Genomic DNA, 57671 nt, shown 5'->3' with positions numbered 1-57671 from the left:
GGAAAACGAGGATGCCCTGCAAGAGGCCCTCGACAAGCATATGGACTGCGAGCTCATCCCCCTCGACGGCACGCCAAGCGAAAGTGAGGCACGCCGCGCCCAGGAAGCTGGTGAGGAGCCACGTATCGAGTCCAACGCCCTCACCGAGGCCATCGCCGCCGGCCATGTCTCGTCCGTCGCCAACGGTATGCCCGGCACGCTCACCATTCCGCCTAGCCGCGACTTTGAGGGCTTCTACATTGCCCTGATCCGAAAACGCAGCTAGCGCACGGATCCAAAACTCAACAAGCTATCTCCGTGCGCGTTTGCCCTGCTGGTCGCGATGCTGTTTAAGCATCGCGCGCTCCTTGCGTTCGGCCCTTTTACCCTTAATGGCCGTGACCACAAAGTAGATGACCGCGGCGGCAACGATTGCGCCCACACACAGGCCAATCGAGCCCAACATTGCCGAGAATTCCATACCGCGTCACCTTTCTTTTGCATACGGGACTTTCAAGATAGCACCTCGATTCCCGCCACCACAGCTCCTTCACGTTCGCCGGCCCTTCGGTCTAACGGATGACGCGGCGGGGAAAAATCAACTCGTCAAACGATTTAGCAAGCACAGCGCTGCCGGCACCCTGCCGGCCGTCATCACATAGAATCGAGCCTCCATGGATACCCTCAACGATCTAAACGAGCGCGTCGACGCCTTCGTCCGCACCAGCTCCTTCGACACGCCCACCGCGACAAACGACCAAGCCCCCATCGATGTTCCCGCCGAGGTTCACGAGGACATCGTCGCCTCGGTCGATTTTTCCGAGGTCGAGCTTGCGGACGAATTTACCGAGCCCCAGGTAGCCGTAACTCCCAATGGCCTTTTGCCCATGGAGCCGCTGCCCATCGACGGGCGTCTGCGCAAGGCGGCCCTCCGCATGCCCGATGAGATCGAGGAGGCCAGCGGCTTTACGCTCTTTGGCCGCCGCATCAAGTCGCTCATTTACACCACCGATGTCGCGGTTATCCGCAACTCCAATGCCGATGCCGTCTTTGCGGTCTACCCTTTCACGCCGCAGCCCGCCATTACGCAGGCGCTGCTGACCGTCGCCGAGTGCCCGGTCTTTGTAGGCGTGGGCGGTGGCACCACTACCGGCAAGCGCTCCGTGCAGATGGCAGCCGTCTCCGAGATGCAGGGCGCGGCGGGCTGCGTGGTCAACTCCCCCGCCACCGCCGAGATGGTCGAGCACATCACCAACATCGCCGACATCCCCGTCATCGCCACGGTCGTTCGTTGCGACGACGATGCTCACGCCAAAGTGCGCGCCGGCGCCAAGATCCTCAACATCGCAGCCGGTAAGAACACGCCGCAGGTCCTGCGCGAGCTGCGCGAGCACTATCCCAACCTGCCGCTCATCGCGCCGGGCGGCAAGACGCCCGAAAGCATTCGCGAGACCATCGCCGCCGGCGCCAACGCCATCATCTGGACGCCGCCTTCGGCACAACAGCTACAGACCGACATGATGCAGCGTTATCGCAAGATGAAGGAAGACGCCACGCCCGTTATTTCGCGCGAAAATGTACCTATTATTGATCAGGTCGCCGCCGCCGAGGTCAGTCAGGTCGAGAATATGAATCCCGACGTGCCAATTCCCGACGAGGTCATCGAGCGCGTCGCCTCGATCCACGAGCGCGTTGAGGAACGTCGCGCCAACCGCGGCCTCAAGCCGTCGCTACACGGCTTTTTCTTCCGCGGAAAGAAACGCTAGCAAAACAACTTGGCCCGCCCCACAAACGTGAGGCGGGCCGTTTTCGTTTGAGCAATCATGCGGCGACGTGATGGGGCAAATTAATCCACGCGCTTGTCGCCCATAAAGAAGAGCGCCACCGTACCAGGTCCGGTGTGCGAACCAATCAGAGCACCGATATTGTTGATCTCAATCTTGCCTTTGAGCTGCGGAACCTGTTCCTCAATCAGCGCCGCAACTGCCTCGGCATCCTCTCGGCACGCCGAATGCGACATGATGCACTTACCCGAATAATCCGCACCGTCCTGCACGTGTGCCAACATGGTCTTAGCCATCTCGGAAATCGCGCGCTTCTTAGTGCGTATCTTTTCACGTGGCGACAGCCTACCTTCGCAATCGACCGTCATAAGTGGGCAAATCTTAAGCGCCGTGCCGATGATCGCGCTCGCAGCCGAAATGCGACCGCCGCGCAGGTAGCTCGACAGATCGGTCGAGAAGAACCAGTGGTGCAGGTTGAGCTTGTGCTCCTCGATCCAGGCAGCCGTCTCATCGAGTGAAGCCCCGCTATCGCGCACGTCGGCGGCATATTCCAGCAACAGGCCAAAGCCCGAAGACGCCGCCAGCGAATCGATGACGCGCACCTTGCCGTCCTGAGGATAGCGATCCGCGAGCATCTGTGCCGCAACGCAGGCCGATCCATACGTGCCCGAAATACCCGACGACAACGTCAGGTGCAGCACGTCTTTACCCTCGGCAACAATCGGCTCCCAAAACTCCTCATACTCACCCACGCTCACCTGAGACGTCTTGGGCATGGCACCCGCGGCAATCTGGGCAAAAAACTCGTCCGGCGTAATTGACTGATACAGATCGTCCGTATAGACAACATCGTCGATCTCGTAATGAAAACACACGACAGGGATATTGCGCGACGCAAAGAACTCCCGAGTTCGGTCGGCGGCAGATTCACAGGTCAGGACAAAATCACTCATATGAGGCTCCTTACTCATTGCTGCGCAAATTATCGCACAGTGAGCCTACATACGGTACATATGTTCACTATTTACCAAATAGAGCCAGAGGTAGTGAACATCTTTACCGTCATCATCTCTATCGACCCCAGCGGCATGCGTCTGTAAAAACGACCCTACGTCTCCACCCAACCGCCATATCTACCTCAACTAAATCGATTTATCAAACCGTTCGGCAAACAATTCGGCCGCCTATCCCCAATCGAAACAAAAGCGGCGCATACTGATAAACATTTGACGCTGTTTATCAGTTTTACCAACCACATCGGAAGGTGTTTCATGGTCGCATTCGATCGCAATCCGCAAGACTTTAAGTATCTGCGCCTGCTGTCGAGACAGTTCCCCACCGAGCAATCCGCGTTCACCGAGATCATCAACCTCTCGGCCATCCTCAACCTACCCAAGGGCACCGAACATTTTATGAGCGACGTGCACGGCGAGTACGAAGCCTTTATGCACATCCTCAACAACTGCTCGGGCGTCGTGCGCGAGCATGTCGACGAGATCTTTGGCGAAACGCTCTCCTTTGACGAAAAGGGTGAGCTGTGCACGCTCATCTACTACCCGCGCGAGAAGATCAAGCTGGTCCGCAGCCAGCACGAGGATTCCCCCACCTGGTACAAGACAATGCTCGACCAGCTCATTATGGTCGCTCGCTCGCTTTCGAGCCGCTATACGCGCTCCAAGGTGCGTAAGGCCATCCCACGCGATTACGCCTATATCATCGACGAGTTGTTGCACACGCACCCGGACGAGAACAACTATCGCGTGCGCTATCACGAGCGCATCGTGGAGTCCATCCTGGAGACCGCCAGCGCCGACGACTTTATCGAGTCGCTTGCCTCGCTCATCAAGCGCCTGGCTGTCGACCACCTGCACCTGGTGGGCGATATCTTCGACCGTGGCGGCGGCGCTGCCAAGATTATGGACCGCCTGCTCACCTACCATTCACTCGACATCCAGTGGGGCAACCACGACCTGCTGTGGATGGGCGCCGCAGCCGGCGAGCCCGCCTGCATCGCCACGGTGCTGCGCAACAACCTGCGCTACGACAACTACGAAATCCTCGAGAACGACTACGGCATCTCGCTGCGTGAGCTCGTCGCCTTCGCCGACGCCACCTATACCGCCGACGAGTCCATCAGCCCGCTCATCAAAGCCATCAATGTGCTGCTCTTTAAGCTCGAGGGTCAGATTATCCAGCGCCACCCCGAGTTCGATATGGTCGACCGCCTGCTGCTCGACAAGATCGATCACGACACCGGCACGGTCACGCTCGCCGACGGCAGCGTGTGGCAGCTCACGACCAATGACTTCCCCACCGTCGACCCGGCGGACCCCTATTCGCTCACGCCCCAAGAGCAGCACATCATCGACAAGCTCGTGTCCGAGTTTGTCACCGCCGATCACCTGCATCGCCATATCGATTTCCTCTATTCCCACGGCTCGATGTACAAGGTCGCCAACGGCAACCTGCTGTTCCATGGCTGCGTGCCGCTCAACGAAGACGGCACCTTTAGCAGCATGAACTGCCTGGGTGCCTGGCACGCCGGCCGCGATTACTTCGATTTTTGCGATTACATTGCACGCCGCGCCTGGCGCGTGGGCGACCGCGATGCTCTCGACTGGATGTGGTACCTGTGGATTGGCTTTAACTCGCCCGCCAGCGGACGCGTGGTGCGCACGTTCGAGCGCGCCTACATCGCCGACAAGAGCACGTGGGTCGAGCCGATGGACCCGTACTATACGCTCACCACGTCCTCGTCCGTTTGCGACGACATCATGCGCGAGTTTGGCGTCGCCCCCATGGCCTGCTCGCCGACGGGTCACATCATCAACGGCCACACGCCCGTTAAAACCACCAAGGGCGAGCAACCCATCCGCGCCGAGGGCAAGTTGCTGGTCATCGATGGCGGCTTTTGCCGCGCTTACCATCCCAAGACGGGTATCGCCGGCTATACGCTCATCTCGAGCTCGCGCGGCTGCCGCCTCAAGTCGCACCGGGCCTTTACGACGGTTGCCGAGGCACTCACGCGCAACGTGGACATCGAAAGCGAGACCAACCGTTTTGACCAAGCAGACCGTCGCCGCATGGTGAGCGACACCGATACCGGCGCCAAGATCCGCAGCCAGATCCAGGACCTACGCCAACTGCTCGATGCATATAGAAACGGTGCTATCGAGAAGCGCGCCTAGCCCCGCTTGCGGGGATTGGCTAAACTTGCTGAGTTTGTCATCCCCACGGCGTCCCGGCGCCACCCTAAGGCAGGTACCATGCAAAAGCTCCTTGCGCAGATCATGAAGTTTGGCGTCGTCGGTGTCATTGCCACGGTTATCGACTTTGGCATTATGAATCTGCTCCACTACGGTCTGGGCCTCAACATCCTGATCGCCAACACCAGCGGCTTTATTGTCTCGCTCATCTTTAACTATGTCGCGAGCATGAAGTACGTGTTTGCGCACAAGGAAGGCATGAGCCGCCGCCGCGAGTTCATCATCTTTGTCGTGCTTTCCGTGATCGGTTTGGGGCTCAACGACGGCATCGTGCTGGCCCTCAACGCCGGACTGGGACTCGAGGCCAATATCGCTAAGATCTGCGCCACCGCGCTTGTCATGGTCTACAACTTTGTAACGCGCAAGATCTTCCTGGAGGGCGAGGAGACAAAATAGCTCCACACCCTGCAGCATTACGGCGCCCACGGACAACGCGCGCTCAGCGCAGTATCGTCCGTGGGTGCCGCTCGTTTACGGGCAAATTTTCAACGTTTGCGGATTAGCTCTTGAAAATTTGGCGAGTTCGTATAGTTCTTGGCAAAGACCTTACGTTTCCCTTGCAAAAGCTCTAAAGTATCCCTGCTCGATTCATCAACGCATTGGATGTGATTACGTGCGCAAGGCGCTGGCACAACCTCATACCAAGCAGTTCCTCAAGTTCGCTGTCGTGGGTCTTATCTCCTTTGGCATCGACTGGGGTATGCTCATTGCGCTCGTCGAGCTGTTCCACCTCGACTTTTTGATGAGCACCACGGTTTCGTTCATCACGTCCGTCGTGGTCAACTACTGGCTCAGCATGAAGTACGTGTTCGACCATCGCGAGGGCATGAGCCGCAAGCGCGAGTTCACGATCTTCACCATCCTGTCGGTGATCGGTCTGGGCCTCAACGACCTGTATATGTTTGTGGGTGTCACGTTTTTGAGCATCGGCTACCAGGCTATGAAGGCCATCGCAACGTTCCTCGTCACCTGGTACAACTACTTTAGCCGTCGCTTCTTCCTTGAGGGCGCACGGTCGTAGTCGATTCACTATTTGCTTGAATGTATAACCGGTTGGAATTCCCATTCCAACCGGTTTTTTATTTGTCGAGGTCCCCGGCGACCCAGTCCAATTCGCATGAAAAACGGGCGGCCCGGATGTTAGTCCGAACCGCCCGTCCGGCGCGCTATGTCGAGGCCTCTAGCCTGCAACGTAATACCAGACCACGTTGTCGCCGTTGGAGAGAACGTAGTTGCTGCAGGCCGTCATGGGCGTTGTGCCGTTGACGGAGTACATCCAGCCGCTCGTTCCGCCGTACTGTTTCTCGGCCAAACCACCAATCGCGGAGACATACGTGCCGTACGACGAGCCATGTGCGTTGACAGAAAGGCCCAGCGCGCACAGGGCATCGTAGGCCGTAGCGCCCTCGTTAAAGGTGAAGGTGCCACCAGAAGACACAGGATTGCCCACGGCGCTCGATGTGACCGAAACCGTCACCGTTACGTAGTTGGACTCCTGCGAGCCGCCCTGTCCGCCCGAGGGAGCGCTTCCGCCATTAGAGCTGGAGGCTCCATCAGACGACTGGCCGCCGCCCGAAGAAGCACCGCCAGACACGTTGGAAGTATCGCCGGCTCCCGTATTCTGGGCAGCGGATTTATCTCCAGACTTCTTGCCGTCCTGACCATCGGACTTCTTGCTATCCGAGCTTTTATCCGATTCCTTGTTTGAAGACTCGGAATCGTCCTTGGACTCATCTTTTGCGTCATTCGATGACTTGGAGTCCTTGGAACTGGCTTCGCCCGAAGTCGTAGTCGAGCCAGACGCCTTGGTGTCCTTGGCGACAACGCTCTCCCCCGTCACGGTCTGAACGATCCAGTCGATGGACCAGGCGCCGCTCTCGGAAGGATGGACGAAGCCCAGCGAGACGACGATCAGAATGGCGCACGCGGCAGTCAGAACGCCGAGGAGCGCCTTGCGGCGAGGGGCGGACGCCGCCGAAGCGGCGCCCTTTTGCTTTGCATCGTCGAACTGAATGAACGGGGAATCTGGTTGCTTGGGGTCAGCGTCCTTGGATTTATTGGACACAGCCCTCACCTACCGACGTTTGGTGAACACGAACACGCCGACGATGGCGAGACCGATGACGCCGACGGCAACGCCAACAATGGCAAGCGGGTTGGTGCCAGCCTCCCGCTCGGAAGCACCAGAGGACTTCTTAGCAGTGGTCGTGGAAGCAGCACCCGTATCGGACTTCTTGTCGGACTTGTTGTCCTTGGTCTCGGTCTTGGTCGACACCGTCGTCTTGGTCACCGGCTTCTGGCCCGGGGCAATAGCGCCGCCCTTCGAGCCGGAGCCAGAACCCGCGCCAGCGCCAGTGCCGGAACCAGTACCGGTACCAGAACCGCTGCCGCCATTGGAACCAGCGCCGCCATTACCGCCAGGGTTGGTGGCATTCTTGGTCCACTTGGCATACAGCGTCAGGTCGGCCGTCACCGGCGTGCTAAAGTCATACGCCTGCATGCAAGCCTCATCGGCATACCAACCGCCGAAAGTGTAGCCGTCGCGCGTCGGATCGGCCGGCTTGACCAGCTTGCCATCGGCCGTAGCAACAAACTTAGTATCGCAAGCAGACCCGCCGTTGGAATTAAAGGCAACCGTCCAAGACTCGACAGCTCCAAGCTTAAACAACGTGCCCGAATCATTGATGTAGTACAGGTTGCCAGATGCATCGGCAATGACCGGAGAGTCGCAGTGCTGGTAATGGCCAGCCGCATCATAAATCTGCGTCGCCTCTGCATCGCCGAGCGTATAGCGATACACGCCACCACCAGCAGAGTAGTTGACGTAATCCTTGCTATCCGCGCTGTTAACAGTGAAGTACACATAGGTCTTGCCGCCCTGAACGCTCACCAGCGGAGTAGCAGCAATACCGTTGAGGCCAGCCGGCAGCGCCTTGCCGTCGGCAGCAGCGACCATCGTGGTCTTACCCGTCTTCAGGTTATAGAGAACCAGAGCAGAGCCAGTAGCCGTCTGTCCGCCGACAATCAGATTGTCACCAGACACCGCAGGGGCGCTCAGATTATTCGTAAGGCCCAGATCAACCGTATTCTGTTCACTCAACACGCCCTTCGCCGAGAGCGAAATCACATGGAGCTTTCCGTCGTGCGTCATCTGATAGAAGGTCGAACCATTGGACGGATCGGCAATGCAATCGGCATTTGCGACAGCGCTGAGCTTCATGGTCGAAACGACATCGCCCGTCGTCTTATCAATGCACTTAAGCGTACCCGCGCTCGTAGGAACGATGGCATACTTATCCGTCAAAGCCGCACCAGTCCAGTAATAGCCCTCGGCAGGGTCGATGTTCTGCCAAGAAACTTCGCCCGTGGCAATCTTAATGCACGCAAAGGAGCCATTGCCGTAGGTCGCGTTGTAATTCTCGTCATACGACATATCGACCGAGCCTACATAGACGTACTCGCCGTCCGAAACGACGGTGCAGGAGCTCTGCGTCAGGTCCGTCAAACCAGGCGTCAGCCACTTGCAGATCAGCTTGTCTGCAGTAATCGCCTGGACCGCACCGCCGTTGAGCGGAACGATGATAAGGCCATTGGTATAGATCGGACGAGAGGTATAGCTCACCTTGGAGGCAAGCGGCGCAGAGGCAACCTTTTTGCCCGTGGACGAATCGATCTTAATGAGCTCGTTCTCGGTCGCGATATACACAAAGCCGTTAGCGATGACAGGCTCGCTGCAGTTGGCATACTGCTGACCAGACTCGGCCTTCCAATCGAAGGCCCACTTAAGACCGGCGGCCTGCGAAGGCGTCTTGGCATCCGTTACGGACGTACCGTTGCCGCTGTTGCCGTAGCCAGCCCACTCGGCATCCCAATCAGGAGTCGTCGCATTCGGATCCACGACAATCTTGTCGGGATCGGGCATGGGCGAATCGTCGGTGGTATAGGCAAGCGTAACCTTATCGCCGCTCTTGAGCGTAATCTGGTTGGCGCAGAGTAAGGAGGACTCTCCATTGATATACAGGTGCCAGTTTTTTTTGGTCGCAGCATCCCAGGCATACGGCTTGTGATCGAACGGCGAGTTGATGGAATTGAGGAACCAGTACTCACCCCTCTGGGAGCCGTTGTACGTAACGCCCTTCGCCTTCAGAACCGTCTCAATAAGGTTCTGGGCAGTAGAGCCTTCGGGCAAAGAAACATTGCCTGCCGAGCCCCAGCGAGTATTGTTGCCGTTGACATCGGGGCCGATAACATCGACAGACCCAAGAACCTGACCAGGAAGGGCATCGGCGTCAGCACCATACATAAAGGTGACGGCGTCACCCTCTGTGAGTTCATAGTTGCCGGCACCGACCGTGGCGGACTTGCCATTTACATAGAATTGCCAATAACTGCCGGTCGCAGGATCAGACTTATAGGTCTTACCGTCAAGCGGCGATTTAATGCCGCTGAGGTACCAGCCCCAAGACTCTTCTCTGGTAACGAGCTCAAGACCAGTCTGCTCAAGGAGATCCTTAGCGGTGGAGCCCGCCTTGAGACTCGTCAGGCCCGTCGAAGCCCAGACCTGCTGCTTGCCGTCCTTGTCCTTACCGAGGACCTGAACGGAAGCATGGACAGAATCGGAGGGCAACTGGTCGCCCCAGCCACCGTAGAACCACGTAACGGTATCGCCGGCATGGATGGTGACATTGTCCGCCGTATAGTCACTCGACTTGCCGTTGATAAACAGCTGCCAATAGGTCGAATAATCGAGCGGCTTACCCAGCTCAACGCCGTTGTACTTAAGGCTCAGAATAAAGGAGCCCGCAACAACGGCATCGATGTCATTCGCCTCGAGCGCGACCTTTGTAAGGTCAAGTGCGTTCGAGCCGGACGTCACCACATACTGCGCGTTATCGACCCAAGTCTGAGTCTTGCCCTGGGCATCGCGACCAAAGACGGTCACATTTGCGGCAACCTGGTCCTTAACGACAGGAGACGCGCTACCAGCCGTATAGGCAAACTCAATCTTCTGCCCCTGGGCGAGCTTGACGCTGCTCGCGCCGACCGAGGAAGACGCACCATCAACGAATAGCTGCCAGAAGGCATAAGTCGTCGGATCGTAGGCAAGCGTGCGACCATCGCTCGGGGATGTGATGCTTTCGAGGTAGAAACCGTATGCCGTGTTCGGTTCGTACTTCGCCTTGAAGCCCGTCTTCTCCTGCAGCTTAATGAAGGCATCCGCGGCCGTCGAGCCCTCGTCGAGCTTGAGCTGCGTAGGTGCCACCCAGGTCTGAACCTTGCCGTCGGCATCGGTGCCGATAATCGAGAACGAGACCTCGACTTGCTTCTTGGCGACATCGCCGGTTTCTGTCGGGTTCTCTGCCTGAACGGTAGCCGCGGCGGCAGATCCTGCTTGGCCAGCGGATGCCGCCGAAGACTGCTCGCTCGTGGCAGGGCTCTCCCCCGTCGCCGAGCCTTCGTCGCCAGTTGCTGCCTCTGTTGTGGCGGCACTAGCCGCAGGCGCGCCCTCGGAATCCGAAACCTCGGCGCCGCTTTGCTCAGCGGTACCGCCCGCAAGCGCTGCGTCCTCGCCCGGCGTCGCAGCCTGAGCCACAGCCTCGGCAATACCCTCGGCGCCGTCGGCCCAAAGTTGCGCCGGCGTAGTGCCAAAAGCCAAGGCAAAAACCAGGAACGCCACCAGACCGCGCTTGGCTACACCGCGTGCAATCGCGCCACGGCGATGCAACGAGGCGCGCTCGCGCTCGTCCTCAAACATATCCATTTGTCCCCCATTGTCTGCACTTGGAGCGTTGCCTCGAGGCTGTCCCACGTCATCGCACATGTTGCGCTCGAGTTCCCCCATCGGGGTCCCCCTTCCCTCCAGAGCCCTATGCACACCGGCGGCATGAGCCGCGGTCGCGTGCAAGATGGGAGGCGATCCGACTTAACCTTAACGGCTCAGGCGCGCCGTCCGATCTGCGACGCGAACATCCCGAGCCAAGAGGAATTACGGTTACTGGTACAGCCGGGGACTTGCACCCCGATTCTCCCAAACGCGCAGGAAAACCGCGCGTTCATGCGTCTCCGCACCACCATCTAGGCCATCTATTATTATCGTCAATATGGTATCACGCAAAAGGGCCTCGCACGCAGGCGAAGCCCAAGGTAAAAGCTATTGTTTGCGATAGGAAAATGCGGTGACAGTCGCAGCCTCTAGTGCTTGCCGCCGTGACTGTTGAGCCAGATATTGCGGCCCAGCATAAGCGCCAGCACCAGCGCGCTCACGTAACCCAAAAAGCCAATGACCGGGATACCAAACACAACCGGCTCGATGCGCGCGTAGTACACCACCGACGAACCGATAAACAGGCCGGCAATCACAATTGCCATCGACATGCGGTCGATAATTCCACCCAGCTGTCGCAGCGCCTTATCGCTGCTCATGATCTGCGTGTTCACCTTAAGCTGGCCGCGCGTGAGCATGCGCGAAGCCAAGCCCAGATACTCGGCCGCCTCGAGCGAGCCCTTCGCCGCGCGATAGCTGCTCGCGGCAAGATCGCTCCCCATATCGCGCACGCGCGCATAGGTGCTTTTCTCGTTTTTAATATGCGTCTGGATGATCTGGATCATGTTGACGTTGGGCATGTACTCGGTCAGCAAACCCTCGAGCGTCACCATGCCGCGCGCGAACATCGTCACCACGCTCGGCAGCTCAACGTCATTCTTACGCGCGAGGTTTAACAGCGAGGTCAAAAACTCGCCGATATCCAGATCCTTCAGGTCAAGGCCCGCAAAGTCAGCCACGATAAAGTCAAGATCGGACAAAAACGCTGAATGATCGAGCTCGGCTGAATCGCCGCGCGTCACGGCAAAGCGCATAAGCGAATCCTTGAGCTTGGGCACGTCGCCCTCGGCCACGGCGAAAATCATGTCCTTAACGATGCCACGATCGTGGCTCGACATGCGTCCGACCATGCCCAAGTCGATAAAGTAAACGATGCCGTCCTTGAGAATGATGTTTCCCGCATGCGGGTCGGCATGGAAAAAGCCGTCGTCGAGCACCTGCGTCGAGTAGTCCTCGACGATTGCGGCACCGATCTTTTCCAAGTCATAGCCCTCGGCCACCAAGCGTTCAGGATCGGCGATCGAAATGCCGTCGACGTAGTCCATGACCACCACATGCTCGGTGCAAAGGTCCAGGTAAGACTTGGGACACGACACGCCGCGCACGCTCTTATGGAACTCATAGAAGTCGTTAAGGTTTTTGGCCTCGGCCAAAAAGTTGGTCTCTTCGCGAAACGAGGTCCACAGCTCCTCGACCACGCCGTGCAGGTCCACAAACTGATCGGTGTTGACGAACTTGGAGACAATGCGCACCACCGAGCGGATGATATCGATGTCCTGTGCCATAACCTGCTGCGCACCTGGGCGCTGAACCTTGACGGCCACGTCCTCGCCCGTCACCAGACGAGCGCGGTGCACCTGCGCGAGCGATGCGCTACCAAGCGGATTTGGGTCGATCGCATCGAACATCTCCCCCAAGCGCAGGCCGTACTCTTCTTCCAGACAACTGAGTACGACCTCGTACGGCACCGGCTCCACGTCAGAGCGCAGACGACGCAGCTCGTCGCAAAAGCGTTGCGGCAGAATCTCGGACCGGTTGGCCAGAATCTGCCCCATCTTAACGAACATGGGGCCGAGTTCCTCGAGCAGGCGGCGCAAACGAACCGGCGTGAGGTTATCCCACACGCGGTACTTTTTGACCAGGCGAACAATCTGCCCGATGCGCTCGCGGCGACCCGCCGGCGTGAGCTGGTATTCCTCATCCGGCGCCATCGCCTCGGGCTCCTCGGGGACCATATCGACAGCGCGCGGCTTCTTGCGAGCGCCCGAGACGGCGGCATCGACCTCATCGACAACCGCCGCCTCGTCACCCAAGGGATCTAGATTGTTGTAATCGGTGGTGGAATCTGCCATCTGCGCTGCTACTCGGCCTCTTCGGTATCCTTCGCATCGTCGGGCTCAACGGACTCGACGGGCACCGAGGTCACGTTGTCCTCGACCGAATCGACGATGTCGCGCACATGGGCCAGGAAGGCCGTGCGCTCGGGGGCGGTCATAACGCGGACGCGAGCCAGAATGAGCTCGTCGAGCACGCGCTGGGCCGCGGTCTCGCCCTGCATGCCCAGACGCTCGGTCAGGTCGGAGATGGTGCCGCCGGCCTGCTCGAACATGTCGGACACGCTGCGGGCGATATCGGGGGTGGCGGTGTCCTTGCGGACCTGTTCGCCCTTGGTATTAAGGTCGTCGAGGACCTTTTTGCCGCCTTCGACGGCAACGGCGGCAGCGCCAAAGCCAACGTTGATGGCGCCGTTAACAAGCTGATCGAGTTTCATAACCATGGTTGTCTCCAATCATAAACAACTGCATTGGCGTTCTTGTACCCAAGATCGAGTGAAAGCGACAAAGCGTTTTAGCGCTATTCAATCGACGGGAAATCCCTACCTCACGTTGTCGTTCATCGCGAAAGAGTTCTTCATGGCGCAGCTCGTGGTGTAGAGCACCTTGCCCAGCAGAGCATCGGTCTCCACCCGCACACGCTCGGCAAACTCCTCGTTGGCGCGGGCGAGCTTGGCAGGCACTTCGGCCTCGGGCAGAACGGCTACGGCGGCGTCGACGTCATGGATCTGCTTGTGGCCCATGCCACCGACCTTCTCCTGATAGTCCTCCACGGCGCGGCCGCACTCATGGAAGCGAACGTCAGCCAGCGCGCCGATCAGGCGGTTGGCCCAGTAGAAGTTTTCGGACGTCACGCGAGCCTGTGTATCGGCATAGTACTCGGGCATGGTCTCGACGTTGGCGTACAGCGGAACCAGCGCGTTAAACGAGTTGGAACCAAAGGCCATCCACTGCACGGCGCGATAGGCCGGCTGCGCATAGGGGCGCAGCTGCAACACGGCGAGCTGGCTGTTGCGGTTGATGCCGATGGGGCGATAAGCGCCACGCGTGGCAGGCGTGCCCTTGCTGCCGTAGCAGTCGTACTCCGTGCCCTGGTAGTGGCTCGAAAGCACATACTTAATGTCCTCGATGGTCACCTTGCGCTCGGGCACGCGGCTCCAGGGAATATCGTCGCTCTCGGGCGTGTAGTCGGCGTCGGGGCCGTCCCACACATCGCTGGGGTTGAGGCAGCGCTGCATGTACCACGCGCGCGGCGTGTTGTAGACATGATCGCTGTCGCTGTGCGAGCCAAAGGCCTCGCGCGGGTTAAAGACCACAGCCGGACCGTCGCCCTCAACGCCCAGCGTCAGGTCCAGATGCCACTCGGCCATCCAGGAGCGCAGGTCGGCAGAGCACATGTGGTTGACCTGGGCGCCCTCGGCGTCATCTAGGTCAAAGCTGTCGATACCCAGCTGATTGGGCATGGTCACATAGGCGTCATCAGGCACACGCTTGGCAATCCAGTGGTGGCCACCGATAGTCTCGAGCCACCAGATCTCGTCCACGTCGCTAAAGGCGATGCCGTTGTTCTCGTAGGTGCCGTAGCGCTCGAGCAGGTCGCCCAGGATACGAACGCCGTCGCGGGCGGACTTAGCGTACGGCAGGACCAGGGTCACCATGTCCTCCTCGCCCAGGCCACCAGGCTGCGCCGGCACATAGCCGTCCTCACCCTCGTTGCCCTTGGCGGGCACGTAGTCCACGAGCGGGTCGGCGCCGCGAACGCGCTCGTTGGTGGTGAGCGTCTCGGTTGCGGACATGCCAACATTGAGCTCGTTGAAGCCGGCCTCGGCCCAAATGCCGTGACCGGGGATAACGTCGGGGACGCTCGTGTAGCGCATGGGATTGTCGGGCAGCTCAACGGTCAGGTGGCTCAGGACACTCGTGTAGACACGCGGCTGCTCGTCGGGATGCACCACGCGCATGCGCTTGGGCTCAAACACCCCGTTGGACGAGTCCTCGTTGCGGGCAACCAGCGTCGACCCGTCGTAGCTCGCGTTCTTACCAACCAAAATCGTTGTGCACGGCATGCGCATCCTCCTTGAGCGAAGAAATCAAACAGTAACAGTGTATCGCTTCGGCGCAAAAAGGGCGAAACCGCGACCCCTCGGGACCCCCTCGGGACCCTGTGGTCAAAAAACGCCAAATATGAGTACTGTCACCAATTTAGTAGCAGCAAATTTCCTTGTAATAGGTGCCGAAGATCCCCATTTGTCCAAAAATAAGACAACGTTATTCCCCATAGGTTCAATAAAATGGGCTTCCTAGCGAGAATGAATATCGCTAGGAAGCCCAAAAGACATAAAACATATGTGACTATCTTGGCAACAGTACTCATATTTGACGTTTTTTGACCACGTGGTATATCGCTAACCCCTCAAACAGCCCAAAACGCCTATTTCGATGCGCGCTCCGCCGCCTCGATCACGTGCTTGGCGAGAATCGCGGTGGTCACAGCCCCCACGCCGCCCGGCACCGGAGTAATTGCGCCAACAACCGGCTCAGCAGCATCAAAATCCACGTCGCCGACCAGCTTGCCGGCGGCCTCGTCCCAGTTAATACCCACATCGATGATCGTCTGGCCTTCGCGAACCGCATCCGCGCCAATCGTGCGCGCGCGTCCAACGGCCGCAACCACAATATCAGGTGCACGGCACTCGGCAGCCAAGTCAAGCGTATGCGTATGGCACGTCGTCACGGTAGCGTTGCGAGCCGTAAGCATGGCGGCAACGGGACGGCCAATCACCAGCGACCGACCGACGACCGCGACTTTGGCCCCATCCAGCTCAACGCCGTAATGGTCCAGCAACGCCAACACGGCCTCGGCCGTGCAGGGAGCAAAGCCCTCGCCCCGCCCCGAAAGCGTGGTAAGCAGCGACGCCGGCGTCATAGAGTCAACATCCTTGGCGGGATCGAGCGCCGCGGCAACTGCATCCTCGTCAAGACCGGCAGGCAGCGGGCGGAACAGCAGACAGCCATGAACAGTGGGGTTGGCATTGATGTCCTTAATAGCCGCCAGTAGCTCGTCTTGCGAGACATCGGCAGGCAGCAACACGCGACGAGCCTCGATGCCCACCTTTTCGCAGCGCTTGAGTGCACCGCGCTCGTAGGACAGATCGTCCTCGCGCTCGCCTACACGGACAATGGCCAGCGTCGGGACGATACCCCGTTCGCGCAGGGCGGCGCAGCGAGCAGCAAGCTCCTCGGTCAATGCACGGGCAACGGGAGCACCCTTAAGCAGCTCTGCCATGGCTATCCCCTCTTCCTGGCGGCATCGGCAGCACGGCGTGCCAGCGCATCGGCGCGCGGCAGCCACGTATCCAGCAGTTCATCGCACGCCGCCTCGAGCTCCTCGGCGCGGGCGCGGTCCTTCATAGACGTGGTGTTGGCAAAGAGCGTCAGGCTCGCGCCCTGCATGGCGGCGCGGCAGAACACGGCACCGCACGCCACGTCGGACAGCAACTGGCGCGAGCCCTTGTCCGCCATGTCCTCGAGCAGCGCCAGCGCACGACCACAGGCGTCCATAATGCGGTACGGTGGCATGGCCGCCACGTGCAACGCGTCCTGAATCGCCGCAGGTCGAGCCGGGTCCTCGCGCGGAATACCGTACGCAGCGGACACCTGGCCGTACGCACGAACGTCCTCGGCGACCAGACCCACAAGTTCCTGTGCCAAATCATCCGCCTGGGCAAATGCGCGTGTCAGATCGTCTGCGCGATCGGAAAGCGCGGGATTGGTCGCCCCATAGCGAGCGACCATCCCGCATAACGAAGCGCCCAGCGCGCCCACAAAGGCGCTCGCGCTACCGCCGCCGGGAACCGGCTCGCGCGCGGCAAGCGCCTGGGCAAACTCGCGACAGGTTTTATCCATCATCTCTTGACTCATCGAAACACCTCTGCCCACCGCGCCGGCCACCACGGGCCGCACGCATAATAAAAAAATGGGACAACGACGCCAGGAAGCGGTTGTCCCATTCATCGATCTTGTCCAAGCCAGTCTAGCCCATAAGACAAAGACTGTCAGGAGCTCTGGCTATCGGTGTTTCCGATTGCCGGCTATAGGCACGGGCGCCTAGTCCACCTGAAACGTCGGCAGCAGTGTGTCGATAATCTTCGATCCCATGTCGCGGTTTGCAGTCGAGTACTCCAAATGCGCCGTGGCAATCGTCGAATCCGTGACGATCGTCTTTTCGTAAATGATCGTGTCGCCCTCGCGCCACGAGACCACGTACCAGTTGTCGCCCTCTGCGGTATAGAGGTCGGCCTTGCCCGAGGTGTCCTCATCGACGAACATCTCGTGTGCAGTTTCGTCGTTAATGTTGACGTAGCCAAACAGGTTGATTACAAAGCCCGTCTCCGGGTCCTCATACCTGGCGCCGCTGCCGTTGGGAGTATCTTCCATCTCAAAGCGATTGGGAATCGACATGCTATAAGGATGCATGTCGTTCGTGTACGTATACACGTCGGTTAGGTAATCGTCCGAATCGCCCGAACCGTAGTATGCCGACTCGTCCTCGGGAACGGCCTCGTCATCGGACGACGAGGATTCCTTGGCCTTGGACTTGTCGCTCTTCTTCTTGGCAGAAGAATCTTTCTCGTCCGAAGACCCGGTATCGATCACCGAGATTTGCGTGTCAGAGCTCTTGGACCCATTAAGCATCGTGAGTGCAAACACCGTGCCGCCACCGATGAGGACCACAGCAGCACATGCCACAGCGATAATGACCGGCGCCTTGCTCTTAGGCTTTTGAGGCGCAGGCGCGACCGGCGGCATCGACTGGGTTAGGCCCGGGGCAGAGGAAGGGCCAGCGCCCGTAGGCGTCGGCACGAAACCACCCGCCAGCGAGGCCCCGCAATGCGTGCAAAACGTCGATCCATCGGGAACTTGCTGTCCGCATTTTTGACAGAACATCGTTCGACCTTTCGTGGTTTAGCTTTTGTCACAGCCAAGTCTAAAACCTTAAGCCGGCATCGCTGTTGCGCAACATTGGGAGGATTAACCAAGCCGCACGCTTGCCCAGTGCCAGGCCCACCTTGCGGCAAGCCCGCACACGCAAACATGGGACATATGGCCCACCTTTCGAGACTCCCGGGCAGCACAAGCTGGGGCATATCTATAAGTAAGGAACCCGTTGGGGCACGGCCGCGCAACGGCCACAAGCGATGAACGGAGGCATAAGCCGCACGGTACACAGAGACATCCGCCGCCAGCGCAATCAGTACCCCAACAGCCTGCGGCGCCGTGATGTCATCGGCAGACAAGGAGGACGCCACCATGAAGAAAAAGACCCTATCGATCCTTTCCCTTTGCATCGCCCTCTTTGCCGCATTTGCCCTTGTCGGCTGCGGCGGGAGCGCATCGGGCGGGGGCGGCAGCGCCGCCAAGAGCGAAAGCAAGGAAAAAGCCCCCGTTGCCAAGAAGACTGACTTCATTTGGTTTAAGGTCGAGATGCCCGAGGGCGTCGGCGTAAGCGACTCCGCCGGCAAGAATGCAGATAGGATTCAGCTCACCTTCCCCGAAGATGAGAACGCCTCGGGCGATCGCCTTATCCCCGTTTGGAAAAAAGCGCTGACAGCTGAGGAGTCCCACGCCGAACAGGCAGAAAAGAAGGGGGATACGTTCCAGTGGAAGGATGGCGGATCCGTCGAGTATAACGGCAGGACATGGCTCGTCGGAACGTACGAGGACAACAGTGGCATCTCAACACTCCTCTTTACCGACGTTGAACCGGGAAGCGTCTACGTCCTTATCTCAAACTTCGAACTGCACAAGAAAGAAGCCGAGGCACTCCTCAACTCCATCGAGTTCCCCGATGACATGGCGGAGGCGGTTTCCGAGGCACGCGAAGTCGAGATTTCGAGCATCGAGATCAAGCATTAGGGGCTCGCACGCAGCATCGCATGCGCAGTCATTACATGATCGGACGTCCAGCCGGGGGAGGATCGGATCAGCCGGTCCTCCCCTACTTATATCGCGACATATTGCCACTTGTCGGCGCAAATCCGGCCCCAAGAATGGGACATGTGGCCCACCCGAACGAGCCGCTCGCGCGTACAGTAAAGACAGGTAATCCATGGGCGGTTACAGACCGAGGAGGACACGACCATGAAAAAGAAGGCCTTTGCGATTCTCACCCTCTGCATCAGTCTCTTTGCCGCAGTTGCCCTGGCAGGCTGTGGTGGAAGCGGCGGCGCTGCCGGCAGCGGTGGGGGCGGCGGCGCAGAAAAGCTGGCCGTGGATATGAGGACCGACTTCATCTGGTTTAAGGTCGAGGTCCCCGAGGGCGTCGAGATCACCGACGTCGCAGGCGATACCGCCGACAGGGCCCAGTTTAAGTTCACCGAGAGCGAGCACGCCAGCGACCGCTTCATCCCTGTCTTCGACTCTGACAAGAACGCCGACGAGCTGTTCGACTACGAGGCAAAGTGGAAGGCCAACTCCGGATGGACCGAAAACGACCCCGTTAAATACAACGGCAAGACCTGGCGCAGTGCTTACTTCACGCACTCGGGCGGCGTAACGACTGAGTACTTCACCGACGTTGAGGGCGGCAGCGTCTACGTGCGCATCGACAACGTCGAGGAGCACAAGGACGCCGTCGAAGCCATGATGAAGTCCCTGGAATTTGCCGATGACATCGCCAAGGCCAAGACTGAGGCCATGGACGTCAAGCTCGAGGATATCGAGATCAAGCGCTAAAGCTCCAACGGCATGCAGCAGCGCCGTTTTAGCTCAGCCGGGATGCAAGGTGCGACTCCTTGCATCCCGGCTTTTTGTGTTCGAAAGCGCCCGGTCACATCACCATGTTCAACGCATTCACAAACTCCTGAGCTTGGAAGCGGCTGCTCGGGCTAAAGACACAAGCAGTCAACAACCTGTTGCGCAGGAAAACGTCGCGGCCCTTGACCCTGTTGACCCCCGTGATGTCCTTAAGATAGACAATCTCGGTGTGCTTGCCGCCGAGAACGCCCTTCTTAAGCACCTCAAGGCGATTCGGGTAGATCTTAACGTCTTTAAACCTACCCGAACCTTTGTCCTGGAATAGCAGCGTATTGTTGTCCATGCGCGTCACTCCCGTGGGGCTCGCTAAAACTGTCTCTATGGTCACATTTTAGTCACCGCAAACCCTTTTCGCGGTCGCGCACGGAGCACCAAATCGTGTCCGCACGAGCAAATAAACTAATACCGCAAGGACTATAAGCCGTTATCCAAGGATGGTGAAATAAAACAAGGGATTAGCAATGGCTAAGATTTAAGTCTAAAACCCTTAGTAAGTGCTAATATATAGTTATTGAAAGAGGCTGAGATGCAGAGACGCGAATTGATCCGTATCCTCGAAGAAGCCGGCTTCATCTCGAAAGGAGGCACCAATCACGAGAAGTTCGTCAAAGGCGACAAGCTCGTGCTCGTGAAACGCCATCGAGAGATCGAGGAGCAAATTGCCAAAAGAATCCTAAGGCAGGCAGGGCTTCGATAGCTCATCCTCATCACATTTCGCATCGCTTTTTAAAGGAGGTCTTACATGGTTTACGTATGGGAATTCGAGTTCTTTGATTCGGACGGCGTTGTCGACGCTGTGCCATGTGGCTCGCTGGGCGGAGGTGGAACGTTCGGATCCGACCTAAACGACGCTGTCGAAAGCGCCGCTGATTTTCTCGCATGCATGGTCGATGACCACCTAATGGGCGGCGTTGACCTGCCTGCGCCGGACTTTGGCCACGAGCCGCAGCACAGTGGCAAGATTATCGCCGTGGCCGTCAGTCGCGAACTCAACGATATCCCCGCCGTCACCGCAGCGGATGCCGCGCGCATACTTGGCGTTAGCTCGGCAAGAGTATCGCAACTGATAAATGCTGGACTGTTGGATTCATGGAAGGATGGCACCAAACGCATGGTATCCAAAGCTTCCATCGAGGCACGACTCGCCGACGCTCCAAAGGCAGGACGCCCAAAAGAAATGCCTGTTGCCGTGTAAAGAGACGTCTAGGCATACCATTTTGGCATATTGACTATTGAGTTCTCTCGATTCGCGACGCACTGCGTCGCGAATCGAACTGAACATATTGCCGCAGGTAGCCGCGCATCCTCAATCCAAAGTACGAGAGGTGTTTCCCATGACAGACAGACCGAAAACAACGCTACGCGACTGTATTTACGGGCTTGCCGTCGGCGACGCGTTGGGCGTTCCCTACGAGTTCAGGCCCCGCGGCACGTTCGAATGCACGGACATGATCGGCTACGGCACGCATGGGCAGCCCGCCGGCACTTGGAGCGACGACACATCTATGACGCTTGCCACCTGCGACTCGATTAGGGAGCTCGGGCATATCGACACCGCAGACATGCGCGACAAGTTCGTAAGCTGGATTGCCCGTGGCGAGTATACGATTGACGGCGTTTTCGATTACGGTGGTACGACCGCCTGCGCCTTGCACGCCGGCAAAGGTGGCTCCGGCGAGCGCGACAATGGCAACGGATCGCTCATGCGCATCGCTCCCCTGGCGTTCACCGATGCGACGGACGAAGAGGTCAGAAAGGTCTCCGCGATTACGCACGCCCACAGAACGTCAACCGACGCATGCATCATATATGTCGAGCTGATGAGGGATGTGATGAACGACGTGCTCCCCTCGTGGGCACTCCATCTGAAAGGCGTGCCCGAGCACGAAATCAGGTCCGGCGGCTTCGTGCGCGACACGCTTAAAGCCGCTACCTGGTGCTTTGTCAACACCAACAGTTACGAAGATTGCGTGCTTGCCGCCGTCAACCTGGGCGACGACACCGACACCACCGCAGCCGTCGCCGGCGCCCTCGCCGGCACGGCCTACGGTCTCAAAACCATCCCACAGGAGTGGGTCGACGCCCTACGCGGAAAAGAGCTGATTGAGAGCTGCCTGTTTTAGGGCGCCATTCAAGAAATAAGGCAGGAGGCGTCATGGAGAGGAAGATCGCAAATATAGACGAGTTCCAAGTGGACGAAAACGGGATTCCGCTATTTCCAGCAGGACTGAAGGAAGAAGCCAACCTCTATGTCCTCCCCGACGGGCGTTACCTCCCCTGCGGGGTCTACCGGACCGAAGATGGCGGCTCGCTCATTTATGAGCCATCCGAACTAAGCTTCTTCGGGCAGATGCTTGCCCAATTCAAAGAGAGCTAGAGGCTTGATTGCCCGTTAGATCGACACTGCTCCAAACCAGGGGGCAGGCTATCCTCCACCGCGGCCCGTGAGGTAGAATTATGATTGCCGCGGAATCCGCCTGCGGGCAACGCTCCGATCTCCGATTGGGGTGAAGCCTATGAACTTGTTTCTTGAAATCCTGCGCCTCTCGATGTATGTGACCGGCATTGCACGGAACCTCTACTCGATCTGGCAGGAATATAAGCAGTAACGGATAGCGAAGGGAGTCATAAAGAAAGGGCCGGTTGCAGCCGGCCCTTAAGACACTTGTACCTGCGTTGCCCGCGTCTCCGAAGTGTGACTAGCTAAGGAGCGGGTTCCGCGGCACATCCTGATTTTACCCAGTGGCAAGACTCTTTTACAGCCGTTCCACCGTTTATTTACATCTGCCAACATGGGCGGGATGTTTCGCACTCTCGCGAACCAACCGGCACCATTCCCCTACTTACCAAAAATCGCAGCGAACAAGCCCCTGCGCTTGGGCCTTTCTTCTCGGTAGGAACCCTCGGCAACCGCTGATACCTGGCGCGGTTGCTCGCCGTCTCCACGGCGCACGATCTGGTATAGGAACGGCGATTTAACGTATTTGACCTCGATGGGCGTGGCATGCACGGTGCTTTCGCTCGACAGCATCACGTTGGGATTGAGCGGTGCCACCACATGCGTCTCGCGCTTGTCGCTAAACACTACCGCCGCCGCGCGGCCCGTCTGGCCGTTTACGGCAATGCGCACCTGTTCGCCATCGCGGCTGTCCGTCGCCGGACGATCGACAAAGTAGACCGGTACCATCACCAGGCCGTCCTTATGTTTGCGGGCCTTACGCGCCCAGGTGCGGATGCTCTTTTTATTGAGCCCCAGCACCGCCTCGGCATCGTTGCCGGCAATGTCGAGCGCCAGCTTGTCAATGACCACCTGGTCCTTGGTGGACGCATCGACGGAGACAATCCGGAAGTCGCCTTCTTGCATGGCCGGGTCAAACGGCCCAACCTTGGCAAAGTCCCACGGCTCCAGAATGCCCATAAGGCGAACGTCCAGGTAGTTTGCCCTGGGATATGCCCAGTCGAGCACCTCGTAGTACACCAGGGTTTCCTTGTTCAGGCCTTTGCCCGGGAAGGACGCCATCATGCGAAGATCCGCAAGTGCCATGGGGAAGTAGAAGAGCATCATATCGTTTTGGATCGCATCTTCCACATCGTGGCCGGCAAAGGCATCTGGGTATTGGCGTACCAGCTCAAGCGCATTGGCACGCGCCTGCTGCGGCGTTATCTCGCAGGGAATACCCTGCTCGGGCACATATTCCGCACCAACGCCCATGGTCAGACGCTTGCTAAACGTCCCCGGCTTGAGCAGTTCAGCGACACCGATTTTATTGCCGCACGAAGGGCACTCAAACACGCGCTGGGTCGATGACCCCTCAAAGGACGCGCCGCAGAAGGGGCAGGGAATGCTCACGTGCGTAGCTTCTTGGAACTCCTGCGCCGTGCCGCGGTCCTCCCACAGCAGATGCTCCAGAACCGACTGATTGCGCCAGTGCGCATTGAAGAAATACCACTCCTGGTCCTCTGGGCGCTCAAGCTGCGAGACGTGTGTGAGCTTGAGCAGCCCGTCAACCACCGTCAGCGGCGTATGGCGAATGCCCAGGACGCTCTTGGGCTCCCCCGCATCGGCCTGCCACGGAACGACCGCGCCGCAATAGGCGCACTCAAAGCTGCGCTTAGCCTGGTGTGAGTACATGGGGCCGCCGCAGTTTTGGCATTTAATAGCAAACATCTCGTCCATGGAAACGTCCTCCTTTGCACAGGGGCTGTCGACATTAAGTATGTCGAGTAAACAGTCACATGCCCATACCCATGTGGCCCAAAATGGACCACCCAGGCAGACGAGAAGACTCGCTCGTTAGCACCGGCAGACTATTGCTGCATTTTCTGAGCATCGGTGCACGGCGCCCCCGCGCGAGCTACACTATCCCCTTAAACATGATTGTGAGGACGATCGCCATGCTATTTGTTCATCGACTGGTACATAAACTTGTTCCCGGCAGCGAGGGCGAGCCGGTCGATGCCGGCACCCGCACAAACGCGGGCTTTGCCGCAAGCCTCATCTGCATTGGCCTCAACATCACTCTGTGCCTGGCCAAGGGCATCGCGGGCCTGCTCGCCGGTTCCGTCTCCCTCATCGCCGACGCTTTCAACAACCTCTCCGATGCCTCGAGCAACATCGTGAGCCTGCTTGGGTTCCGCCTTGCCAGCCGCCCGGCAGACGAAGGCCACCCCTATGGCCACGGCCGCTATGAGTACCTAGCCGGCCTATTCGTCGCCGTCCTGGTTTGCGCCGTCGGCATCAACCTGATCCTCGAGTCGGTCACTAAGATCATCAAGCCTTCCCCCACCGCATATTCGGTGCTCTCCTTAGCCGCCCTCGTCTTGTCCATGCTCGTTAAGCTCTGGATGGCCGCGTTCAACCGCGCACTGGGCAACCGAATCGATTCCGAGACGCTCATCGCCACAGCACAGGACTCCAAAAACGATGTCATCACCTCGGGCGCGGTCTTGACGGCAGCACTTATTTCGCAAACGACCGGCTTTGACCTCGATGGCTGGGCAGGCCTGGGCGTGGGCATCTTCATCTGCATCAGCGGCATGGGCCTCGTGCGCGACGCCATCAGCCCGCTGTTGGGGCAAGCGCCCGACCCCAAGCTCGTCCAGGCAATCCGCGACAAGATCATGTCGTATCCGCAGGTCCTGGGCACGCACGACCTCATGGTGCACGACTACGGTCCCGGCCGCCAGTTTGCCAGCGCCCACGTGGAGATGCCCGGCGAGGGCGACGCGTTTGAGCACCACGAGATCCTGGACACCATCGAGCACGACATCAAGCATCAGATGGGCATCGGCATCACACTACACTGCGACCCCATCGCCACCACCGGCGACGACCTGCGCGGCTGGGTCAAGCGCGGCATCATGCAGATCGATCCCGCGCTCTCCATCCACGACCTGCACGAGCACGACGGGTTCGTTTCGTTTGACCTGGTGCGTCCCGACGGTTTTGACATATCCGACGAGGAGCTGCTGGAGCTCGTCACGCGCATCGTGCATGAGCGCCGGCCCGATGTCTCGTGCGTCGTCACATTTGACTCGGGCTTCAGCTCGCCCGACCGTCCGGCCGAGCAGCTGTAACCGACAGCAAAACGGGACGCAGGGCCGCCGACCAACGCACCTACGCGCTCGGTCACGCGATCCTGCGTCCCGTTTTTGTTTGCACTGCTAAGGCTCTAGCCGCTCGACCGCTAGTTTCCCTGTGCGCCCGAAATGCCGTTTTGCAGGGCACCCCAGGCGTTCGTTGCCATATCGCCCAGGTTCTGTGCGGTATCGCCGAGGTTCTGAGCCGTGTCGCCCAATTGCTGGGCCTTATCTCCCAGCTCCTGCGCCTTGTTGCTCAGGTCTTCCAGCGTGTTGGAGCTCGAGCTGTCCGCGCCGCCCTGGTCGCCGGGCGCATTACCCGACGAGCCGTCCTTGTGCGTAAGCTGGACCTCCAGGTTGCCATCGCCGTTGTAGTAGGCAGACGTCACGACCCAGTTAGCATCGACAACGGGCGTCGAGCCGTCATCGGTCAGGATCACGGCGTTCGAAAGATCGGCCCCGCGCGACTTGAGGAGCTTCTTGGCGTTGGACCAGTACTGACCCGGGATATCGCTCAGGTCGACGGTGCCGGACTGGGTAGTCTCGGCCTGCTCGGCCGTGGTATCAGTCGTGGCGCCCCGCTTGTTGAGCACGCCCGACACGATGGCGAACACAACCGACAGGGCAAAGAAGATCGCCAGCACGATCAGGATTTTCTTGATCACGCTCGACGAACGCGACGGCTTCTTCTCCTCGTCCTCGCCATACTGAGGGATGGACTTGGGATACTCGCGATAGGGCTCGCGCGCATATCGGTCGCACGACTCGTAGCGCGGCTGTGCCGTGCGCGGCATATATGTCGTCTGCTGAGGTTGCGGAATGGGATTATGCAGCAGGTCATCATAAGGGTCTGCCGCCGCGTTGCCGTAGGGGCTCTGCGACGAGACATCATACGGGTCCTGCGCTGCGTTTCCGTAATTCACAACGCGCGTGGGATCGGCCGACGCCCGCGTCGTATCGGGGGCAGCGTAGCCGGGATTCGGCACGACGCGGGTCTCATCGGCGCCATTGCCCGTCCGCGGGGAGCCGTAGCCACCCATTACGGTCGTCTTATCCTGGTCCATGCAACGATTCCTTTCCGTCGCCCGTAAGCATCAAGTTATCCATGCATTCTACCCGCGCAAAAGCCTATGATGGGCAAAGGTCGTCGGTATCTACAAGACATGCGCGGCCGACGGTCGCAAGCGAATCGAGGATATGTCATGGCAAAAAGCAAGCTCATCAAGGACACGACGCGCGCCGAACGCGAGGAGATCATTAAGCTGGCGCTCGCGGGCTGCGGCAACGGCAGCTGCGATAACTGCGGCAGCTGCAGCTTGGGAGCAGGCGATCCATATGGCACCTACCAGCCCTACATTGACGGCGAGATGGAAATCGCCGACATCAACATGATGGTCGCCGAGCGCAACGCCATACTCTTCGGCCTCCAGCGCGGTTAATGATCCCTTCTTGGGCTGTGCACCAAAAAATGCGCCCATCTACTACGTTTAACCCAAGGGTGCCAACCATAGCCATATCTGCGTTAACAAAACCGCAGGTAAACGTCTTGCCACATTGTTAAAAAACGCTCCATGGTCGGTCCAACCCTGGTAAACGTAGTAGATGGGCGCTTTTCGTGGCACGGCTGGCCCAGATAGCTTGTCTCGGAGCCAATTTGCATCAAAAAGTCCCCGGCGGCGCTGCGTTTTGCGTCACCGGGGACTGTTCAGATTACTCCCTGCCGATTTGCTCTACTCGTTGGGCACGCACGTGGCCTTGGCTCGGTCGGGCGTTACATCCTGACCGCAGGAATAGCTCGAGTCGAAGGCGTGCGCAACCAAGTCGTGGGTATCCCATGCCATGCAGTCAAACTCGCCAGTATCGAGGACGATGATATAGCCCTTGCCATCGTAGTAGAAATGATCCTCGGTGTAGTTATCGTCATCGTCGATGTTGTCTTCGGACACGGAGTCCATATCCGGCTTTGCCGTCCTAATTGCCTGCTTGGCCTCACTCTTGAGCGTGTCAAACGAGAGCCCGTGCTGCGCAAGCGAGTCCTCGAGCGAAACCTGCTCACCTGTCTTGAGGTTGTAGTACGCCGACCTCGTCTTCTGCACCGATCGATACGGAGGCTGATAACTGTTGGTGAACGTACGCACGCAGGCAATATCGCCATCGATCGAGACGATCTCGGCGGTATACATCATGGTCACGCGACTGTCCTCGTCGTCCATCGAGGCCTGCTTGCTCGCTTCGAGCGTATCCGCGACCAGCTGAACCATATCCTTGTTAAACTTGGCGACACCCACGCCCTGGCCCTTTACCTGAGGATAGGTCCATGTAGCCGAAATCTGGCACGTGTCATCGGGGGACGGATTCAGCGGGCCCTCGCCAACCGCGGCCGTAAAGTTGACATCCTGCGTGGCAGAGACGGCCTCGTAGCTCGCCTGCGCATCGTCAGAGTCCTTCGACTTCAGCTGCTCCAGCGTCGTGGCGACCGTGCCAATGGTGCTGTTAACCGAGCCCTCGTCGGCATACAAGAAACCAAAACCGCCCAAAGAGGCAGAACCGACTTCATTCGGGGCAACAAGGTCGGTCATGGCTTTGAATGACTTTCCATCGTAGCCAATGAATTTAACTTGGTATTCGTGAGCAGAAGGACCACTTTCGCCAGAGAGATCGCTTTGCTTAATTGCTGTCCCATGGTCATACCACTGCGAAAAACCAATCTTGCCCTCGTATTCATCAAGCCAGACAGACACACACGCCTCCTGATGAGATACGTTTACCTCTGGCGTGTAGACCTTCTCAATCTCGCCATTCTTATACGCCCAGACCTCAAGATGCGCAGCGGCTGCGTTATCCCCACGGTCCACCGGTTCATCGGAATACTCAATCAGCAGCTCATCTTGACCATCACCATCAAAGTCAATGAGCTTAGCGTAAGCCACGCCCCGGGCTCCATGCGCATATTCATCGAACTCAACGGCCTCGCCCTCGCCGTATTTCTTCTGGTACTCGAGAATCTTATCGGTGAACAGCTCATTTGCCGTCTTGACCGCTGCCTTGGCAGAGGCCTTGGCCTCCTTCTTGGACTGTGTGAGCTCAACGCTCTTAGGGGCGTCCGAACCTTCCTTGGTATAGTCGACCTTCATGGTGGTCGTGCTCTTCTTTTTGCCCTTGCCCGAGGTGATGGTCATCTGGTACTTCTGGTCGGGCAGCTCGCCAAAGTCCTCCATGGCAAAGCCGTCCTCGCCATCGACCTTGATGGTGTAGCTCTTGCCCTTGCCGTTAGTAGGCGCCAGCTCGACGGTATAACTCTTGAGCTTTTTGCCCTTGCTGTTCTTAGGGAGGATCTTGGTCTCGCATGCGCAGACAACGTAGCCCTTGCCGCCCGAAGTCACCTCGGACGACGCGCCAATACGCGGCACGATCACGATAGCGGCGACAATGGCGACAACGGCAACACCGCCGATAACGGCAGCGACGATACGGCCCCTGTGCTTGGGCTTCTTGGGCTGCGGCGTCGGAACAAACGGCTGAGCGGCCTCGGCAGGCTCGGTCATAGGCTCCTCATAACGAGGCTGCGCCGCCATATGAACCGGAACACCCTGAGGAGCTTGCTGTCCCTCAGGAGCGGCCGCCGGCGCATCCCCTACCGGAAACGCCACGGGCTCCGCCTGGTCCTCGGCGCAACCCACGCGAGCCCCGCAGCTCGTGCAAAACGTGGAACCATCGGGTATCTGAGCTCCGCACTTGGTGCAATACATCGCATCTCCCGTCTCTCGTCGCAGCCGCAATGCGCCCGCGCAGTTCTTCCAACTACACCGTACGGGAGAAATCGTGATTCTTGTTGCGCAACATTGCCGCCACGTCCAAAACTATGCCGGTTTACTACGATAAATCGCCCGAACCTGAGCACGCTACTTTACAGAAAAACAAAACCGCAGGTAGACGAATCGGTCATTATCGGAAAATCCAGATATGGTCGAGGTATTCCTATTCATCGTAGTAAACCGGCATAGTTTTGGACGAACGACCCCATACGGATAGCCTCATTGACCCAACAACCGCAAAATGATCCGTTTTTCTCTGTCCCCTTGGGATTAAAAAGCCCCGCCGGGCCTTGGTAGGCGCGGCGGGGCGGGCAAGCGGCTATGAGCAGCATGCTTAGAACAGGCCGGTGATGTTGCCGTCGTTGTCGACGTCGATGTTCTCGGCCGCGGGAACCTTGGGCAGACCCGGCATGGTCAGAACGCTGCCGGTCAGCGCGACCACAAAGTGGGCACCGGCGGAAACCTTGAGCTCGCGCACCGTGATGCGGAAGCCCTCAGGAGCGCCCAGCGCCTTGGCGTTGTCGCTAAAGCTGTACTGGGTCTTGGCAACGCACACCGGCAGGTTGCCAAAGCCGTTCTCGCGCAGCTCGGCGAGCTGGCGCTTGGCAGCCGGCGTAAAGTCGACGCCATCGGCGCGGTAGACCTTAGTGGCGACAGCCTCCAGGGCGTCGGCCACATCGGCACCGTCCTCGTAGGCAAACTTGAGCTCGCTCGGCTGCTCAATCAGGCGCATGACCTCATCGGCCAGATCGAGCGCGCCCTCGCCGCCCTTGGCCCAAACTTCGGACAGCTTCACGTTGACACCCAGCTTCTGGCACTCGGACTCGATGAGCGCAAGCTCGGCCTCGGTGTCCGTCGGGAAGCGGTTGATGGCGACCACGCAGGGCAGACCGTAGACGTTCTGGATGTTGTCGACGTGGCGCAGCAGGTTGGGCATGCCGGCCTTGAGGGCCTCGAGGTTCTCGTCGTTGAGGTCGGCCTTGGCAACGCCGCCGTTGTACTTAAGCGCGCGGGCGGTGGCGACAATCACGACGGCGCTGGGACGAACGCCCGTCATGCGGCATTTGATGTCGAGGAACTTCTCGGCACCCAGGTCGGCACCAAAGCCGGCCTCGGTAATGGCGACATCGCCAAAACGCATAGCCATACGCGTGGCCATGATGGAGTTGCAGCCGTGGGCGATATTGGCGAAGGGACCGCCGTGGACAAACGCGGGCGTACCCTCGAGCGTCTGCACCAGATTGGGCTTGAGCGCATCCTTGAGCAGTGCGGCCATAGCTCCCTGGGCCTTAAGGTCGCGTGCGCGGACGGGCTCGCCGGCAAAGCTGTAGCCGACGACGATCTCGCCCAGGCGCTCCTTGAGGTCGCTGATGCTCGTAGACAGGCACAGAATTGCCATGACCTCTGAGGCGACGGTGATATCGAAGCCGTCCTCGCGCGGCACACCCTGGGCCTTACCGCCAATGCCGTCGATGACGTGGCGCAGCTGACGGTCGTTCATATCGACGACGCGCTTCCAAGTGATACGTTTAACATCGATACCGAGCTGATTGCCCTGCTGGATGTGGTTATCAAGCATGGCTGCCAGCAGGTTGTTGGCGGCACCGATGGCATGAAAGTCGCCGGTAAAGTGCAGGTTGATGTCCTCCATGGGGATGACCTGGGCCCAACCGCCACCGGCGGCACCGCCCTTCACGCCAAACACGGGACCGAGCGAAGGCTCGCGCAGGGCCACGGCGCTCTTGACGCCGCGACGACGCAGGCCGTCGGCCAGACCGATGGTCGTGGTGGTCTTGCCCTCGCCCGCAGGCGTTGGGTTGATAGCGGTCACGAGGACGAGCTTGGCCTGGTGATCAGTCGGCTCGTTGAGCAGTGAATAGTCGACCTTAGCCTTGTCGAAGCCGTACGGAATAAGGTGCTTAACGTCGACGCCGGCGTTCTTGGCCACCTCGGTAATAGGCAGCGGCGTGACAGAACGTGCGATTTCGATGTCAGTAGGCATGGGCGGTCCTTTCGTTACCGAATGAGAAAAAGACCAATTCAGCATAGCACGGGCGCGCAATAGTAAAACACCCATAACCGATGAACGGCGATTTGTTTACCCGATGCCCAGCGATAGCCCAACAGCCCGCCATAACAAAGCGCCCTAAACGGTAGGTTCAATCCCCAGGTGCTCAAAGGTACGAAGCGTTGCCTGGCGGCCCTGGGGCGTGCGAATCATCAACCCGCACTGCAGCAGATAAGGCTCATAGACATCCTCGAGCGTGCCTGGGTCCTCGCCCACCGCGCTGGCAAGGGTCGTAAGACCCACGGCGCGACCGGAGAACGTCTTGGCGAGTGTCTCCAAAATGCGAATATCCATCCAGTCCAAGCCAAGCTCGTCGATCTCGAAAAACTCGAGCGCCTGACGGCAGATATCGAGCTCGATAGGGCCGTTGCCGCGCACCTGCGCGTAATCGCGCACGCGCTTGAGCAAGCGATTGGCAAGGCGTGGCGTGCCGCGCGAACGCGAGCCGATCTCGAGCGCACTGGGATGGTCGATCGTCACGCCCAAGATAGTCGCCGAGCGCGTCACAATCTGGGCGAGCTCCTCGACCGTGTAGTAGTCCAGGCGATATGAAATGCCAAAGCGGTCGCGCAACGGGCCGGTCAACATGCCCGAACGGGTCGTGGCCGCCACCAACGTAAACTTGGGAATATCCAAGCGAATCGAGCGCGCAGCCGGACCCTTGCCGATCACGATATCGAGCGCAAAGTCCTCCATCGCGGGATACAGAACTTCCTCGACCGAACGGTTGAGGCGGTGGATCTCGTCGATAAACAGCACGTCACCCGGTTGCAAGTTAGTCAGGATGGCCGCCAGGTCGCCCGTGCGCGCGATGGCCGGACCGCTCGTCGTCTTAATCTGAGCGCCCAGCTCGTTGGCGATAACCGTAGCCAGCGTGGTCTTGCCCAGACCCGGAGGGCCCGAGAAGATCACGTGGTCGAGCGTCTCGCCGCGGCTCTGCGCGGCCTCAATCAGCACGCGAAGGCTCTGCTTGATATGCTCCTGACCGCAGTAGTCATCCAAGCGCTGGGGACGCAGGGTACGATCGACATCGAGGTCCTCGGGCGTCAGCTCCGAGCCCACCATGCGCTCACCGTGCGCCATGAATGCCGCCGGCGAGTTGCCGGGCGTCGCCCACAGGTCCTGAGAGTCATCGGCTTCCCACATCACGCATCCATTCCAAGTCGCTTAAGCGCCGCGCCGAGCAGATCCTCGACACGCATATTCTGCCCATCATACCCGCTCAGGGCAACATCGGTCTCCTGCGGGCTAAAGCCCATGGAGAGGAGCGCCGCGCGGGCATCGTCGATGGCCGAGGGAGCGGCGGCGGGCACGGGCATCGAAACCTGACCGGGAATCACATCGACCGGCACAAAGCCCTTGTCCTTGGCAAAGGTGCTCTTGAGCTCCAAGATGAGGCGCTGGGCGGTCTTTTTGCCCACGCCGGGCACCTTGGCCATGCCCTTGTCGTCCTCGGCCATCACCAGCGAATACAGCTGCCCCACGGTATAGGTGGAAAGCACGGCGAGCGCCAAGCGCGGGCCAACGCCCGAGACGGACACGAGCCGGCCGAACATCGTGCGCTCGTCCTTGGAGGAAAAACCGAAAAGTGTCATGGCGTCCTCGCGCACCTGCATACGCGTGTAGAGGCGGACCTCGCCGCCGGGCGTCGGCAACGTGGCCGCGGTGCTGCCCGAGATGCCGAGCTCAAAGCCCACACCCGACACATCGACGACAGCAGAGCACATCGTGGCTTCGACAAGCGTTCCATGGAGCTGGGAAATCATCAGTATCCGGTTCCTCTCTGTTGATAGAACTCGCCACCGGTAAGCGCCCGGGTTCGGCTGAGGTTTACATGGCAGATGGCGCAGGCCAGGGCATCGGCGGCATGGTCGGGATGCGGGTCGTGGTCGAGCTGCGTGAGCGTGCGTACCATGTAGGCGACCTGCCGCTTGTCCGCGGCGCCGGTGCCCACCACAGCCTGTTTGATCTGCATGGGCGTGTACTCGCCAATCTCGAGCGCGCACTCCGAAAGCGCCACGAGCGCAGCACCGCGGGCATGCGCCGTGGGGATGGCCGAGCGGACGTTAGCGCCAAAGTAGATGCTCTCGATAGCAGCGGTATCGGGACGGTAGCGTTCGACGACATCCTTAAGATCGCGGGCGATATGCGACAGGCGCACCGCGAGCGGACTTCCAGCACTGGTCTCGATGCAGCCATAGGCACGGCAGCGAACCTCGCCACGCCGCTCCTCGATAATCCCCCAACCCGTATGGGCCAAACCGGGGTCGATACCCAAGATAACCAAGCCAGCCTCCCCTCGCCAAAAGCACGGCGCAAGGCAAGGCCTCGCGCATCATTCACGAACGTCTGTTCTAGAATAACACAACGGGGTCAAGATGCTTAGTTGAAGTATCGGGGTTGGGAGCGAATCCCATCCCCAGTTTAGTTCTGCGAGAAGAATGGGAACTGTCGGGGATCAACCGGCGGATGCGGCATCGGGCCACCCTGGGGACCACCTTGCGAGCCGCCCTGACCGCCCATCATCTTATCGATGGCGTCCTGAACCTCGCCCTCGAACTTCTTCATTCCCTCGTGCAAACGACGCTGACCGCCCTCAGAGCGCAGCTCCTCCATCTGCTCGGGCGAAATACCCAGTAGCTCGCCCAGTATGCCCATCATCTCGCCGCGCATACGCTCACTCGTATCCTCGTCAGCAAAACGGCGCACCTCGGCGCACGCCAGCGAATCGACCGACATACGCTCCTTGCCGTTAAGCCCCAGGTCGGACCACGCGAGCATGTACGGCCAAGAGCGCTCGGCAAACGAGCGGGACGAGACGATCGGTGCCGTCGGCAACATGCGGCGGGCAGCCTCACCCTGTCGAACGAGCATCAGCAGCAGCGAGCAGGCCTCAGGCTTGCCAGCGGCCATCGGGATGTCGTCGAAAGATCGATTGCGGTCCACGTGCGCCTCGAGCGCACCATCGACCTCACCCGGCTCAAGCCCGCCGAGCAACTGTGCCGCGCGGTCGAGCATATCGACCGGACCGTCAAGCGTCGAGAGCGCCTGCGCCAGCACTCGCTCCATACAATCTTCCACCGCATTGAGCGTCACGAGCTCTTGGGGCACCACGGCAGACGTGCGGTTGCGCACACGCGCCACAAACTCAAGCGTCGACAGGTACACATCGCCAAAAGGCGCGTAATCGCCCTGATAGCCGCCGCAAAGCGCCGGCGCCGCCAGCGCGTACTCGGTCTTGGAAAGCGGGCTCAGCGCCATCGCACCCAGCTCGAGCGCCGTGTCCTCCAGCATGAGGCCCAGCGTGCGCGAGCGCAGGCGCTCGGCATCGCCCGCCGACACGTCGCGATCGAGCACACGCGCCGCATCCGGTGCATCGCGCTCGACAGTGCGAATGTGCAGACGCTCGGCGATGGCGCGGACGGCGGCACAGCGGGCAGCCTCCACCTCCTCCTGCGCCGGCGTAAAAATACGGTTGCGCCCCAGCACCAGGCCAATCACATTACGCGGGCCCAGAGCGTCGACGGCCAGCGCCGCCAGCAGGGACGACGGCAAGTCACCCTCGAGTGCCAGCACAGCACGCGACGCACCGTGGGCTCGGGCGTTGTCGCGCACGGCGAGCACCAGCGCCTGCCACAGCCACTCCTCGGAACGGAACTCGGGCAGTTCGTGATCTTCCAGGGCATCGAGCATCACGCCGCGCTGAATCTCCTGAACCAGCAGGCTCTCCTCAAAACACGGCGCCTGGGCCACCACGCGACCGCAGTCGTCGAGCACAAACGAACCGCCGGTATACACCGACTCGTCATAGGCACCGACCGGCGCCATGCAGGCAAACCACACGCTGCGCTTGGATGCGATCTTGCGGTAGGCGCCGCTACGAACGGCGGCAATGGCAGCAGTCTCGCGGTCGGTCATGTCAAACGCGTTGAATTGGAAATACGCAATGAGGTCGACGCCAGTCGGCAGCATCTCGAGTTCGCGGTCCAAGTCAAAAATCACGGCGATGCGCACGCCGTCCACGTCGAACACCGGCGGCGCCCAACGTGTATCGTTGTTCTCGCCACGCTGCAGGGCAATGCTCGAACGCGCCGGCACCACATGACCGTCCTTAAGCATCATGTAGTCGAGCAGCGGCTGGCCCTCAAACGAAACCGCCGCGGGCACGATGCAGATCATATCGAGCTCTTGGATACGCCCGGCAACACCGGTCAGACCCGTCAGCACGTCGTGCTCAAAGTCGGCAGCGCCCACCAGGCCGCCGGGCAGGGCTCCCATAAAGAGCGGAGCTGGCACGCACAGCACGCGCGCGCCGCGCTCATGAGCCAGGCGCGCCTGGTCCTCGATGCGACCGCAAATGCCCTCAATATCACCCAGGCGCATATCGATCTGTGCAAGTGCGAGCTTCATGGCTCAGCCCTTTCCGTCGTAAACCATCGTTGTCGTAGTAAAAGCGCCGGCCGCATGATGCAGTCGGCGCTCGCATGTGCATATGCTAGCTATGATACCCCGAGCGGGGGCGCGCTCCTAGAACGTCGCGGACCACAGCCCATGCAGGTTGCAATAGGCATAGACGGTACCGGTCTTGGAGCCGCCGGCAAAAAACGTCGCGGGCTTCATGCCGGGCTCAAGGTAATGGACCTCCAGGCGGCCTTCGGCCTCAAGGGCAATCCACTCGATGTAGTGCTCGGGCAGCATGGGGTGCTCCGTCGAGCCAACGCGTGCGCGAATCACGTGACCGTCACGCTCGGTCTCGACGACGGGCACGTGCTTCTCGTGCGCCGCGTCCTCGGTGTTCGCGGTCAGCTCCGTGCAGCCGGCAGGGGTTGCAACGTCGTTGCCGAGAGCGGCGATGAGCTTACCGTCGGGGTCCTTAAAGAATTTCGCCATGATGTTCTCCTTTGCTGATGTGCCAATATTCCTGATGGTTCTTATGCCCAAATGCAGACAAACCATCCACGGCATAGCAAATGAACACATAACGGATCAGGCAAGCGGTCGGGCCAAAATGCGTCGACCGTCCTGCCCACTCCAGCAGTCCCACCCCGCGCGCAGCTAGCGCCCGTCGCCGCCGAGCAGTGTCAGAACATCTTCGCGGGTAAACAGCGCCGACGAGATGCCGTCGCCGCCGAGCACGCTGTTGACCAGATCGCGCTTGGACTCCTGCATCTGCATAATGCGTTCCTCGATCGTGTCCTTGGCGATGAGCTTGTACACGGTCACGGTGTGTTGCTGGCCAATACGATGCGCGCGGTCGGTCGCCTGATCCTGTGCGGCCACGTTCCACCACGGGTCGTAGTGAATGACCACGTCGGCCGCCGTCAGGTTAAGGCCCACGCCGCCCGCCTTGAGCGAAATCAAAAAGACCGGAACCTCGCCCGCTTGGAACTGTGCGACCATCTTGGCGCGGCTCTCCTTAGACGAAGCGCCCGTGAGCTTAAGGAAAGCGATGTCCTCCTTGGCCAAGCGCTTACCGATGATATCGAGCATGCCCGTAAACTGGCTGAACAACAGGATGCGATGCCCGCCGTCGAGGGCGCCGTACACGAGCTCCATGCACGTATCGAGTTTGGCGCTCCCCGCCTTGTAATCCTCGTAGTGTAGACGCGGGTCGCAGCAGATCTGGCGCAGCTTGGTAAGCTCGGCGAGCACCTTGAGCTTGTCTTTCTTAAACTCGGATGCTTCGCGATGCTGCACCTGCTGGGCGATGCGGTCCTGGTTGGCCAGGTAGAGCTTGCGCTGCTCGCCGGTGAGCTGCGCCATGACCGTATCCTCGATCTTCTCGGGCAGGTCGGCCACCACGTCTTCCTTTACGCGACGCAGCACAAACGGCGATACGAGCGCCTGCAGGCGGGCGGCGCTGTCGCCCTCGGCATGCTCGACGGGACTCTCAAAGCGCTTGGCAAACGACTCGCGCGTGCCCAGCAGGCCCGGCATCAAAAAGTCGAAGATGCTCCAGAGCTCGGATAGGCGATTTTCGATGGGCGTGCCCGTCAGGGCAAAGCGCACGCCGGCCGGCAGGCGCTTTGCGGCGCGTGCCACCTGGGTGAGCGGGTTTTTAATGTACTGGGCCTCGTCGAGCACCACGCGGGCAAAATCCTGCCCGGCGTACTCGTCGATATCGCGGCGCATAAGGTCATACGACGTCACGACCACGTTATGCTCTGCCACGCCGGCAATCTGCACGCGGCGCTGCGCCTTGGCGCCCACGATGGCGCACACATCGAGCGAGGGCGCAAAGCGCTCCAGCTCGGCAGTCCAGTTGTACACGAGTGAGGCCGGGCATACCACGAGCGTGGGCTTGGTGTCCCCCGCCTCCACGCGCGCCAGGATATGCGCGATCATCTGGAGCGTTTTGCCCAGGCCCATGTCGTCGGCCAAGATGCCGCCGAGGCCCAGGTGTTCGAGCGAGCCGAGCCACTGATAGCCGTCGACCTGATAGCCGCGCAGCGTGGCCTTGAGCGAGGCGGGCACCGTAAAGTCCATCTTGCCGAGCGTGTCCAGGCGCTCGACGGTACGACGGAACGCGGCGTCGCGATCGGCCTCGAGCGCCGGCGTGTGCGCAAGCATGCTATCGACAAACAGGGTACTCGACGCGGGAAGCGACACACCGTCGAGCAGGTCGACAGCATCGACACCCAGGTCCTCGGCGAGGCCAAACGCGGCTCGGGCTCCCTCGTCCAGGCGAATGATGTCGCCGGACGTAAGGCGCGCAAACGTTTGATGACGCTTGTACGAATCGAGATAGACGGCAAGGTCTGCCGCCGAAAGCCCGCTCGCGCCCAACTCGACGTCGAGCAAGTTGCTCTTAACGGTGGCGCGCACCGAAAGTTTGGGTGCAGGGCGCACCGAGATCTGGCGCAGGCGGTCGCTGAGCATAACCTCGCCCAACTCGGACAGGGCAGACAGGCCCTCGGTCAGCAAGTGGAACAGGCTCTCGTCATCGCGCTCCTCAAACGCCAGGCCGCCCTCGTAGAAATCGAAGTACAGGGCCGCCGTGTCCATAACGCGAAACTCCGCCACCTCGTCGCGCGGCGGAACGCCCGGGCGCCGCTCTTCGAAGGGGCTGCCCGGAGCGCCCAGGCTAAAGAGATCTGCCGACCAGTCGCCGTAGGTAACCGTAATTATGCAGGTCACGAGCCCATCGTCGACGCCAATCTCAAAATGGAAGCTCGCCTCGGGTGCCACGGCATCAAGGGCGGCGGGAGCGGTCAGGTCGGTGTAGTCGCGCAAGATCGGCAGCGCCATGCGGCAGAACTCGCCCACCTGGTCGGCGGCGATATGGGCCGGCGTGCGGCAGGGCAACAAGCGCGACAGGAACGACGCCGCGTGTTGGGCAAACGCCGCGTCGGTACGGCGCGCGCGGCGTGTGTCGACCAGGTAGGCAACGTTGTCCGAGGCGAAGCAATACATATCGGCCGGCAGGCGCAGGTCATAGCTACCTCCCGCCGCCGGAGCAATCTTTGCGGCGAGGAGCGGTGGGCGGCAAGTCGGGGCTTCGTCCTCTCCCTGCGGCGATGGCTCGACCGCCACCTCGTAGGAGCGATGCGTCGTCGTCCCCCGCGACCAGGCAGGCTCAAAGGAAATGGTCCTACCGCGCAGCAGGTCCAGCACGGACACGATGGAATACTCGGATAGCGGCAACTGACGCTCGGCGACAAAACCGCTGCGGGCAAAGTCGTACGACGCCGAGCGCGAACTCGTGATGTCGCTCAGGTAGGCAACCGTCATCGTGACAAGGTCGAGCAACTTTGTCGACACGTCTTCGAAGGCTTCGGGCGTATGGACAAACGTGAGCTTCTTGCCGTACGAGAACGTGCCGCCTCGGACATAGGCGTCGGCCATGCCGTCGATATCCTTAACCACGTAGGACACCGAACCGCAGCGGATGCGAAACTCGAGCGCCCAGCTAAAGCGCTCGCCAAACAGCGGATTGTAGTACGGCACCAACGAGGGCTCCAGCACCGCTTTGGGAGCATCGGGATCAATGGCGCCGGCGAGCTTGCGACGCATGACCACGAGCTCGTCCATGCGCGCTTCCGACAGATCGGAGAGCGCCGCCATAAGGCTCGGGCTCGTGGGAACGGGCGCCGGGAAGGGAAAGTTTGGGTTGACCGCGGATGCGGTGGGCGCGGGGCGGGCGGACTGCTTGGATTGTGCGGGCGGTACCGTAGTCGTGCGAACCGGCGTGCGCAAGCCCTCGACGGGCTCGGCGCCACTGGCATCCAGATACGCCAACGCCGTGGCGATAGCGTGTTTGCACATGCCGGAATAGCGAAAGGCGGCCGGGCAATCGCAGTCGTAGTCGACAACCTCGCGCTCGTCCATGTCGAGCGCGACGTGCGTCTTGTACAGGTCGCCGCGCGAGCCGCGCACCGAGCCCTCGACCGTCACGTTTTTGGAGAAGCGCGAGCCGCTGTCCTCGATTGACAGCACGGCACCGTTGAGCATGAGCGAACGCCCCTTCATAAAGGTGCCGCTCAACGCCGCCTCTTTGCGAAGCGCCTGCACAAACGTCCCCTGTGCCATCACTTCCTCCAATCCACACAGGGTAGCTAATTTGGGACGGGGCTATTTTAGCTACCCCCATATGTCGGTTGAGACGCATTCCGACCCCGACTCATTCGCCGTCAGTCAAAGGGTAGCTAAAATAGCCCCGTCCCAAATTAGCTACCCCGGCAAAGGCACCCCTAGATAACCGTCACGCGGCCTTGGTTGCCAACGATGGCCTTGGCCTCGGCCAGCAGCGGAATCGAGCGTGCGTTAACCTTGGCCGGCACCTCGGCACGCAGCACGCGCCCGTCGACTTGCTCGATAAAGATCTCTACGCGGTCGCCGCCCGGGTTGGTAGTGAGCACCGTGGCAAGACGCGCCATATTGCCTTGGCTAAAGCGGCTGTTGGGCACCATGACCTCAAACACCCTGGGCTTGTTGTTCTCCTCGTTAAGCTCCAGCGGCACGATCTCCTGCGCGATAATCTGATCGCCGCGGTCCGAGCGTTCGAGCTTGCCCTTAATGCGAACAAACGCATCGGACAGCTGTGCGCCGGTCTCGGGATCGACCTCGCCGTACAGATACCCCTCGGCCTCCTTGTAGGTCTTGGGGAACACCACGACCGTGGCCTCGCCTTCCATGTCCTCGAGCTGCACAATGCCCATGGGGTCGCCGTTTTTGGTCACGCGCTTGGACACGCTCGAGACCATACCGGCCCACCACAGCGCCTTGCCCTCGGGAATCTCCTGGTTGATGGTACCGCCCGTGGGGTTTTGCACCTCGTAGCCGGTGTCGATCTGCGAGAACGAGAAGTCGCGTGCTTTGCTAAGTGCATACTCAAACGGACGCAGCGGGTGGTCCGAAACATAGATGCCCAGAACTTCCTTCTCCTGGCTCAGCTTAAGATGGCGGTCCCACTCCTGGCCATCCGGATCGGGCACGCTCACCTCAAAGCCCGAGCCCTCAACGTCGCCAAACATATCGAAAAACGACGTCTGGCCGCTCGCGCGATCCTTCTGGCGCTTCACCGCGGCATCGATGATGTTCTCGGGGTTGTTCTTGTCCACAAAGTGCATCATCTGGCGACGCGGATACCCCGTGGAGTCGAAGGCGCCTGCCTTGATCAGGGATTCGATCACGCGGCGGTTGGCCTGGCTCGAGTCCACGCGCTCGACAAAGTCGTGCAGCGTCTTAAACGGACCGCCCGCCTCGCGCTCAGCGATAATCGCCTGCGCCACGCCGGTGCCCACGCCGCGGATGCCGGCCAGACCAAAGCGCACGCCCTCCTTGGTAGCCGTGAACTCGGTGCCGGACTCGTTGACATCTGGCGACAGCACGGGGATGCCGTCGTGACGGCATGCCGAGACGTAGTGCACGATCTTGTCGGTCTTGCCCGTATAGGACGTCAGAACGGCCGCCATGTACTCGTGCGGATAGTGCGCCTTGAGCCACGCCGTCTGCATAACCAGAATGGCGTAGCCGGCGGAGTGCGACTTGTTGAAGGCGTAGGACGCGAACTCGAGAACATCGTCCCAAATCTTCTGGGCGACCTCGCGCGTGTAGTTGTTCTTGACAGCGCCGTTCATCCAGTGGTCGTAGGTGGTCTCGTCCGAGCCATCCTCCCAGTGGAGCACCGTCGACGTGAGCAGCTTGATCTTTTTCTTAGCCACGGGCTTACGGATACGCGAGTCCGATTCGCCCTTGGAGAAGCCGCACATCTCGACGGAGATGAGCATGACCTGCTCCTGGTAGACCATGGTGCCGTAGGTTTCGCCCAGAATGTCGTCCAGACGGTCGTCGTAGGAGACGGCCGGCTCCTTGCCGTTCATACGGTTGATGTAGGACGACACCATGCCGGCGCCCAGCGGGCCCGGGCGGTACAGGGCGATCAATGCCACGACGTGCTTGTACTCGGTGGGCTTCATGTTCTTGATCGTGGCCGTCATGCCGGCGGACTCGACCTGGAAGACGCCGGCGGTGTGACCGGAGCCCATGAGCTTAAAGATCTCGGGGTCGTCAAAGGGAATCTCCTCCTCTTTGATGTCGATGCCGAAGTTCTTTTTGATGTTTGCCTTGGCCTTGGAGATAACCGTCAGCGTGCGCAGGCCCAGGAAGTCCATCTTGAGCAGGCCCATGTCGGCGACGGTATGGCCCTCGTACTGGGTAATCTCGACGCCGCCCTTGGTATCGAGCTTGGTGGGCACGTGCTCGTTGACGGGGTCGCGGCAGATCAGAACGGCGCACGCGTGCACGCCCTCGCCACGGGTGAGGCCCTCGATCGAGAGCGCCGTGTCGATGATGCGGCGGGCGTCGTCGTCCTTTTTATATGCCTCGGCAAAATCGGGGTTAAACAGATCCTCTTTGCCGGGTTGCTTTTCGAGCACCTGCTTGAGCTTGACCTTGGGGTCGCTCGAGACCATCTTGGACAGGCGCTGGCCCATATAGACCGGGTAGTCCAGAACGCGTGCGGCGTCGTTGATGGCCTGCTTGGCCTTAATGGTCGAGTAGGTGATGACGTGGGTGACCTTCTCGGGACTGTAGAGCTGGCGAACGTGCTCCACGACCTCGAGGCGCCGCTCATCGTCGAAGTCCATATCGATATCGGGCATCTCGGTACGCTGCGGGGACAGGAACCTCTCGAACATCAGACCGTTCTCGAGCGGGTCGAACGCGGTGATGTTCATGGCGTAGGCGACGATAGCGCCGGCGGCCGAGCCACGGCCGGGACCGACGCCGATACCGTTGTCCTTGGCCCATTGCACGTACTCAGCAACGATCAAGAAGTAGGCGGCAAAGCCCTTGTCGCAAATGACCTTGTATTCGTACTCAAAGCGCTCTTTGATGTTGACGCCGCCGATCTCGCGCGTGGCCCAGTCATCGCCGTAGTGCTGGCGCAGGCCCTTCTCGCACTCGCGGCGGAACTGGCTCTCGTGCGTCTCGCCGGGATCGAGCAGCGGGAAGCGCGGCAGGATGATAGAGTCCCAGTCCAGCTCCACGTAGCACTTGTCAGCGATCTCGAGCGTGTTGTCGCAGGCCTCGGGGCAATACGGGAACATCGCCCGCATCTCCTCCTCGGTCTTCATATAGAACTCCGAGCCGGTCATGCGCATGCGGTTGGGGTCGTCGACCTTGGCGTTCATACCGATGCACATGATGACGTCCTGCACGGGCGCGTCCTCGCGGCGCAGGTAGTGGAAGTCGTTGGTGGCGATGACCTTGACACCCACCTGCTTGGCAATATCGATGAGCGTGCGGTCCATCTGCTCGTCAGTCAGGCCGTTGTCGGTGGTAATGCCGTGTTCCTGAATCTCGATATAGAAGTCGCCGGGGTCGAAGGTATCGCGGAAGGTCTCGGCCCACTTGATGGCGCCTTCCATGTCGCCGCGGTCGATGTACTTGGGGATGATGCCCGCGATGCAGGCGCTGGTGCAGATCATGCCCTTGGCATGGCGGCGCAGATTGTCGAGCGTCACGCGCGGCTTGTAGTAAAAGCCCTGCACGGCGGCCTCGGAGACCGTCTGCATCAGGTTGACGTAGCCCTCTTGGTCCTTGGCCAAAAGGATCATGTGGTAGAGCTCGGGCTTATGGTCGCGGGCGAGCGTCTCGTCCGGCGTAAAGTAGACCTCGCAGCCAAAGATGGGCTTGATAACCAGAGGCGGCTTGAGCTCGTCGATATTGCCCTTCTCGTCCCACATGGCCATGTCCTTCACATACTGGGCATGCTCGCGCGGGTTTTCCTCGGGATCGGGCTCCACCAGCTCGTCGCGGCGGTCCTTTTCCAAGAAGGCCTTGTCGTGGCTCCAGGTTTTGTACTCGGGCGTGTTGTGGTTGACGGCGTCGCAGGCCAGCGCCAGGTCGGGCACGCCATACATGTAGCCGTGGTCGGTAATGGCCACGGCGGGCATGCCAAGCTCAACGGCACGGTTGACCATATCCTGGATACGGGTTGCGCCGTCGAGCATGGAGAAAACAGTGTGGTTGTGCAGATGGACGAATGCCATGTGATGAGCTCCGATGCGGGTTCGTGTTCTGACTGAACGATTTTACCGCACGGCACGGACAGCACCCGAACCTAGCCAAACCCACACGGGTAGCTAATTTGGGACGGGGCTATTTTAGCTACCCCCATATGTCGGTTGAAACGCATTCCGACCCCGACTCATTCGCCGTCAGTCAAAGGGTAGCTAAAATAGCCCCGTCCCAAATTAGCTACCCCTGAGCTGCGGTGGAATCGGGAAGGATTCCACCGCACGCTGTTGAGGGCTAAAGATTGTAGGTGACTACTTGAGGTTCGGCGGGTTCGACGAAGATGGTTGGATCCGGCTGTTCCACGCGAACGAACTTGACGGTCACGGCCTCAAAGCCCGCCTTGTGCAACACATCGGCGTAGACGCGCGCCTGCAGGGCGTGCTTCTCCTGCAGCTGTTCCGGCGTCTCATCCGGTGTGCCGCCCGTCTTGTAGTCGATGACCAGCGCGCGTGACGAATCCGCCGGGTTCGTTGCCAACGCATCGATGGCGCCCTCGGCATACGTGCCGTAGCGGGCAATGTCCTCGTCCTCGCAGCCCAGCGAGAAGAACGGTACCTCGGCACGGACGCACGGCCAGGCAAGCAGCTCGGCACGGACCGCCGACCTGAGCCAGCGATTCAGGGCAATGTCAAAACGCTCGCGCTGCTCCGGCGTCAGGCACCACAGGCGCGCCAGCGCATCGGCGCGCGCGGCGGGCAGTTCATTGGCGCCCATCTCGATGAGCCACTGGCAGGCAGCATGGAACGCCGAGCCCAGCGCCATGGGGTTGCCGGCGGGCTCAACGGCGGCCACGTCTGCATCCGTCATCTCGGAACCATCCGACTCCGCATCATCGCCAGCCTCGTCCATGGGCACATGCGCCTCGGCGGCACGGTCCTCGGACTCGTCATGCAACGCCGCGGCAATTGACGAGTAGCTGTACGAATCGCGCGCCGGATACGGGCATGTGCCCATGCGCACGCCCACCGCCTGGGGATACACGAGCTCAAACGAATCGGGCTCGGGGTCGGCAGGACCGGGAACGGCGGCGCGGGCATCTGCACCGGCACCCTCCGCCTCCGCATCGCCGCGGACAAGCCTGCCCTCGGCATCCAGCGAAGCGTTGGCCTCAAACGCCTGCTCGCCAAACGTAAAGTCCGCCAGCGAGATGAGCTCGTAGTCGCCCGGCTGGGAGTTGTCGAACACCAAACGGTCGGCATCGAGCTGCGGCAAGGCCTGTGCGTCGGTCGGCAAAATACGGCGCAGCACGTCGTAGGTCAGATCGGTCTCAACGTCGAAGGTCGGCGCCGCCACCTTGCCACGGCTCACGCCGGCATCCATCGCCAAGATCACCAACTCGCGCGCTCGCGTCATGGCAACATAGAGTAAGCGAGCCCGCTCCTCGAGCGAAAGCTGCAGGTCGTCGTTACGCAGGCGGGCAAATGCCTCGGCGGGAGAGCCCGTCGCGCAAACGTCCTCCATAAGCTCCGGCGACAACCACAGCGACGTGCCCTTGCCCTTAAACGCGTGCTCAAACTGTTTTTTGACGTCGTCGCCCTTTACGAACGTGCCGTCCGCGAGTTTAACGCCGTCGAAGCGTGCCGGTAGCGCCACAACCTGCGCACCGCCATCGACGCGACCCATCTGTGCCACACCCGAGGACTTACGCACGCCAAAGCACTCCGCAACCGCCACAACCGGATACTCCAGACCCTTGGACGCATGCACGGTCATGATGCGCACCGCGCCGTCGCCCTCCTCGTTCAGCGCGCCCGGCGCCTCCTTGCCCGCCAGGAAGAGATCGAAGGCAAGCGCGATGGAGCGCGGCGAGTTGCCGAACTCGGCCTCCGCCTCGGCCACGGCGTCGAGCGCCTTGAGCACGTTGGCAGCAATGGCCTTGCCCTCGGGGCCGCGCTGCGCCAGACGCACGAACCAGCCGGAAGCATTGACCACGTCGCGCGCGATCGCCGCGAACGAATCACGTCCCACGCGGCGCAGTGCATAGCGCAGCACCTCGCGGGCGCGCGTCACCAGTGGCAAGCCCTGCAAGCCGGGCACATCGGAATCGCTCATGATGCCCGCATCGATGTTGCGGCGCGACGTCTCCCCCGTCTGCTCGTCCAGCTTGGTCGCCAGCGCCAGGAATTCCTGGGCGCCGAGCGCAAACATCGGCGAGGCCAGCAACGGCATGAGGCCCTGCGCGGTATCGGCCGGGTTGGCAAGTGCGCAGACCAGGGCACGCACCGTCTGCACCTCGGCTGCCTGGGCAAAGACCGAGCCGCCCGCGATAACGCAGTCGAGTCCCTGGTCGCGGAAAGCCCGGGCATAAACGTCGGCATTGGTCATGCGCCCCAGCAGTAGCACCATACTGCCCTGGGGCTGGCCCGCTTTAACGAGCGCTTGGAACCGCCCCGCAATCGCACGAGCTTTCGCCTGCGTTCGCTCCTGGGTGCTGCCGCCGGCAACGAACAGCGCTTGGCGGCGCGAAGCCTTTGCCTTGAGCTTGTCCTCGCGATCGTCACTCGGCTCAAGATCCAAGAATCCCTGCATCAAACCACCGGTATCGCCGTCAAAGACGCGTGCCACATAGCGCAGCACCTCGTCGTGGCTGCGGAAGTTGCGCACGAGCTTGACGAGCTCGCCGGCAGGGGCATCGGATGCGACGGAGGTCTCAGGCGCAGCAGACAGGCCCACCTTGCGCTCCTGGCGGCGAAACACCTCGACCTCGGCGCCGCGGAAGCGATAGATCGACTGCTGCGCATCGCCCACCGTGCACAGCGCGCGCTCGCCCGCACCCGTCAAATAGCGAATCAGATCGACCTGCATCTGGTCGGTATCTTGGAACTCGTCGATCATGACCATCTTAAAGCGGCCCTCGTAGGCGGCTCGAATGGCGGGATAATCGCGCAGCGCCTCGTATGCCATGCGGAGCAGGTCGTTGTTATCGAGCGCGGACTGGTCAGCCTTGAGCGCGCGGTACTCCGCCTCCACAGCACGAGCAAGCCCCACCAGCGCATCGAGCGCCGGACCACCGCAGGCGAGCACGATATTGATAAACGCATCGGCAGCCTCCGCCTTGAGCAGCTCCACCTGTTCCTTGGGAAACGCCTTGCTCGCCCGAGGCATGGTGCACGACATCATGAGTCGCGCCGCATCCGCCATGGTCTTGCCGCTCGCCTCGAACGCATCGATGGCATCGAGTGCCACCTGCGCTTTCTCGGTCGCGGCCTTGCTTGCGCCCAGCGCCGCACGATAGGCATCGGCAAGGGCCGAAGTGTCGGCATGACCGTGTGCCACGCGCACGTCGTCCATGCCGCCCGGCAGCTGGCTCGAGAGCTCCAGCAGCTCGCGCACCAGGCCCTTGATGGTGGTGCCGGCGCCAAAAGGGCCGCCCTCGCCCGCCATGGGATACCAGGCGTAGAGGGCCTTGAGCGATGCCGCGAGCTCGGGGGCGGCATCGGGCGCCGTCGCGCGGGCCAGCACATGCTCAACAGCCTGATCCATAAGCTCGTCGGTATCGGTGAGTACCGTGAACTCGGGATCGATGCCCAGCTCCAACGCGTGTGCGCGCAGGATACGCGAGCACATGCCGTGAATGGTCGAGATCCATGCATCGTCGACGGTCAGGGCCTCCTCGTCCATGCCCTCGTCGATGAGCGCGCGGCGCACGCGGTCACGGATCTCGGCCGCGGCATCTTTGGTAAAGGTAATGGCGAGCACCTGGTCCAGATGCTCAACGAACGGACCGGATTCGGGCGAGAGCGCGTAGACGATGCGGCGCGTGAGGGTAAAGGTCTTGCCCGAACCGGCGCCCGCCGAGACAAACAACGGACGGTCGAGCGTTTTGACAATCTGCAGCTGTTGCGGCATCAAAGTCGAAAGATCCATGGTCTACACGTCCCTCCTTACAAACGTTCCTTCGTGGTTATACGAGCAGCGCGCATGCGCGGCCTGAGCCGACGTCGGGTCGACGGCGGCAACGTTGCCTGCCTCGAGCTCCCGCAGGCGCTCGGCGATGCCGGCCTCCACGCGATCGAGCAGGGCGTCGAAGTCCATGCTGCCACCCTCGCCGGGGAAACCTTTCTTGAGGCCTGGGATGCGACCGTCGCCGCGCTCTTCCTCGAGCAGCTCGGCGCTCGCGGCGCCGCGCAACGCCGGCTTGCCGCCCTTGGTCGAAAAGTAGAGTGCCGCGCGGGTGTCCAAATCCAGCGCCCGGCGCATGGCCTGCGCATAGATAAGCGTCTGGGTATGGGGCGGTAGCCACCGTGGGTCGTCGATGGCGGCCTCGCCCGATTCCTCGTCGCGCACCGTAGGGTCGGCGAGCTTAAACTCCTCGACACCTGTGCGGTGCTTATAGTCGATCACCACGGCACGATTCTCGGCATCCACGTCCACGCGGTCGATGCGCCCGCCAAGCGGCCAGCCGGCATACTCGACTTTGAGCTCGTTAAAGGCGAACTCCAGGTAACGCGGGACAAAGGGGGCGAGCGCCTCGGACTCGTAGGCAAGCACTCCCTCCAGCTGCGGCAGAATCTCGGCCACCTGGCGCTCCTCTACCGGAGAGAGCGGCACGAGCGGGCCCTCGTTGCCACGCTTGGAGGCATGCTCGACCAAGGTCTCGTCAAAGACCTCGCGCAGCAGCTCCTGCGCACGTGGCAGGTTCTCGGGCGTCACGCGCTCCATGCCCTCTTGAGGCAGGCGGGCATGCAAGTGCTCCAGCACGTCGTGGACAAAGTTACCCTTCTCCATGTTGCCAAAGCCCGCGTCGATGGACTGGGGCTTAACGCGATACGAGACGAACCAGCACAGCGGGCAGGTGGAATATGACTCGATCTGCGAGGCGGACGTCAGGCACGGCACAAGCGGCGCGTCCTCGCCCTCGCCGTCGCGACGACGCAGGACCAAATACGGAATGGCTTCATCGCTCAGATGCTGAGGAGCTTCGCAGGTCACGTGCTCGCGCCTAAGACCTTCGCCTGCCGCGGGATCGAAGTCCCTTACGATATCGCCCTCGCCCACACACTTCGCCTTGTCGACGCCTGCGGCCTTAGCGTCGTCAGCGGCCTTGTCGGCGTCAGCGGCCTTAGCATCGTTAGCGGCCTCGGCATGCGCCCGCAACTCGGTCCACACGGCCGCCGGATAGCACTCGCGCGCCTGACGATCGTGGGTCACACGGGCGAGCGTAACCGGACCACGCGACGCTTGCATCGCGCGGCCAAAGCGTGCGCGCAGCAAGGCCGCAGGCTCAAGCGTCACGCCCTCGCGACCGAGGCTCGCCGTCAGCGTGGCAAGCGGGCCCTCCTCGTGCGAGAGCGGATAGCTGTCCAGATCGACATCGGCAAACAGCACGGCATCGTAGCTGCCGGTTCGCAGAGCCGCCGCATCGGCAAGCGAAGTAAAGCGAACCTGGGCACGTGGCGCACGGTCAACCTCGTAGGTCTCGTAATCGTAAGCGGTACTGTGCTTGTCCACCTTGGTGCGAACGCCATCGAGCACAGGCACGGTCGCGGCCTGCGACACGTCGAGCGCGCGAGCATCGTTCATAAGGATGTCGATGACATGGCGCAGCAGGGCCACCTCCGCCTGGCGACGGGCTTGGCCATCCAAGCTGCCCAGCGAGCGATCGGGCAACGCCTCGGCGACGGCGAGCATTGCCTTGAGCGCCGTCACGGGTTTGTCGCGCCACAGCGCTTGGAACACGTCCGAGACCACGCATGGCACGTTCTTAAACCAGCTCTCATCACTGGCAGCCTTGCGCGCGCCCCTCACCTGGCCCTGCACGCTCTGCAGCAGGCTCTTGACGGCCGTGGTGGTCTTGCCGCGCGACAGGCGCATGTTCTTGTCGAAGGTGCGCGCGCTGGCGGCATCGGCACCCGAAAGCGGACTGTAAATCCAGTCGGTAAGCTCCGGCGCGGGCCACCACTCGGTCTTGGAGGCGGTGCCCTCGTCGGCGGCCTTCATGCGCTCGATCAGATTGGCGAGCGCCGTGAACTGCCTGCCCGCGATTGATTGGGAAAACGCCGTGAACTCAGTTGTCTCAGCAGCGATACGACGAGCCGCCAGACGAGAGGCGAGCTCACCGAACAGCTGGGGTGCCCGGGCAGAAACGACGAGCACGCGTGCGGGGTCGGCGTTCGTCGCGGCGCCGTCGGCCTCGGAACCCTGGCACGCTTTTACCAGATCATCAATTGCGTCCGCATAGACATGAGCACGGGCATGGGGGCCGGCGACCTCAATAAAGGCAGGCTGAGCGGCGGTCCCGCAAGCGGCATCAGACGCGCCGGCACCCTCCCCCAGCGGCGTGATCTCAAACAGCACACCGCGGGCATCAAATGCCGCGGCAAGCTCCTCGCGCATCGCCGCCTGCTCGCGGGCAAGCAGCACGACGACCTCTCCCCCGTTGTTTGCCACGGCGGACAGCAGCTCGAGCAAGCTATACGTAAATGACGTGACGCCGCGCACGCAAACGGCACGGGCGCACCCCGGCAGGTTATCGGCCAGGGCACCGGCCATAATGTCAGCCGCCTCGCAGGGCTCGATCATATTTCGACGGTCCAAACCACCCGCGTAGGCACGCAAAAGCTCGAAAACGCGGGCCTCGGCGTCGCTTTTGGGCTCGGGCTGAGCGGCGGCATCGCGGCAGCGTTCGTCGCCCGCCCCCGCCACGCCCGGCAACACATCGCGGGCCATACGCGCAAGCATGCGCACCGTGCCCTGGCTGCGCGAGAGCGGCTGCAGAGCAGCGTCGTCGCGGCGGTCGATCATGTCCGAGAACAGCATCTGGCACTGAAGGTTATCCACAAAGCTACGGCCATCGCCCATAAGCTCCCACAGCGAACGGAGCCACGACGAAGGGGTCTTGTAATCGATACCCAGTGAAACCCCAGCTTCCGCCGCATCATGACGGCACAGATCGAGCTCGGCAAACGTAGGCACCAGCAAAACGGCACGCCCGTGGCGGGCAACCAGGTCGGCGAGCAGCGCCGCCTCGGCATCGCTCAAATCCGCGCCGGCGTTGGTGGTATAGATTCGAACAGGCATGGTCCTCCACTCAAACCGTTCGCAATAATCAATGTATCCATCCTACCCGCCCAAGCGGACACATTGCCACCGCAGCTCCATCTTTTGGTACGAAGCAACCTGACCCCAACGCACCAGCCGATTGCGGGCATATAAAAACCGCCCCCGAAGGGACGGTTCTGCGCAATTCGTTTTTGTCGCTAGCCTACTCGCCATCCTCCAGCTTGATGAGGATCTTGCGGTAGCCGCCGTACTCGCCGTTCAGCGCCTTTGAAACGCGGCTCACCGTAGTGGACGAAGCGCCGGTGCGGGCTTGGACCTCGACATAGGGCTCACCCTCGTCCAGATAGCGCGCCACCTGCAAACGCTGAGAAAGATCACAAATCTCACGCGGCGTGCAGATATCGGTCAAAAACGCTTGGATATCTTTCTCGTCGTCCAAAAGGCTAAATGCGTGGACTAGCTGCTTGACATCAGGCTTGTCAAACATGTTCTCGATATTCATCGATCACCGCCAAACCCGCCAAAAGGCATCGAGGTTGATACTAACATCGGGCATCGTTCGCCCGTTCTATTCAATAGGGCAACGCCTGTGGCTTTTGCCCGTAGCAGTTTAGCACACCACCAAACTAAAGCGACAAGACTCTCTGCCAGCGGCACGTTTTTTAGGTCGAATGCCGTTTTGAAACCGAATGCGCACGTAAGCTCCACGAATATTTGAGACAATGGGCGCCCAAACACCGCGGCGCACCCGCGCAACCATCCAGGTCGCCGCCGCAAGCCGTTTCACGCGACGTCAGCAACCCCGGCGCAAGAAAGGATTCACGCCATGCGCTTTATGCTTAACTGGCTCTTCACCTCGATCGCCATCGCGATCGCCACGTTCCTCGTCCCCGGCATCCAACCCTTCGGCTTTGCCGAGGCCTGGGTCTGTTTCGCCTTCGTAGGACTGTTCCTCAATATCGTCGATTCGCTCGTCAAACCGTTCCTGACGGTCATCTCGCTGCCGCTCACCATCATTACGCTGGGCATTTTCCAGCTTGTCGTCAACAGCCTTATGCTCGAGCTCGCCAGCTACCTATCGGTGAATCTGCTGGGCGCGGGCATCTCCATCGCCAGCTTTGGATCGGCGTTTATGGGCAGCATCTTGGTATCCATCATGCGCAGCATTCTCGACAGCATCGCCAAGAACTAGAGCGAACCGATTCGGATCGCCACAACACGCCAAAATGAAGGCCGCCCATCGAAACGATGGACGGCCTTCTTCTTTATCGAGCCTCAGAGGGTAAAGAAATCTACCATTTCTACCCCGTCCCCAAATGGAAGGTGGAATCAAATCACGTAATCGTAGCCCTCGTTGGGGGCGACGAGCTGGTCGAGCGTCACGCCGTCGAGATAGTCGTTGATGAGCTTGTCCAGGTTCTTCCACACGCTGAGCGTGGGGCACTCGTCCGAACGCGAACAGCCCTTGCAGTCACCATCCAGGCAAGCAACTGGCGCCAGGCTACCCTCGGTCAGGCGCAGGATCTCGCCCACCGTGTACTGCTCGGGCGGGCGCGTGAGCACGTAGCCGCCGCCCTTGCCACGCATGCCCGAGAGCATGTTGGCGCGCACGAGCGTCGCCAAGATGTTCTCGAGATATTTCTCGGAAATCCCCTGTCGCGCCGCGATTTCTTTGAGCGGGATGCGGCCGGCCGCCTGGTGCTCGGCCAGATCGACCATAACGCGCAGGGCATATCTGCCCTTAGTAGAAACCAACATGTATAGTGCTGCCTTTCGGTCATTTAATCCGTAGAAATTCTAGCCGAAAAGTTGGTTTTGAAAATACCCGTTCCGGTCAAGATGGTTAATCGACTCGTAATAATCTTCTATTTCCTATTGCATTACTAGGCTTTAGTGCCTAGTATGCTTCCCAACAGCTAAACGAACAACCTATAAGGTTTATGGGTTTAGCTGCACACGCACCGTGAAACCACACGGCAACCAGCAACTTGAACACTTTGGAGGTTCACCATGAGCAAGGTTTACACGTCTATCGATCAGCTTATCGGCCACACCCCGCTTTTGGAGCTTACCCACTTTGAGGCCGACGAGGACCTCAAGGCCCGCGTGCTCGTCAAGCTCGAGTACTTCAACCCCGCCGGCTCCGTCAAAGACCGTGTCGCCAAAAACATGATTGACGAGGCCGAGAAGGCCGGCAAGCTCGTGCGCGGCGGCGACTACACCATCATCGAGCCCACGAGCGGCAACACCGGCGTCGGCATCGCCTCCGTGGCGGCGGCTCGCGGCTACAAGGTGATTATCACCATGCCCGAGACCATGTCCGTCGAGCGCCGCAAGCTTATGCAGGCATATGGCGCAAAGCTTGTGCTCACCGACGGCTCCAAGGGCATGAAGGGCGCCATCGCCAAAGCCGAGGAGCTGCAGAAGGAGACCCCCAACAGCATTATCGCCGGCCAGTTTGTGAACCCCGCCAACCCTGCCATCCACAAGGCCACGACCGGCCCCGAGATCTGGGACGACACCGACGGCAAGATCGACATCTTCGTCGCCGGCGTTGGCACCGGCGGCACCGTGACCGGCGTGGGCGAGTTCCTCAAAGAGCAGAACCCCGAGATTAAGATCGTCGCCGTCGAGCCCGCCACTTCCCCGGTGCTCTCTAAGGGCCAGGCAGGCCCGCACAAGATCCAGGGCATCGGCGCCGGCTTTGTGCCCGACGTCCTCGACACCCAGGTCTACGACGAAATCATCCCCGTCGAGAACGACGACGCCTTTGCCACCGGCCGCGCCGTGGGCCACAAGGAGGGCGTGCTCGTGGGCATTTCGTCCGGCGCCGCCGTGTGGGCTGCGCTGCAGCTGGCCAAGCGCCCCGAGAACGAGGGCAAGACCATCGTGGCGCTGCTCGCCGACACCGGCGAGCGCTACCTGTCCACGGCGCTCTTCCAGGACTAGGGTCTGTGCCCATAGGTTGAGCCCAGGACGAACCGGCCTCCTCTCTCTCCCGGCAGTCTGAGCCAATCCCAACAGGGTGTCCCACGAGACGTCCGAACTTGCTACAATGTCTGCGGCGCGGAACCAGCCTCCCGCGCCGCTTTTCTTTTTTGGCCACATGCCACCAAGGAGAACCTCCCCATGCACAATAAGCGCGTGCTCGTCGCCATGAGCGGCGGCGTCGATTCCAGCGTGACTGCGTATCTGCTCAAAAGTCAGGGTTACGAATGCGTCGGTGCCACCATGCGCCTCACCTGCCCCGCACCCGATCCTGTCACGGGCGTGAGTAAAGTCGACCGCGACATCGCTGACGCGAAGGCCGTCGCCGAGCGCCTGGGGATACCCCACCATGTGCTCGACCTGCAGCAGACCTTCGACCGCAATGTTATCGAGCGCTTCGTGACCGCCTACCAGGAGGGGTTGACGCCCAACCCGTGCATCATCTGCAACCGCCATATTAAGTTTGGCGCGCTGCTCGATGCGGCGCTGGATATGGGCTGCGACTACATCGCCACGGGCCATTACGCCAAAACAAGCCAGGCGGCAGACAGCACCTGGCAGCTACATCGCGGCGAAGATCCCAAAAAGGACCAGAGCTACTTTTTGTATTCGCTTACGCAGGAGCGCCTGGCACGCACAATCTTTCCGCTGGCAGGGCTGGACAAGGAGCGCGACGTACGCCGCATTGCCGCCGAGCAGGGCTTCATCAACGCCAAGAAGGCCGAGAGCGAGGACATCTGCTTTATCCCGGACGGCGACTACGCGGGCTATATCGAGCGCCGCTGCGGACATGCCGCTGCACCGGGCGACATTGTGTGGCGCGACGGCAGCGTGGTCGGACGCCATAACGGCGCGCTGCGCTACACCATCGGCCAGCGCAAAGGCCTGGGTGTCGCGATGGCGCATCCGGTGTATGTAACGGGCGTCGACGCCGCCAGCAACACCGTGCATCTGGGCGAAGCCGAGGACCTAACCGCCTCGGCGCTAACTGCCGATGAGTGGATCTGGAGCGCCCCTGCCGACCGCATGGAGGCAGAGCTCAATGCCGGCGGCATTCGTGTGGGCGCCAAGTACCGCTACCGTCAAAAGGATCAGACGGCGACCCTCACGCGCGGCACAGACGGGCAAATGCTGCTGACTTTTGACGAGCCACAGCGAGCCATCGCCCCCGGCCAAGCCGTTGTAGTCTACCGCGGCGACATCGTCCTGGGCGGCGGCACCGTTACGGCAGCCATCAGGTAGCCGCGGGATTATCGCCGCACGTGTCGAAGCACTTCAACAGCGGCACTAACCTCGATTACGCGACGCTCGAGGCCGCGGCAAATGGCCTCGAGTCGATCCTCCGCCGTCGCCCATTCGCTCTGCGAAAGAATCTCGATTGCCTCATCAACAAATCCGTTGAGCCGCGATGAATCGAACCAATCGAGCGAGTCCGCAAGCGCCAGCTGGACGAAAGGGTCGGGCCCAAACGGCTTAGCGGAAAACCCAAACTCCCCAGCTGAGAGCACGGCAGTTGGCACGTTATACCACAGACAGTTGCCGCTATCGAACAGCGGTGCAGGTTTTATCTCCAGGGTGTCGACATTGCGGATGATGCCGAAGTTTCGCCAATGGCGATCGCTGTTGGCCAAAAGGGCATCGCAAATGATCATCTGCGACATAGACCTTCTCACGGCAGCCTCGTCTGCTCCATGCTTACCAAGGAAGCGGCAGTACCGGTCGTACGTCGAGTTTCCTCGCTGACCGCCAAGAGCGTTCTTAACGTAAACAGCCGGAACATATTCCTCGCGGCCGTCAAGAAAGTCGTCGCACAAACACACAGGGCCATCGAACATCCGCTCAACCGCATAGGGAACAAACTCACCCTCTGACAGCAAGCGACGATGTAGAGCCGTTGCAACCGCCTCGTTAAAGGGACGTTGATCGTCCATGCCGCACCCCTTGACCAGGACGCGAACACCGTTGCGAATCATCCACGATTTAGGAAGCTCGCCCTCGGATGTGTTGTCGGGATTTTTAAGACCGATGCCTTCCAGCCAACCCGAACGCCCCTCGGGCGCCGATCGCTCAAATTCGTTCTCAAAGTAATTGATGTTTCGCCATTCGAGCCCGTCGCAATCGGTCGGCCGCAGCCAATAGCAATCCGAAAGCGAGAGGCCCAGGCACTGAACCGGCACCTCAGCGCCGTTGACGATCCCTAACTCTCGGTAGCGCGAGATAAGCCCGGGGCGAACATCGGGTACCGACCGATGCCCCCACCACGCGTTGAGCTCCCGCTTATTCACCGTTGGAGAAGAGCTCGAGCATGTGCCAAACGGCATTCGTTGCGCATCGAGGACCTCGGCGATTTCGAAGGGAAACTCGCGCGTCGGATCAAATGAGACATGCGCGACCTCATGGTCGGCCGACATCAGCGTAAACTTGCGTCCCACATCGGCTGCAGGACGGCGCCCTCGTTTGCGGACCTTTTGATAGGCGATCGCAGAATTGTACTCGATCATCTTCCGGCCGCCCACAATATCGCACGCGAGCGTTCCCGATGCGGCAAGTTGAGATATGCGGGCTTTCGTAACGCCCAACAGGCGGGCAGCATCACCCATAGACAAGTACTCAGACGTATCCATACACCGCATCACCTCGTTAAGTAATTTACACGTTTAGTTAATAGATTACAGACATCATAATACTAAACGACCCAAAGCGAAAAAAGGCCCGAGAAATCGGGCCTTAGCGATTGGTCAGCCGAGTCGCAAGCTGCTCCCCTAGCGCTGAACGTAGGCGCGAACGAGCTCGTAGGTATTGCGCACGCCGTCGATGTGGCTGCGCTCGTAGTTGTGGCTCGCGTACACGCCGGGACCGATCAGGCCGTGGCGGATGTCGTAACCAGCCGAAAGCGTAGCCTCGACGTCGGAGCCGTAGTGCGGGTACACGTCGATGGCGTAATCGAGCTCCAGCTCGCGCGCGATATTGGACAGCGTGGTAACCAGATCGTAGTTGTAGGGGCCACCCGAATCCTTGGCGCAAATCGAAACCATGCGCTCGGTGCAGCCCAGGTCGTCGCCCACGCAGCCCATGTCCACGCTGATCATCTCGCGCGTGTCAGCCGGCACAAAGGCACCGCCGTGGCCGACCTCCTCGTACACGGTAAAGAGCAGCGACACCTTGCGCGAAAGCGTCACTTCGCCGCCAGCAACGGCGCGGGCCAGACCCAGCAGAATCGACGCGGATAGCTTGTCATCTAGGAAGCGGCTCTTGATGTAGCCACTCTCCGTCACCGTCGTGCGAGGATCCATAGCGATGATGTCACCGGTCTGAATACCCAGCTCGAGCACGTCGTCTTTGCTGTCGACATTCTCGTCGAGCAAGATCTCCATGTTCTTCTCGACGGTCTTGACCGGTTCATCGGCCACATGCGCCGAAGGCTCGGTATTGAGGACCACACCCGTGTACACATTGCCGTCACGCGTGTAGACGGTGCAGTTCTCGCCATCGGCCGTAGACCACTGATGCCCGCCTAGCGTCGTGGGACGCAGGCGACCATTGTCCTTAATGGAGCGCACCATGGCGCCCAGGGTATCGACATGGCTCGCCAGTACGAGCGGCTCACCCTCGCCACCAAGCTCAACGAGCACGTTACCCTTATTAGAACGCTCAGGCCCAAACCCCATATCGCGCAGGGTCTCCATCAGATAATCAGTAGCCGCACGAGTAAACCCCGTAGGCGAAGCAATCGAGGTAAGCGCCTTCAACTGGTCAGTAATATAGGAGAGCGTAGAATCCATCTTGGACACCAAAGCCACCCTTTCATATCGAATTAAACCCACAGCAACGATACCACCACGCACAATTATTTACCTAACGAGACAACCCATCGAGCTCCCCAGAACTGCGCCCGCCACGATAAGCAGACATA

Annotated in this window: 44 protein-coding genes (1 of these 44 cut by a window edge); 16 read left to right on the top strand and 28 right to left on the bottom strand. The window is 60.5% G+C overall.

Annotation, left to right across the window (positions count from 1 at the left end; genetic code table 11):
• Positions 1–265, top strand: the end of a protein-coding gene (locus tag DW732_RS04350) for an RsmB/NOP family class I SAM-dependent RNA methyltransferase (protein WP_118098905.1). 839 nt of this gene lie to the left of the window's left edge; 265 of the gene's 1104 nt are visible here — the last part of the coding sequence; its start codon lies off the left edge, out of view; the stop codon is at positions 263–265.
• A gap of 24 nt (positions 266–289) precedes the next feature.
• Here the strand turns inward: DW732_RS04350 and DW732_RS09870 are convergent, their stop codons facing one another.
• Complete coding sequence (locus DW732_RS09870; protein WP_158557554.1) at positions 290–460, bottom strand: hypothetical protein; 171 nt, start codon at positions 458–460, stop codon at positions 290–292.
• A gap of 193 nt (positions 461–653) precedes the next feature.
• Between DW732_RS09870 and DW732_RS04345 the strand changes: the two genes are divergently transcribed.
• A complete protein-coding gene (locus tag DW732_RS04345; RefSeq protein WP_118098904.1) occupies positions 654–1745 on the top strand; it encodes a hypothetical protein in 1092 nt (363 codons plus the stop codon).
• Between the two features lie 80 nt (positions 1746–1825).
• On the opposite strand, the gene DW732_RS04340 is transcribed toward DW732_RS04345, so the two are convergent.
• A complete protein-coding gene (locus DW732_RS04340) occupies positions 1826–2716 on the bottom strand; it encodes a DegV family protein (protein WP_118098903.1) in 891 nt (296 codons plus the stop codon).
• 318 nt (positions 2717–3034) lie between these two features.
• Here DW732_RS04340 and DW732_RS04335 point away from each other — a divergent pair, with 318 nt between their 5' ends.
• The 3 genes from DW732_RS04335 to DW732_RS04325 all read left to right on the top strand — a co-directional run bounded on the left by DW732_RS04335 (position 3035) and on the right by DW732_RS04325 (position 6050).
• A complete protein-coding gene (locus DW732_RS04335; RefSeq protein ID WP_118098902.1) occupies positions 3035–4951 on the top strand; it encodes a fructose-1,6-bisphosphatase in 1917 nt (638 codons plus the stop codon).
• A gap of 78 nt (positions 4952–5029) precedes the next feature.
• Positions 5030–5425, top strand: coding sequence for a GtrA family protein (locus DW732_RS04330; RefSeq protein ID WP_118098901.1), 396 nt, complete (start codon positions 5030–5032; stop codon positions 5423–5425).
• Positions 5426–5642: 217 nt separating this feature from the next.
• Complete coding sequence (locus DW732_RS04325) at positions 5643–6050, top strand: GtrA family protein (protein WP_022095123.1); 408 nt, start codon at positions 5643–5645, stop codon at positions 6048–6050.
• A 159-nt stretch (positions 6051–6209) separates the two neighbouring features.
• On the opposite strand, the gene DW732_RS04320 is transcribed toward DW732_RS04325, so the two are convergent.
• From DW732_RS04320 to DW732_RS04285, 8 genes are all read right to left on the bottom strand, one after another.
• A complete protein-coding gene (locus tag DW732_RS04320; protein WP_233539356.1) occupies positions 6210–7094 on the bottom strand; it encodes a DUF4430 domain-containing protein in 885 nt (294 codons plus the stop codon).
• Between the two features lie 9 nt (positions 7095–7103).
• Entirely contained in the window at positions 7104–10790 is a 3687-nt protein-coding gene (locus tag DW732_RS04315) for a DUF4430 domain-containing protein (protein WP_158567346.1), read from the bottom strand.
• Positions 10791–11221: 431 nt separating this feature from the next.
• A complete protein-coding gene (locus DW732_RS04310; RefSeq protein ID WP_118098899.1) occupies positions 11222–12985 on the bottom strand; it encodes an AarF/ABC1/UbiB kinase family protein in 1764 nt (587 codons plus the stop codon).
• An 8-nt stretch (positions 12986–12993) separates the two neighbouring features.
• Positions 12994–13410 (bottom strand): hypothetical protein, encoded by a 417-nt coding sequence (locus DW732_RS04305; protein WP_117583986.1) that lies wholly within the window; start codon positions 13408–13410, stop codon positions 12994–12996.
• Positions 13411–13509: 99 nt separating this feature from the next.
• Entirely contained in the window at positions 13510–15033 is a 1524-nt protein-coding gene (locus DW732_RS04300; RefSeq protein ID WP_118098898.1) for a C69 family dipeptidase, read from the bottom strand.
• Between the two features lie 365 nt (positions 15034–15398).
• A complete protein-coding gene (locus tag DW732_RS04295) occupies positions 15399–16253 on the bottom strand; it encodes a bifunctional 5,10-methylenetetrahydrofolate dehydrogenase/5,10-methenyltetrahydrofolate cyclohydrolase (RefSeq protein ID WP_118098897.1) in 855 nt (284 codons plus the stop codon).
• Positions 16254–16255: 2 nt separating this feature from the next.
• Complete coding sequence (locus tag DW732_RS04290; RefSeq protein WP_158567345.1) at positions 16256–16888, bottom strand: cyclodeaminase/cyclohydrolase family protein; 633 nt, start codon at positions 16886–16888, stop codon at positions 16256–16258.
• Between the two features lie 186 nt (positions 16889–17074).
• The gene (locus DW732_RS04285; RefSeq protein ID WP_118098895.1) at positions 17075–17914 is read right to left on the bottom strand and encodes a zinc-ribbon domain-containing protein; all 840 of its coding nucleotides are present in this window, start codon (positions 17912–17914) and stop codon (positions 17075–17077) included.
• Between the two features lie 363 nt (positions 17915–18277).
• Between DW732_RS04285 and DW732_RS04280 the strand changes: the two genes are divergently transcribed.
• Together DW732_RS04280 and DW732_RS04275 are read left to right on the top strand one after the other, a co-directional pair.
• Positions 18278–18883: a hypothetical protein gene (locus DW732_RS04280; RefSeq protein ID WP_118098894.1), complete on the top strand. Its 606-nt coding sequence runs from the start codon at positions 18278–18280 to the stop codon at positions 18881–18883.
• Between the two features lie 225 nt (positions 18884–19108).
• Positions 19109–19702, top strand: coding sequence for a hypothetical protein (locus DW732_RS04275; RefSeq protein WP_118098893.1), 594 nt, complete (start codon positions 19109–19111; stop codon positions 19700–19702).
• A 94-nt stretch (positions 19703–19796) separates the two neighbouring features.
• Here the strand turns inward: DW732_RS04275 and DW732_RS04270 are convergent, their stop codons facing one another.
• A complete protein-coding gene (locus DW732_RS04270) occupies positions 19797–20066 on the bottom strand; it encodes a hypothetical protein (protein ID WP_117794557.1) in 270 nt (89 codons plus the stop codon).
• A gap of 243 nt (positions 20067–20309) precedes the next feature.
• On the opposite strand from DW732_RS04270, the gene DW732_RS04265 reads away from it, so the two are divergent.
• The 4 genes from DW732_RS04265 to DW732_RS04250 all read left to right on the top strand — a co-directional run bounded on the left by DW732_RS04265 (position 20310) and on the right by DW732_RS04250 (position 22160).
• Entirely contained in the window at positions 20310–20480 is a 171-nt protein-coding gene (locus tag DW732_RS04265) for a type II toxin-antitoxin system HicA family toxin (protein WP_117734454.1), read from the top strand.
• A gap of 45 nt (positions 20481–20525) precedes the next feature.
• Positions 20526–20978, top strand: a complete 453-nt coding sequence (locus tag DW732_RS04260) for a helix-turn-helix domain-containing protein (protein WP_117743008.1) — start codon at positions 20526–20528, stop codon at positions 20976–20978.
• 139 nt (positions 20979–21117) lie between these two features.
• On the top strand, positions 21118–21906 hold the full coding sequence (locus DW732_RS04255; RefSeq protein ID WP_117743009.1) for an ADP-ribosylglycohydrolase family protein: 789 nt from the start codon (positions 21118–21120) through the stop codon (positions 21904–21906).
• A gap of 32 nt (positions 21907–21938) precedes the next feature.
• Positions 21939–22160, top strand: coding sequence for a hypothetical protein (locus DW732_RS04250; RefSeq protein WP_117743010.1), 222 nt, complete (start codon positions 21939–21941; stop codon positions 22158–22160).
• A gap of 462 nt (positions 22161–22622) precedes the next feature.
• Here DW732_RS04250 and DW732_RS04245 read toward each other — a convergent pair whose 3' ends face one another.
• On the bottom strand, positions 22623–23960 hold the full coding sequence (locus DW732_RS04245) for a hypothetical protein (protein ID WP_118098892.1): 1338 nt from the start codon (positions 23958–23960) through the stop codon (positions 22623–22625).
• Between the two features lie 218 nt (positions 23961–24178).
• Here DW732_RS04245 and DW732_RS04240 point away from each other — a divergent pair, with 218 nt between their 5' ends.
• Positions 24179–25360: a cation diffusion facilitator family transporter gene (locus DW732_RS04240; protein ID WP_118098891.1), complete on the top strand. Its 1182-nt coding sequence runs from the start codon at positions 24179–24181 to the stop codon at positions 25358–25360.
• Positions 25361–25470: 110 nt separating this feature from the next.
• Here the strand turns inward: DW732_RS04240 and DW732_RS04235 are convergent, their stop codons facing one another.
• Positions 25471–26427, bottom strand: coding sequence for a hypothetical protein (locus tag DW732_RS04235; protein WP_118098890.1), 957 nt, complete (start codon positions 26425–26427; stop codon positions 25471–25473).
• A 138-nt stretch (positions 26428–26565) separates the two neighbouring features.
• Here DW732_RS04235 and DW732_RS04230 point away from each other — a divergent pair, with 138 nt between their 5' ends.
• Complete coding sequence (locus DW732_RS04230; RefSeq protein ID WP_118098889.1) at positions 26566–26802, top strand: hypothetical protein; 237 nt, start codon at positions 26566–26568, stop codon at positions 26800–26802.
• A gap of 291 nt (positions 26803–27093) precedes the next feature.
• Here the strand turns inward: DW732_RS04230 and DW732_RS04225 are convergent, their stop codons facing one another.
• The 12 genes from DW732_RS04225 to DW732_RS04170 all read right to left on the bottom strand — a co-directional run bounded on the left by DW732_RS04225 (position 27094) and on the right by DW732_RS04170 (position 51272).
• Positions 27094–29112: a zinc ribbon domain-containing protein gene (locus DW732_RS04225; protein ID WP_118098888.1), complete on the bottom strand. Its 2019-nt coding sequence runs from the start codon at positions 29110–29112 to the stop codon at positions 27094–27096.
• A gap of 400 nt (positions 29113–29512) precedes the next feature.
• Positions 29513–31180 (bottom strand): formate--tetrahydrofolate ligase, encoded by a 1668-nt coding sequence (locus tag DW732_RS04220; protein ID WP_118098887.1) that lies wholly within the window; start codon positions 31178–31180, stop codon positions 29513–29515.
• Between the two features lie 144 nt (positions 31181–31324).
• Positions 31325–32392 (bottom strand): Holliday junction branch migration DNA helicase RuvB, encoded by a 1068-nt coding sequence (gene ruvB, locus DW732_RS04215; RefSeq protein ID WP_118098886.1) that lies wholly within the window; start codon positions 32390–32392, stop codon positions 31325–31327.
• The gene (gene ruvA / locus DW732_RS04210; protein ID WP_118098885.1) at positions 32392–33012 is read right to left on the bottom strand and encodes a Holliday junction branch migration protein RuvA; all 621 of its coding nucleotides are present in this window, start codon (positions 33010–33012) and stop codon (positions 32392–32394) included. The genes ruvB and ruvA overlap by 1 nt, the downstream gene beginning before the upstream one ends.
• A complete protein-coding gene (gene ruvC / locus DW732_RS04205; RefSeq protein ID WP_055310210.1) occupies positions 33012–33533 on the bottom strand; it encodes a crossover junction endodeoxyribonuclease RuvC in 522 nt (173 codons plus the stop codon). Before ruvC ends, ruvA begins: the two co-directional genes overlap by 1 nt.
• A 137-nt stretch (positions 33534–33670) precedes the next feature.
• Positions 33671–35656 (bottom strand): hypothetical protein, encoded by a 1986-nt coding sequence (locus DW732_RS04200; RefSeq protein WP_118098884.1) that lies wholly within the window; start codon positions 35654–35656, stop codon positions 33671–33673.
• Positions 35657–35773: 117 nt separating this feature from the next.
• A complete protein-coding gene (locus tag DW732_RS04195; protein ID WP_117734444.1) occupies positions 35774–36136 on the bottom strand; it encodes a desulfoferrodoxin family protein in 363 nt (120 codons plus the stop codon).
• Between the two features lie 165 nt (positions 36137–36301).
• Positions 36302–39775, bottom strand: a complete 3474-nt coding sequence (locus DW732_RS04190; RefSeq protein ID WP_118098883.1) for a DEAD/DEAH box helicase — start codon at positions 39773–39775, stop codon at positions 36302–36304.
• Positions 39776–39936: 161 nt separating this feature from the next.
• On the bottom strand, positions 39937–43740 hold the full coding sequence (dnaE, locus tag DW732_RS04185; RefSeq protein WP_118098882.1) for a DNA polymerase III subunit alpha: 3804 nt from the start codon (positions 43738–43740) through the stop codon (positions 39937–39939).
• A gap of 262 nt (positions 43741–44002) precedes the next feature.
• On the bottom strand, positions 44003–47635 hold the full coding sequence (locus DW732_RS04180; protein ID WP_118098881.1) for a UvrD-helicase domain-containing protein: 3633 nt from the start codon (positions 47633–47635) through the stop codon (positions 44003–44005).
• Positions 47636–47638: 3 nt separating this feature from the next.
• Positions 47639–50788: a PD-(D/E)XK nuclease family protein gene (locus DW732_RS04175; protein ID WP_118098880.1), complete on the bottom strand. Its 3150-nt coding sequence runs from the start codon at positions 50786–50788 to the stop codon at positions 47639–47641.
• A 184-nt stretch (positions 50789–50972) separates the two neighbouring features.
• A complete protein-coding gene (locus tag DW732_RS04170) occupies positions 50973–51272 on the bottom strand; it encodes a YerC/YecD family TrpR-related protein (protein WP_022094855.1) in 300 nt (99 codons plus the stop codon).
• A 324-nt stretch (positions 51273–51596) separates the two neighbouring features.
• Here DW732_RS04170 and DW732_RS04165 point away from each other — a divergent pair, with 324 nt between their 5' ends.
• Complete coding sequence (locus DW732_RS04165) at positions 51597–51962, top strand: phage holin family protein (RefSeq protein WP_117734439.1); 366 nt, start codon at positions 51597–51599, stop codon at positions 51960–51962.
• 137 nt (positions 51963–52099) lie between these two features.
• Here the strand turns inward: DW732_RS04165 and DW732_RS04160 are convergent, their stop codons facing one another.
• A complete protein-coding gene (locus DW732_RS04160; RefSeq protein WP_117743021.1) occupies positions 52100–52528 on the bottom strand; it encodes an Rrf2 family transcriptional regulator in 429 nt (142 codons plus the stop codon).
• A gap of 252 nt (positions 52529–52780) precedes the next feature.
• Here DW732_RS04160 and cysK point away from each other — a divergent pair, with 252 nt between their 5' ends.
• On the top strand, positions 52781–53719 hold the full coding sequence (gene cysK, locus DW732_RS04155) for a cysteine synthase A (protein WP_118098879.1): 939 nt from the start codon (positions 52781–52783) through the stop codon (positions 53717–53719).
• Positions 53720–53776: 57 nt separating this feature from the next.
• The gene (gene mnmA, locus DW732_RS04150; protein WP_255413412.1) at positions 53777–55000 is read left to right on the top strand and encodes a tRNA 2-thiouridine(34) synthase MnmA; all 1224 of its coding nucleotides are present in this window, start codon (positions 53777–53779) and stop codon (positions 54998–55000) included.
• An 8-nt stretch (positions 55001–55008) separates the two neighbouring features.
• Here mnmA and DW732_RS04145 read toward each other — a convergent pair whose 3' ends face one another.
• Both DW732_RS04145 and DW732_RS04140 read right to left on the bottom strand, forming a co-directional pair.
• A complete protein-coding gene (locus DW732_RS04145) occupies positions 55009–56382 on the bottom strand; it encodes a DNA-binding protein (protein WP_118098877.1) in 1374 nt (457 codons plus the stop codon).
• 138 nt (positions 56383–56520) lie between these two features.
• Positions 56521–57540: a M42 family metallopeptidase gene (locus DW732_RS04140; RefSeq protein WP_118098918.1), complete on the bottom strand. Its 1020-nt coding sequence runs from the start codon at positions 57538–57540 to the stop codon at positions 56521–56523.
• Positions 57541–57671 lie beyond the last annotated feature (131 nt).

Origin of the sequence: Collinsella sp. AM28-11LB, from assembly GCF_003469895.1 — a bacterium.
In the GTDB taxonomy this organism is placed as follows: domain Bacteria; phylum Actinomycetota; class Coriobacteriia; order Coriobacteriales; family Coriobacteriaceae; genus Collinsella.
The sequence above is the reverse complement of the archived record's forward strand: the minus strand, read 5'-3'. Positions and strand labels throughout refer to the sequence as shown.

What these genes read in the sequence shown, in the direction of transcription:
- DW732_RS04290 (WP_158567345.1), bottom strand. Translation starts at nt 16,888, where the DNA reads ATGAGTCAAGAGATGATGGATAAAACCTGTCGCGAGTTTGCCCAGGCG.
- DW732_RS04245 (WP_118098892.1), bottom strand. Translation starts at nt 23,960, where the DNA reads ATGGACGAGATGTTTGCTATTAAATGCCAAAACTGCGGCGGCCCCATG.
- DW732_RS04240 (WP_118098891.1), top strand. Translation starts at nt 24,179, where the DNA reads ATGCTATTTGTTCATCGACTGGTACATAAACTTGTTCCCGGCAGCGAG.
- DW732_RS04190 (WP_118098883.1), bottom strand. Translation starts at nt 39,775, where the DNA reads ATGGCACAGGGGACGTTTGTGCAGGCGCTTCGCAAAGAGGCGGCGTTG.
- DW732_RS04255 (WP_117743009.1), top strand. Translation starts at nt 21,118, where the DNA reads ATGACAGACAGACCGAAAACAACGCTACGCGACTGTATTTACGGGCTT.
- DW732_RS04230 (WP_118098889.1), top strand. Translation starts at nt 26,566, where the DNA reads ATGGCAAAAAGCAAGCTCATCAAGGACACGACGCGCGCCGAACGCGAG.
- dnaE (WP_118098882.1), bottom strand. Translation starts at nt 43,740, where the DNA reads ATGGCATTCGTCCATCTGCACAACCACACTGTTTTCTCCATGCTCGAC.
- ruvB (WP_118098886.1), bottom strand. Translation starts at nt 32,392, where the DNA reads ATGTGGGAAGCCGATGACTCTCAGGACCTGTGGGCGACGCCCGGCAAC.
- DW732_RS04300 (WP_118098898.1), bottom strand. Translation starts at nt 15,033, where the DNA reads ATGCCGTGCACAACGATTTTGGTTGGTAAGAACGCGAGCTACGACGGG.
- DW732_RS04145 (WP_118098877.1), bottom strand. Translation starts at nt 56,382, where the DNA reads ATGGATACGTCTGAGTACTTGTCTATGGGTGATGCTGCCCGCCTGTTG.
- DW732_RS04235 (WP_118098890.1), bottom strand. Translation starts at nt 26,427, where the DNA reads ATGGACCAGGATAAGACGACCGTAATGGGTGGCTACGGCTCCCCGCGG.
- DW732_RS04315 (WP_158567346.1), bottom strand. Translation starts at nt 10,790, where the DNA reads ATGGATATGTTTGAGGACGAGCGCGAGCGCGCCTCGTTGCATCGCCGT.
- DW732_RS04285 (WP_118098895.1), bottom strand. Translation starts at nt 17,914, where the DNA reads ATGTTCTGTCAAAAATGCGGACAGCAAGTTCCCGATGGATCGACGTTT.
- DW732_RS04310 (WP_118098899.1), bottom strand. Translation starts at nt 12,985, where the DNA reads ATGGCAGATTCCACCACCGATTACAACAATCTAGATCCCTTGGGTGAC.
- ruvA (WP_118098885.1), bottom strand. Translation starts at nt 33,012, where the DNA reads ATGATTTCCCAGCTCCATGGAACGCTTGTCGAAGCCACGATGTGCTCT.
- DW732_RS04345 (WP_118098904.1), top strand. Translation starts at nt 654, where the DNA reads ATGGATACCCTCAACGATCTAAACGAGCGCGTCGACGCCTTCGTCCGC.
- DW732_RS04140 (WP_118098918.1), bottom strand. Translation starts at nt 57,540, where the DNA reads ATGGATTCTACGCTCTCCTATATTACTGACCAGTTGAAGGCGCTTACC.
- DW732_RS09870 (WP_158557554.1), bottom strand. Translation starts at nt 460, where the DNA reads ATGGAATTCTCGGCAATGTTGGGCTCGATTGGCCTGTGTGTGGGCGCA.
- DW732_RS04220 (WP_118098887.1), bottom strand. Translation starts at nt 31,180, where the DNA reads ATGCCTACTGACATCGAAATCGCACGTTCTGTCACGCCGCTGCCTATT.
- DW732_RS04165 (WP_117734439.1), top strand. Translation starts at nt 51,597, where the DNA reads ATGCGCTTTATGCTTAACTGGCTCTTCACCTCGATCGCCATCGCGATC.
- DW732_RS04195 (WP_117734444.1), bottom strand. Translation starts at nt 36,136, where the DNA reads ATGGCGAAATTCTTTAAGGACCCCGACGGTAAGCTCATCGCCGCTCTC.
- DW732_RS04170 (WP_022094855.1), bottom strand. Translation starts at nt 51,272, where the DNA reads ATGAATATCGAGAACATGTTTGACAAGCCTGATGTCAAGCAGCTAGTC.
- DW732_RS04175 (WP_118098880.1), bottom strand. Translation starts at nt 50,788, where the DNA reads ATGCCTGTTCGAATCTATACCACCAACGCCGGCGCGGATTTGAGCGAT.
- DW732_RS04330 (WP_118098901.1), top strand. Translation starts at nt 5,030, where the DNA reads ATGCAAAAGCTCCTTGCGCAGATCATGAAGTTTGGCGTCGTCGGTGTC.
- DW732_RS04305 (WP_117583986.1), bottom strand. Translation starts at nt 13,410, where the DNA reads ATGGTTATGAAACTCGATCAGCTTGTTAACGGCGCCATCAACGTTGGC.
- DW732_RS04265 (WP_117734454.1), top strand. Translation starts at nt 20,310, where the DNA reads ATGCAGAGACGCGAATTGATCCGTATCCTCGAAGAAGCCGGCTTCATC.
- DW732_RS04225 (WP_118098888.1), bottom strand. Translation starts at nt 29,112, where the DNA reads ATGTATTGCACCAAGTGCGGAGCTCAGATACCCGATGGTTCCACGTTT.
- DW732_RS04160 (WP_117743021.1), bottom strand. Translation starts at nt 52,528, where the DNA reads ATGTTGGTTTCTACTAAGGGCAGATATGCCCTGCGCGTTATGGTCGAT.
- DW732_RS04180 (WP_118098881.1), bottom strand. Translation starts at nt 47,635, where the DNA reads ATGGATCTTTCGACTTTGATGCCGCAACAGCTGCAGATTGTCAAAACG.
- DW732_RS04275 (WP_118098893.1), top strand. Translation starts at nt 19,109, where the DNA reads ATGAAAAAGAAGGCCTTTGCGATTCTCACCCTCTGCATCAGTCTCTTT.
- DW732_RS04200 (WP_118098884.1), bottom strand. Translation starts at nt 35,656, where the DNA reads ATGAAGCTCGCACTTGCACAGATCGATATGCGCCTGGGTGATATTGAG.
- DW732_RS04270 (WP_117794557.1), bottom strand. Translation starts at nt 20,066, where the DNA reads ATGGACAACAATACGCTGCTATTCCAGGACAAAGGTTCGGGTAGGTTT.
- DW732_RS04335 (WP_118098902.1), top strand. Translation starts at nt 3,035, where the DNA reads ATGGTCGCATTCGATCGCAATCCGCAAGACTTTAAGTATCTGCGCCTG.
- DW732_RS04295 (WP_118098897.1), bottom strand. Translation starts at nt 16,253, where the DNA reads ATGGCAGAGCTGCTTAAGGGTGCTCCCGTTGCCCGTGCATTGACCGAG.
- DW732_RS04260 (WP_117743008.1), top strand. Translation starts at nt 20,526, where the DNA reads ATGGTTTACGTATGGGAATTCGAGTTCTTTGATTCGGACGGCGTTGTC.
- cysK (WP_118098879.1), top strand. Translation starts at nt 52,781, where the DNA reads ATGAGCAAGGTTTACACGTCTATCGATCAGCTTATCGGCCACACCCCG.
- DW732_RS04280 (WP_118098894.1), top strand. Translation starts at nt 18,278, where the DNA reads ATGAAGAAAAAGACCCTATCGATCCTTTCCCTTTGCATCGCCCTCTTT.
- DW732_RS04250 (WP_117743010.1), top strand. Translation starts at nt 21,939, where the DNA reads ATGGAGAGGAAGATCGCAAATATAGACGAGTTCCAAGTGGACGAAAAC.
- DW732_RS04340 (WP_118098903.1), bottom strand. Translation starts at nt 2,716, where the DNA reads ATGAGTGATTTTGTCCTGACCTGTGAATCTGCCGCCGACCGAACTCGG.